Here is a 44,806-nt window from a genome sequence, read left to right as displayed (position 1 = left end):
ATTTCGTCCACCGCTTTCGCTACTTCTTGTTCCACGACCTCCCGCAGCTTGCCCTGCGAGATCGTGCGTTTATTGGGGTGAATACGCTTGTGCATCACGCCCTCCACCGTTGATCCGGCTCACCGCCGGCGCTTGCCCAAATACGACTCCAAATCCATCGGCTCATTCACGCCGCGCTCCTGGCGCTCAAGCCCGAGCGTCCGGCTCAGGCGGTTGAAGGTATTCAGCGCGGGCAGGTAGAAGCCCGATACCTCGCCGTGCTCCAGATACCGCGTCATTTCGTCGTTAATGAGAATCTGCAAGCCGGCCATCTGCTCGGCCATCATCTTCTGCATTTCGCTCAAGTGCCGCTCCCCACCGAGATCGGCCATGATCTGTTCCTTCATCTCCATCACGCGCCGCCCAACCCGCGTCCGCCGATCAAGCGGGCGCACGGCGACATTCGCCGAGACCGCCGAAAGATTGCCCTTCGGGTGCGTAATCTCGACTCTGTTCCGCTCTGTATCTTCCCGGCGTTGCACCATAATTGGCTCGGTAATTCCCGCTCTATTTCCAAGTACGCTTAGTCTGCCACCGCAGCCATTTCGCGCAAGAGCAAGCAATTACTTATGCGTTTGAAGAGAAACCGAAATACGCTCTCTTCGAAGAAGAAGTGAATAGAAATTGAAGAGTGTCAGGTGAAAGGTGGGGGCGCGATTTATTCAAATCGATACATTCTGGTTTGAATAGAATCGGCGTGAATACGTGCGCACGAACATTCACAACAAAACGTTTAGAACGTTTTGAATGTTAAACGCGGTAAGCATGCGAGCATGAAGACATCGGTTTGAATAAAAAGTGGCGAACATTCAAACGGGCAAGCATGCCGCCATGCGTAGCACGGTCACGTCCGGGGCGTAGTCGACAGCCATCGGTTTCTATTCACTACCTATACGCCTGGGTATTGAATGTTCACCTGGTGCATGGTCACGAAGAATATGAACCACCACCACCGCCGAAGGCTCCATTCAAAATGCGCGCGAAGACGCCCCCCTGGTGGGGCAGACCATGCCCGAATACCTGACTAGGGTCCTGACTTGAGATCCGCGACAGACAAGAACCTGGGCTTGATCAGGGGGTTAGTGCTGGGGGTGTACTAATTGCCGATTAGTTGGGCGCGTATTCACAGCGCGGGTTTGAAGAGGTGGTTTCGGTGGGGTTGGTGCCTTCGACCTTCAGTCGGGGCAAGGGGCGTGACGTTCGATGCGTACCCGAGCCACAGAACCACCATCCCGTGCCGTCAACGTGAACGAAGTGCCTCTGACGGCTAGGGTAGTTCAGTCTGTAAAGATCAACTGCCCTGCGTATTCTGGAAACGTCTCTCTGAATGCACGAGCGTATGTGCTTGGCACAAACACCGTCTTCACATCGTCGTGCGTAAACCGCACATGACCGACAACCCGCCATTCTCGTTCGAAATAGTAGTTATCGGGGTCTTCATCAGACTTTTCGTGATCGAAGAACTTCAGGTAGCTGAAGACATGAAACGCAAGAAAATGGTGTAGCTTCCCTATTCTTCTGCTAAGAGGCGAGACGCCGGGTGACGTATCAGTATGATTAATGTACTGCCTCATTTCTTCGAATAAAGCGTGGTATTCCTGCACCATTTCGTCGAAGTACTTCCCTTTATCTATTTCCTCATACATCTTCTTGAGCATTTCGTCCCAGTCGCGCTGCTCTTTCAGATCTTCTTTCTCTTTTTCAGTGTGCTCTTTATATCGCGTCACTTTTGAATGTAAGGGTATGTAGTGCACAGGTGCGCCCCCGGCTCGTGCGATGAAGTCTTTCGAAAACGACAGCCCTACGCAACTGTACTTTCTCATGTGAAGAGAGAGATCGTTCACGGGTATATCCGCGAAACACGTCACCCCCGGGTTGTACATCCTGTTCGCGCTTATCTGTGCGTCTTGGTCAATTATCACATTTCCGCTGATGGCGAGGTTATGCGGCGAATGTGTTATCGCACCTTCGTTGATAATGGTGCAAAGCAACTCGAATTGCCGCTCGACTGAGTTACCGCTACCCACGAAATGTACAAGTTCGTCTGAGATATACCGTTGCGTCGCGCCAGACACACGCACCCCCGAGTGACTGAGTGTGAAGACAGCGGGCACCACCGCGCACAATGGCGACGAGCAGCACTCGCGCGCGTGGGCACGCTGCCGGTTCAACATTAGCAGCCGGTTGGGCGGGTGAATAGTGGCGCAGGGGTGCGAGGGTGCGTGAGCAGGCTTTTGAATACTACCGCCGCCGTGCACCCCAGCAAGATCACCCTTCAGCTACGGCGCGTGCACCCGCATCGAGTACGTTCAGCTTAAGAGTCCAAGCACCTTGGCAGCTAGAGACAGCACCGTCATCAATGACAGCCAGTGTCGCGGTGAATCGTTCTTCTCTTCCCACTGCTCAATCTCTTCTTCAGTTCTCTTCTCGCCGTCTGGCTTCTCCACTGTCTTGATTCTTCTTCTTTGAAATCTCTTGTTTGCCATAAATATCACCTAATTGTTGTTTTTCTGGGGCTATCGGGTGGTTTGAATAATATTCCGATAACCGTTTCCTTAGACCATTTTTGATCTTAAAAGTTCCGTCGTACTAGCTTACCTATTCAAACTCTCTTTACCCTTCACCCCATTACTTCTATTTAGTCTTCGCGCATCTTTGCCTGAACCTTCGCGGCTCAGCGACGGGCGGCGCTCTATTCACTAATTATTCGCGCTTGCAGGTCGGCTCGTCCGTGCCATCTTTAAGGCGCTGGGCTTTGCCCGTGGGGCGACTTGATTTGAAGGTCTGAGGGAGGGTGTGCGTGATGGATAAATTCGACTTCTTTCTGGGCGCTGGCGCGGTAGTCGGGCTGATGGCGGTGTTGCCGTTTGCGTGCGAGCACGACGCGGGGCGCGACTTCGGCGACCCCACGCCGTACAACGTGGTGCAGAACCGCGCCGAGCGCTGCCGCGATGGCGACTTGCAGTGCCTGGCTGAAGCCTATGTAGAGCGGGCTGAAGAAGCTTGTGACGGGCGCATTGCCGGGGCGGCGCAGTACGAGCACAGGTGGTCGGCGGCGCCACTATTCAGACGCTATGTGTGGCGTGATCAAGACGCGGGGGTGATCGCGTACGGGGGTGACGCCATCGAGTTCAAAAACGGCTTCGGCTCCTGGCAGCGCTACCAGTACGTCTGTCTATTCGATACGCGTGCACAGAGCGTCCGCGACGTCTCCGTCGCACCAGCGCAGGGCTGAGCGGGGTTCTATAGGTCTTCGGGCAGACGCCTGGCAAGGTGCGGGTGCACGGCGAATACCTGATCGTAACGGCGGCGCGTAGGTTGGCGCTTTTCGGGCTCGTCGCTGTAGCGCCCGCTGTTGACGAAGTGCGTAAAGTCCTTGCAGGCGAGTTTCTCTTCCGCGCAGCGCTCGCGGTGCGGGCAGCCCTGGCAGGGGTCACGGGTGCGGTGCATGCTCTGCACGAGCTTGTGAAGTCCAGTCAAGCCGCCCGGCGAGGCATCCCCGCTCGCGATCTCTTCCGGCTTCAACGTGCCATCACCAAACATCACCGCCGGCGGTCCGCCTTGCGCGCCTCGCTCTCGTTGGCGTAGGTCCGTCCGTCCTTCGCCAAGCGTACGGCGTCGTAGGGGTGGCGGTTTTGAATATTCCGGCGCTCACATTCACGGCAAGTATTCATAATGCAAACCTTCACGATTTCGGTTTGCCTCGGCATTCTGACACCCTGCCGTATTCGATCAATGAATTCTTGCGTTTAGCGTTTTTGAAAATTGCCGAAAAGGGCAACCGTGCGATAATTGTTGCGTTGTCGAAAATTGAAGGTGAATAGGCATGTCCGCCGTGATCGATTTCTTCACGCGAGAGCGAGTGAATACAAGCCGTGAAGGGTTGAGCAGAGAAGAGCAATTCGCCGCGCAGGGCTGGTACTGGCTCCGTGGCGACGGCATTGTTGACCCGCCCGAGGGCGTCTTCAGGCTAGAGCGCGGGGGCGTGACGCTCGCCGAGGTGTATCCGCGCAGCGATGATCAGTGGGGTGTGCGGTGCTGGTGCCCGCAGCGCTGCGAGTTCCGCGACGTCGACGCCGCCTTCACCCACCCCTACCAAGCCATCGCCGCGCTGCAAGACGCCGAGCGCGACGGGTGGTGGTCGCCCGAGGCGGCGCAGGGTCCCTCACTCGATGACCTGGGCTGGTACGAGAATGCGCGCGGTAATTTCGTCTGGCGCACGGGCAAGATGACCTACACCGTCTACCACGCCGATGGGCTGTGGCGCATCGCCGAGCACCGTATCGGTGGCGGCAAGCCCCACTACCAGCCCACCGCCTACCACGATCCGGTGCGGGCGATGCAAGCCGTGGTGCTCCAGGTCGATGCCGAGCGCGAGGTGGGGTTGAGGTAGCAGCGATTCTGCGGCGCTCGCGCGCCTCCGTACCGGCGTACCGCTACGTCGGTATTGGTCGCGGCGGTTGAAAGGCGCACGCGGCTTCGTAGAACCTCACAGCACGCTGCAAAGCCCCCCGCGACCCGCGCCCCCGTGGGGGCAGCCGGTCCAGGGTGGCGGGTGCGGCGCCCGGTGCGACAAGCGCGGGGCGGTCGCCCACGACCCAAGCGCCGCGCAGGCGGCGACAAGCTACGCGCCCACCCAAGCACGCTGCACGCTGCAAGCAACACGCCCACCGGTGGTCTTGCACCCTCGAATGGAGGCAGGCGGGTGGGAGGTAGCCCGTAGCGGAGCGGAGGGCTACAACCCGCCTGCCTCCATCAGCACCCCGGAGCCGAAGGCGAAGGGGTGCTGTCGGGGGCAGGCGTGCGCACGTGCGCCAGCCGCTTGCTTACTCACATACTGCACCCTACCGGGTGCTGTAGCTGAGCGAGTAATCTATAGCAGGCTTTCAGCCTGCTATACATTTACTCACTCAGCGAATTATGTCTTGTGTAACGTCTTAGAAAGACGACGCCCTTTTTAGCGGTTTTCGCACCGACGACGACGCCCTTTTTCGCGGCTTCAAGACCTATTCAAATCCACCTTCAACGGTAGCTGCCGAGCTGGTAGACCGTGGGCTTGCCACGACCACCACGCCCGTTCGCATCACCTTCAACCACCGTGATGAAGGCGCGCTCGCGCAACGTCCCGAGCGCCCGCTGCACGCCCCGGCGCTGCAAGCCCACGCGCTCCGTCAGCTCACCGACGCCCACAGAGACGGCGCCCGTGGTCGGGTCGGCGGCCTTGTAGAGTTCGTGCAGCACTGATCTCGCGCCGGGGCTGAGGTGCTTGTAGGTGGGGTGGCGGCGCAGCGATTGGTACCGCTGTTTTGCCGAGCCGTGCAGGGCGAGAGAGGCCCCCTGCTTCTCGGCCTTTTCGCGAAGACGCCTCCACTCGCGATGCTCGTTTCTCCATTCAATTGTAGCGTCGTAGGCGTCCAGTTCTTGAAGGGTAAGGCGGGCCCTTTCACGATACGTGAGCTGTGACCACGACTTCCGGGGCGTGATCGCTGTGCGCTTGCCGTTCTCACTGCGATTCGCTATCTTGCTCATGTCGGTTGTACCTGCATTCGTGCTTCCGATTATGTCGGTTGTACCTGCGTTTGTGCTTCCGATACGGTGCCGGCCTCCGGGCTGGTTAAACTCAAGTTGTCTTTTTTACGTAGAAGGTGGTCATAGAAGCTCTTGACTTGTTAGCCTCAATACCTCCTATCGCGCAAAGCGCTTGAGCAACCGTTTGTACACCTTGTCTACTGTGTCCTGAACCCTCATTGCCCGGATCGGCTTTGGGGGTTCATCTTTTTTTATTCTGCGATCTTCGCCCTTCGATGTTAAGCAGATTCTTGCGCGCATTCTGTCTTGCATTCACGGCTTCAATTCGCTTGAATGACAGTGTCATTGTCATGACGAACAACCTGGCTGCGTTATCTACTCTTCTCGTTGAGCCAGGCCCCCGCGCCCCGCTGGATCCTTCGCTGGCGGGGCGTTTTTTATTGGGGGCCGTCGTCCCGCGGGTACCGCCCAAAACGATCAAAACGATTCGGCGCGCCCTGGCCCGATCACGTGCGCGTCCCGTGCCGCCACCCCCGGGGGCCGTGCCGGTATTCGTGGCGGCAGCGCGAACGCACGTAAGTACACCAAACCGCGACAAATCGTTTAGATCGTTTAGATGGTCCACACCGACGGGGCTGGTGCGGACCCCGGCTAGTCTTCGTCGTCGCTGGCGTAGTCATAGGGATTATCGAAGAAGCCCCGGCGCTTGTGCCTGATGCCGAAATACACCAGTTCCCCATACTGGGGCTTCTTGTCGAAGTTGGGGCGGAGCAGATCGCCCAGGCGCCTCCCAAACAGTTGGTCATTGCCCGGGTTGATGCGCTTGCGCGCGCACCACTCCTCCCACGCGTCAATCAGCGATCTGGCCAGGCAGGCGTGGGTATGAATCGAGCCCACCTCGCATTCTTCGTCCACAAAGTCCTTGAGCGGTGAGCTAATCGAACGCACGTCGTCCCGCAAGGCGCGAGCTGACTTGGGCTCGATGAAGTGGCCACGCTGCCGTAGGCGGTGCAGCCCGACAACCGCCCAGTTCAGTATCCCGGGCAGCTCGCCGAGCAGACGGTCGCTGAGTTCCGAGTCCTGCTCATCTCTGAAGCTGCGGTGCAGGTTGAATAGCAGGTACCGGCGCAGCAGCGCGAACGACGAGTCGGGTAGGTGCGGCACGTCGTTGCCGACAATCACGAGCCGAGTCGGCAACTTCCCGTGCCAGACCTTGCTGCTGTGCACGTAGCGCACCGACACCCGGTCCTCGCCCGAGATTTGCAGCAGGCGTTCAGTCGCCTTCTGCGCTCCGTGGCTGACGCGAACATCGGTGATGATGGCGACCTTCTTCGGCCCACCAGCAATCAACGAAAGTAGCCCGTGGGTGCCGCCCAGCTCGCGCAGCGTGGGGTCAGCGGTGTTGTGCTGGCCAACCAGCGCCGTGAGGACCCTGGTGATTGTGCCCTTACCCGAAGCCGGGGGGCCGATCAGCATGGGTATGCGCTGGTACGACGTGTCGTTGGTGAGCAGCAAACCGAAGACCTCCTGCAGGGTGTCTATCGACTGCGGGTCGTTGGGCCACAGCTCATTGAGAAACCGCAACCACTCGTCCGGCCAAGCTTGCGGGTCGTAGCTGTGCGGCAAGGCGTTCGGCGCGAAGAAGTCCGAATCGACGTTGTCGAACTGCCCCGTCTCCAGCTCCAGCGCTCCGTTCGCCAGCGGCAGCAAGCCTTGAGGGTCGGGCGAGCTTCGCCCGTCGAGCCAGCACGGTACGGGCTGCCCCGACGGCAGCCCTACCTCGGTGGGCAGTGCCTTGAGCACGGCATTAATGTGCGAATCCTTTGGATCGAAGTCCTCAAGCTCGGTCTTGCGACCGCGCTTCACCTTGGTCTGAGCCGCATCCAGAAATCTGTTGATCTCTCTATAGAGTTCATCTGCATCCAAAGGGCACCAGCCGGCGCCGTCGTACTCGAACCAGTTTCCGTCCCACTTCCTGAGCCGCCGCCGACGCTGCTTCAAGAACTGCCGAGCGTTCTCGTTCGAGTCGTTGCGCTTGAGCATGAGCGGGTCTTGGGCCTGCGCCTTCTGTTCCCGCTGCTTCTTGATGGCTTCTTTCACTTCGGGGTTGAGTCGATTTCGGCGAACCATGTTCATCACCTCATCTACTTCGAACGAACCACAATGAAGGGCAGCCGGCGGCACGTCCCTGCGCCGCCCGTCGCTGCCCGCTTACGCAGTGCCGCCCGGCATCATCCGGGGGGCATTGCCTCTCTCAGCCGCACGAAACGCGATCAGCGCGACCGCGTACCGCGCGACGACCTCCGCTTCGTCTTGCGGCAGGGCGAAGTGGTGGCGAATCATGTCGGCGAGCGCCGGGCCGTGGCGGTCGTACTCAATGCCCGCGATCTCCACCCCCACCGCGTCCATGCGGGTGATCACCGATTCCGCGATCAGCTCGGTCATCTCCCGCAGATCGGCGTCCAGTTGCTCTTGTTGGCTCATCGCTCCACCTCCCGTGTCTTCTCCAGCAGCGCGGGCCGATCCACCTCCAGGCAGGCCATCGCTTGCGCCTGTAGCTCCTCGGCCTTGCGCTGCACCTTCTCGCTGCCCGAGCAGGCGATCAGCGCCCCGGCGTAGCCTGCGCACTCGGCGGCATGTAGGGCGCGCCGGGCGCCCGGCTTCTGCACGCTCAGCCGCGAGGCCATGCGGCCCAGGGCGGCGAGGTGCTGCACGTAGTTGCTCATCGCTCGTCCCTCCCGCTGAGAAGGCACATGAACCACCGGCCAGTCCTTTTCCGATGAAGCTGGTGCAGGTACAGCACTCCCAATCTCCGTAGCCGGGCGCCGACCGGGCTCGGGCGAGCACCACGGTCGCGGTACCTGAGCACGCTCTCCTCGTAGTAGCGAACGTGCCGCTGCCCGATCCGCGTCCACTTCGGGCCGTCGCCGCGCTTGCGCAGCACGTACAGCCAGTTCGTGGTGACGCCAAGCAGCTCCGCCGCCCGGTTGGCGGTGATGAGGCGGGTGTGTCGCCGTGCCTCAGACATGCCCCACCTCCTTCTCCTTACTCAGCGGCGTCACGTTCTCGGCCTCGGGCTCGGGCACCTGGCACAGCGCCTTCATCCGGTCCGTCACCCGCTGCATGGGCGCGCGCAGCCGCTCCACGTCCATGACCAGGTAGTGCTGGCCGGTCACGTCGGTGAGGGCGTGGTTCATCAGCGCCTTGAGGGCGTAGTGGGGTATGTCGCTCGACTCGGCGACCGTGCAGTACGTCCGGCGCAGGTCGTGGGGGCGTACGTGCTCTGTGATGCCCGCCGCCCTGCAAGCAGCGATCAGGCTATTCCGGGGCTCCTGCAGGTAGCCCTTCTTGCTCGTGGGGCTCGCAAAGCACCAGTCCTCCTCAAGCCCCAGCGCCCGCAGCCGCACGAAGAGATCCACCAGATGATCCGACAGCGGCAGCGTGAGCGCGCGGTGCGCCTTGGTACCGCTCTCGGGCAGGTACAGGCTGTACGCGGGCAAGTGCCCGCGCGGCTTGTTCGTGTAGTTGACCTGCTGCCAGGTCAGCGTCGCCGCCTCGCTGGCGCGCAGGCCGGTGAACAAGACGAGTTCCAGATACGCCGCATGCACCGGGCTGGGCAGATCGCGCACGGCGCGCCAGAAGCCGGGCAGCTCATCCGCCGACAGCACCCGCTGCCGCCGCCGCGCCGGGTACCACGCCTTGGCGTGCAGCTTCGCCGGGTTGGTCTGCAGGTTGCCTAGCTCCTGGCTGAGCGCCCAATTGAATAATGTGCGCAGTACCCGCACGGCGTAGTTCGCCGTGGTGCCGCCCGTGGCCTCACGCGTGCGCGCGCGTGCTTTTATACCTTCCGCAATCTGCGCATGGCGCTTCAACACGTCGTCCCGGCTGATCTCACGCGCGGGCTTGTTGAGCCAGGCGCTGAAGTGCGTCTCCACGAGCCTGCGGTACTCGCCGCGCGTGCGCTGGCCAAGGCGGCGGTTGTGCCGCAGGTAGTGCTCCAGTACCTCGCTCAGCGTGATGTCGGCGGCCTTGCGCAGCCGCTCCTCCTCCACCGGGTCCTCGCCCCGGCGCATCTTGGTAAGCAGCGCCCGGGCCTTCTCGCGCGCTTCATCGACCTCGAACGCGTCGACCGGCCCCAGCGTGATCCGGCGATTGCGGTTCTGCCCGCGTACGTCGCCCTGCACGATGTACGACTTCGCCTTCGTCGCGCCGCTGGCCACGATGCCGAAGCCCTTCACCTTGCTGTCCCACCACCGCGTCTGGCGCCCCGACGGGTCGGGCGCGGGTATGCGGGCCACGCTCTTTTTATGAAACGTTATAATGTTTCGTTTTGTAGACATTTTGCCACCTCGCTGTCGGTCTACCCCCGGGGGGTCATCACGGTGACCTGCAGCTACGGGTGCGGATGTTATACCGTATCAATAGCGGTATACCATACCAAAACGCCGCGCTCAACCCCCGCTTGCCACACACTCAGGCCAGGGACGAAGTCAGGACCCTAATAAGGAGATATGGCATCTAACTGCGTCTCACTGGCTCAGATAATCATATGGCCTGCGTCTAATAGGGTCAAATAACTCAATGACTTGAAACATTCAACGGCGAGAAAGTCATAGGCCGTGTTGCTGACTTGGCACGCCTTTTAATCAGTTGGTCGTAGGTTCGAATCCTACACGGCCCACCAATCAAATCAGGGTCTTTACCGGAATCACCGGTCGCGGAAGCACTGAACCATCCCCGCGCGTTTCCGCGCGCCCTGTTGCGCACGCTCCCGAAGCCGCGCCACCGACCGGGCGCGCGACACGCCCCTGACGCCTTCCCCGACACCGCAGGCACCACCGCATGGACGGAACTTCCGGCCGTCCGGCGGCGTACTTGTGGACAACACGGGCTCACCGGGCCGGCGGGAGGCGCGCCTGCATGTACAACAAAGCCGTACGATTCCTGACGGTCGGGCTTTTCAGCCTCATCGCCGTGTCCCTGTTCCTGCTTTCGTTCGCCCTCATCTCCACCGCCTTGACCGAGGGCGCGCGCGATGTCATGGCCGGGGAAGTCCAGGTGTACGGCCTGCTGAACCACGTCAGCGCGATCGTGATCAGCGCGGCGGTACTGGACCTGGGCAAGTTCATCGTCGAGGAAGAGATCATCCGTGGCCACGATCTGCGCTCGACCAGGGAGGTGCGGGCGTCGTTGACGAAGTTCATGACCATCATCCTGATCGCGATCAGCCTCGAGTCCCTGGTAATGATCTTCAAGGTGGCCACGGGCGATCAGTTCGCCGAAATCCTGTATCCCACGCTGCTGATGGCAACCACCGTATTCGCCCTGGTCGCCATCGGGCTCTTCCAGATGCTCACACGCCGGGCGGAAGAGCCGACCCAGGATGAGAAGCCGGCACCGACGGAGCCGTAGTGCCGCGGGAGCAGATCCCGGCGCCTGGTTCGGCCCGCCGGCCCGGCGCCGCTCGCCATGCCCCTCGCATTGTCAATCCGGTCACCATGCGCTATTTGTTGTATACCGGGCCCGCAAGGGCCTAAGGTGAAATGACCATGGTGAAATAAAAAGGACAAGGACATGCGATATCAGACCGTTACCGGCAGCATTCTTCTCGCGCTCACACTCACCGCCCCGACCATGGCCGGGGCCCAGCAGCAACAGTTCGTGACCATCGGCACCGGCGGCGTCACCGGCGTCTACTACCCGGCGGGCGGCGCCATCTGCCGCCTGGTGAACCAGGACCGCGACGAGCACGGCATCCGCTGCTCTGCGGAGAGTACCGGCGGCTCGGTGTTCAACCTCAACGCCATCCGCCAGGGCGAGCTCGACATGGGCGTGGTGCAGTCCGACTGGCAGTACCACTCCTACCACGGCACCAGCCAGTTCGAGGACCAGGGCGCCCACGAGGAGCTTCGCGCGGTGTTCTCGCTGCATCCGGAACCGCTGACCCTGGTGGTACGGCCGGATTCCGGCATCGAGGGCATCGAGGACCTGCGCGGCAAGCGGGTGAACGTGGGCAATCCCGGCTCGGGCCAGCGGGCCACGGTGGACCTGATGCTGGACGAGCTGGGCTGGAGCCACGACGACTTCGCCCTGGCCTCGGAACTGCCGTCGCGTGAGCAGGCGCAGGCGCTGTGCGACGACCGCATCGACGCCTTCTTCTTCACCGTCGGCCATCCGTCCGGCTCCATCCAGGAGCCCATCGCCACCTGCGATGCCGAGCTCGTCTCCGTCGAGCACGAGGTCATCGACGAGCTGGTCGCGGACACGCCGTACTACTTCCACGCCACCATTCCGGCCGGCATGTATCCGGGGCAGGACGAGGACGTCAATACCTGGGGCGTGGGCGCCACCTTCGTCTCCAGCACCAACACGGAGGCCGACGTGGTCTACGAGGTCGTCAGTGCGGTGTTCGAGAACTTCGAAACCTTCAAGGGCCTGCACCCGGCCTTCGACGCACTGAACAAGGAGCAGATGGTCGAGGACGGCCTGTCCGCGCCTCTCCACGAGGGGGCGAAGCGGTACTACGAAGAGGCGGGCCTGCTCTGAGGGCCGATCGGGTTGCGGCAGCCGGCGGGATCACCGCGCGGCTGCCGTTTGCTCCTGTGGATCCGGCGGACCCGACGGCGCGAGGTCGGGCCCGCCGGGCAACCGCTCACCCTGCAGCCCGCCGCCTCTCCAGCGCGGCTCCCGACGGCCTGCCCTGCGGGCCTGCCGTCGACGGGGGCTGATGCCGGGTGAGCCCACGGCCTCGATGAGAGTTCCCCAGCATGAGCGAGCCCAAGGGAAGCGACGAGCCCACCCGCGACGACCAGGAAGACAACCGCGCCCGGGAGCTGCTCGAACGGGAGACCGGCGGCCGCTACCCGGGTCCCTGGAGCACCCGGCTGCTGTTCTGCGTGGCCCTGGCCTGGTCCCTGTTCCAGCTGTGGATCGCCTCGCCGTATCCGTATGATCTGGGCTTTGCCATCGTCAGCGACACCCAGGCGCGCTCGATCCACCTGGCGTTCGCCATGTTCCTCGCGTTCCTGTCGTTCCCGGGCCTTCTCCACACGGGCCGGGGCTTCCGCATCGCCGGCGGGCTCTACGTGGTCCTCGCGGCCGCCAGTTTCCTCTACGCCCTGGCACTGGCGACGGGAACCGTGGAAGGGCGTCCGGCCGTCATCTTCATCGCCACGGGCATCGCGCTCCTGCTCGCGGCAGGCGCCGCCCTGCTGCCCTCGCCGCGCTTCCGCATCCCGCTCCTGGACTGGGTGCTCGCCATCGCCGCGGCGTTCTCGGCGGCCTATCTGTACATGTTCTTCCGCGAGCTCGCCCAGCGGCCGGGCGCTCCCATCACCGCGGACCTGGTGGTCTCGGGGGTAGGGCTCATCCTGCTGCTGGAAGCGGTGCGGCGGACGCTGGGCCCGGCGCTGGTCACCATCGCGGTGGTGTTCATCGTCTACACCTTCGCCGGGCCGTACATGCCGGACATGATCTCCCACGGGGGCGCGAGCTTCGGCCGCGCCATGTCGCAGTACTGGCTCACGGCCGAGGGCGTGTTCGGCATCGCGCTGGGGGTGTCCACCAGCTTCGTGTTCCTGTTCGTCCTGTTCGGCGCCCTGCTGGACAAGGCCGGCGCCGGCAACTATTTCATCAAGGTCGCCTTCGCGCTGCTGGGCCACCTGCGCGGCGGCCCGGCCAAGGCGGCGGTGGTGGCCTCGGCCATGACCGGGGTGATCTCCGGGTCGTCCATCGCCAACGTGGTCACCACGGGGACGTTCACCGTACCGCTCATGAAGCGGGTGGGCTTCTCCAGCGAGAAGGCCGGCGCAGTGGAAGTGGCGAGCTCCGTGAACGGCCAGATCATGCCGCCGGTCATGGGCGCCGCTGCGTTCCTCATGGTGGAGTACGTGGGCATCCCCTACGTGCAGGTGCTCAAGCACGCGCTCCTGCCGGCGGTGATCTCCTACATCGCCCTGCTCTACATCGTCCACCTGGAGGCGGTGAAGGCGGACATGCGCGGCCTGCCCAAGCCGAATCCGTCGACGGCGCTACAGACGCTGGTCACCACCGGCATCACGCTGTGCTCGGTGGTCATCCTCGCCGGCGCGGTGTACTACGGCATCGGCTGGACACGGGAGGTCTTCGGCCCGGCGGCGACGCCGATTCTCATGGTCGCCCTGGTGGCGATCTACGTCGGGCTGCTGTGGTACGGCTGCCACTACCCCGAGCTGGAGCTGGACGATCCCGACGAGCCGGTTACCGCCCTTCCGGAAGCCGCCCCGACCATCAAGGTCGGGCTCCACTTCCTGCTGCCCATCGTGGTGCTCATCTGGTTCCTCATCGTCGAGCGCTACTCCCCCGGCGCCTCGGCGTTCAACGCCTGCCTGTTCCTGATCTTCATCCTGCTCACGCAGCGCCCCATTACCGCCTTCTTCCGGCGCACCGGGGCCTACTGGCAGGCCGTACTCCAGGGCGGCAGCGACCTCCTGGAGGGGCTGGTCGCCGGCGCGCGCAACATGATCGGCATCGGTATCGCCACGGCCGCAGCCGGCATCGTGGTGGGCACCGTGGCCATGACCGGCATCGGGCTGGTCATGACCGAGGTGGTGGAGACCCTCTCCGGCGGCAACCTGATGCTGATGCTGATCCTCACCGCCGCCATCAGCCTGATCCTCGGCCTGGGGCTGCCCACCACGGCCAACTACATCATCGTCGCCACCCTCATGGCGCCGGTGGTCGTCGAGCTCGGCTCCCAGCACGGCCTGGTGGTACCGCTGATCGCGGTGCACCTGTTCGTGTTCTACTTCGGCATCATGGCGGACGTCACGCCCCCGGTGGGGCTCGCCTCCTTCGCCGCGGCGGCCGTCGCCCGCGGCGACCCCATCCGCACGGGCGTGCAGGCGGCGTTCTACTCCCTGCGCACGGTGGCTCTGCCGTTCCTGTTCATCTTCAATACGCAGCTCCTGCTCATCGGGGTGACCAGCCTCTGGAGCTTCGCCATGGTGTTCGCGATCTCCACCGTGGCCATGCTGGTGTTCGCCGCCGCCACCCAGGGCTGGTTCTTCGCCCGCAACCGCATCCACGAGACGGTGCTGCTGTTGCTGGTGGCCTTCACCCTCTTCCGGCCCGGGTTCTGGATGGACCAGATCTATCCGCCGTACGAAAGGGAACCGGCGACGCGTATCATGGAGATTGCGGAGGCGACACCCCCGGGCGGTCACCTGCGGATCCAGGCCTCGGGCCTGAACATCGACGGCAACGAGGTCTCCAAGGTGGTGATGCTGCCCATGGGCGAGCAGGACGACGGCATGAGCCGCCTCGCGAATGCCGGGCTGTACGTCAACGTGGCCGGTGACACGGTGCGCATCACCAACGCGCAGTACGGATCCCAGGCGGACCGGCTGGGCCTGGAGATCGGCTGGACCATCGACGAGGTACTGGTCCCGGCCGATCGCCCCGCCCGGGAGTGGATGTTCATCCCCGCCCTGGCCCTGCTGGGCGGTATCGTCTTTGTCCAGCGGCGCCGACTGCAGCGAGAGAAGGCATGACCCACGTATTCCATCGCCACACCCGGGCCGGGCTGCCAACGGCGGTTGCCGGGGACGGTGCCTATCTCGTCGATGCCGACGGCAAGCGCTACCTGGACGCATCCGGGGGAGCCGCCGTGTCCTGCCTGGGCCACGGCCACCCGGCGGTGATCGAGGCCATCCGCACCCAGGCCGCGCAGCTCGCCTACGCGCACACGGCGTTCTTCACCAACGAGCCCATGGAAACCCTGGCGACGGAGCTTGCCGGCAACGCACCGGAAGGCATCGAATGGGTGTACTTCGTCAGCGGCGGCTCCGAGGCCACGGAGGCCGCGCTCAAGCTGGCGCGGCAGTATTCCGTGGAGACGGGCCGGCCGGAGCGGCGCCACCTCATTGCGCGGCGCCAGAGCTACCACGGCAACACCCTGGGCGCTCTGGCCACGGGGGGTAACCAGTGGCGGCGCGCGCAGTTCGAGCCACTGCTGGTGCCCACGCACCACATCGACCCGTGCTATGCCTACCGCGAGCAGCGCGACGACGAGACGCTGGAGGAATACGGCCGCCGGGCCGCCGATCAGCTGGACGCGAAGATCCGGGAGCTGGGACCGGAGACGGTGCTCGCCTTCGTCGCCGAGCCGGTGGTGGGCGCAACGGCCGGCGCCGTGCCGCCGGCGCCGGGCTACTTCCGGCGCATCCGCGAGATCTGTGACCACCACGGCGTGCTGCTCGTCCTCGACGAGGTGATGTGCGGCATGGGCCGCACGGGCACCCTGTTCGCCTGCGAGCAGGACGGCGTCGCACCGGACATGATCACCATCGCCAAGGGCCTCGGCGGGGGCTATCAGCCCATCGGCGCAACCCTGGTCTCCGAGCGCATCCACCGGGCCATCCGTGAGGGCTCGGGCTTTTTCCAGCACGGCCATACCTACATGGGTCACCCCGTGGCGTGCGCCGCCGCCCTGGCCGTCCAGCGCGTCATCCGCGAGGACGATCTGCTGCGGCGTGTCCGCACCATGGGCGAGGCGCTGGAGCGGCGTCTCGCGGCGCGTTTCGGCGACCATCCGCATGTCGGCGACATTCGCGGGCGCGGCCTGTTCCGGGGCCTGGAGCTCGTCGCCGAGCGGGAGACCAAGCGGCCGTTCGAGCCGGAGCGGCGCCTGCACGCCGCCGTCAAGCACGAGGCCATGGCGCGGGGGCTGATGTGCTATCCCATGGGCGGCACCATCGACGGCCGCCGCGGCGATCATGTCCTGCTGGCGCCGCCGTTCATCGTCGGCGAACCGGAGCTGGACGCCATTACCGAGCGTCTCGGCGACGCCATCGATGCCGCCGTGGCCGCCACCACGGAGGCGACGTCGTGACCGCGGAGCCGCTGGTCATTACCGTCGCCCCCAACGGCGCCCGCCGGACCCGCGCAGACCATCCGGCCCTGCCGATCACGCCGCAGGAGCTGGCGGCGACGGCCACGGCGTGCCTGGAGGCCGGGGCGGCCATGCTTCACCTCCACGTACGCGACCGGCAGGAGCGGCACACGCTGGACGCGGAGGCCTACCGGACCGCCATCGACGCCGTGCGCGACGCCGTGGGCGACCGCCTGATCATCCAGGTGACCACCGAGGCGGTGGGCCAGTACACCAGCGCCGAGCAGATGGCCCTGGTGCGCGAGCTGCGCCCGGAAGCAGTGTCGCTGGCACTGCGCGAGATCGTCCCCGACCCGTCGGCCGAGGAAGAGGCCGGTGCATTCTTCGCCTGGCTCGCCGGGGAACCGATCCTGCCGCAGCTCATCCTCTATACGCTGGAGGACCTCGAGTGCTACCACGAGCTGCGCGACCGCGGCGTTCTCCCCGAGCGCGGCTACAGCCTGCTGCTGGTGCTGGGCCGGTATGCCACGGAGCAGCAGGCGGCGCCGCAGGACCTGCTGCCGCTGCTCTCCGCCCGGAACGATGACATGCCCTGGGCGGCGTGCGCCTTCGGCCCCCGGGAGCACGCCTGCTGCAGTGCGGCCGCCGCGCTCGGCGGCCATGTGCGGGTGGGTTTCGAGAATAACCTGGCGCTGCGCACCGGCGATACGGCCCCGGACAATGCAGCGCTGGTGCGCCAGATGCGGGAGCTGGCCGACGCGCTGGGGCGGCCCGTGGCGGACGCCGACGCGGCGCGATCGTTGCTGAAGGGCTGATGTCCTGTCCCGGAAGTGCGCATTAGTGGCGACCGCGGCGGGCGTGGGCCCTGATCAGGCACCCGGCTCCGGAATGGCGCAAAGCCGCGGCTCGCCGCCCCACAGGCGCGCGAGCACGGGCCCGCCGACCGCCGCATCGCCGGTGGTCCAGAAGCACTCGCTGCCGGCATGGCCATCGGGGTCGCGGAGCAGGCCGTGCCCGGCCAGCCGGCGTTCCAGCTGGCGTGCGACCGCGGCGCCCGTTTCCACCAGGATGACCTCCGGGCCGAGCATGCTGCGCAGGGCGGGCACGAGGAACGGATAGTGGGTACACCCCAGGATGACGGTATCCGCCCCGGCAGCCTCCAGCGGTTGCAGGTACTCCTCCAGCAGGCCACGGATCCGGGCCCCGTCCGTCTCCCCCGCTTCCACGGCCGCCACCAGGCCCGGGCAGGGCTGCGTCACCACCCGGACGCTGCCCGCGTACTGTTCCAGCAGCGCCGCGAAGCGGGCGCTGCTCAGGGTGCCCTCCGTCGCCAGCACGCCGACCACGCCGGTCCGCGTGCTCGCCACCGCAGGCTTGATGGCCGGCTCCATGGCGACCACGGGGACCGGGAAGCGCTCCCGCAGCGCATCCGCGGCGACCGCCGTGGCGGTGTTGCAGGCAATCACCAGGGCCTTGGCACCCTGGCCGACGAGGAATTCCGCCAGCACCAGGGCCCGTTCGCGGATCTCGCCGGCGCTGCGGCTACCATAGGGGACCCGGGCGGCATCCGCCGCGTAGAGCAGATCCTCGGCCGGAAGCCGGGTCCGGATGGCCCGCAGTACCGACAGGCCCCCGAGCCCGGAGTCGAAGACGCCGATCGGCGCATTCCTTCCGTCGCCGGCTTGCGCACGCGCGTCGGTACGGGCCTCCGCTGAAGGCATCGACGCCACCCCTACACCCCCAGCGCGTCGGCGACGGCGGTCAGGGTATCGCCGCAGGGCGCTTCCAGCTTGACGGTGGCTTCGCGATCCCCGCGGGTACGCCCGAGGTTGAGCACGACCACGGGAATCCCGATACGCGCCGCATGGCGGACGAACCGGTACCCCGACCAGACCATGAGTGACGAGCCCGCGACCAGAAGCAGATCCGCCTCCTCCAGGCGCGTGAAGGCCGTAGCCACCGGCTGCGCCGGCACGCTTTCCCCGAAGAACACCACCTCGGGCTTGAGCATGCCGCCGCAACAGGGGCAGTCAGGGACGTAGAAGGCGTCGAAATCCGCGCTCTCGATATCCACGTCGCCGTCCGGGGCCGCCTCGGGGGTCTTCCGGTCCCAGCCGGGGTTGCGCCGGAGCAGCTCGTCCTGCAGATGCTCGCGCGCCATGCGGTGGCCGCACTCCAGGCAAGCCACCACGTCCAGCCGCCCGTGGAGATCGGTGACCCGCCGGCTGCCGGCGCGCTGGTGCAGGCCGTCGACGTTCTGGGTAACCAGCCAGTGCAGGCGGCCGCCGCGCTCCAGGCGCGCGAACCCGTGGTGGCCGCCGTTGGGATGGGCCGCACGGACGTGCTGCCATCCCACCATGCTGCGCGCCCAGTAGCGGCGGCGGGCGTGGTCATTGTGCAGGAACTCGCGATACTGGATCGGCGGGCGGCGCTTCCAGCCGCCGGCGGCATCCCGATAATCCGGGATGCCCGACTCGGTGCTGAGACCCGCCCCGGTGAGGACGAACGGCCGCTGTCGCTCGCCGAGAAGCGACGCCAGTCGTTCCGATGCCGCAGCGGTGGCGGCGGCACCTTGTTCAGCAGGCAGATTCATCGCTCGACACTGCTTCCGTGTTCCCGGCGGCTCGCCGGCTCCCGTGGTATCCGGCTCAGGTAACGGGCTGGCGAACGCCCTTGACCAGCTCCTGGTCCTCGCGCTCCCAGGGCGGAAGCGGCGTGAACTCGTCCACCAGGAAGTCCACGAACGCGCGCACCTTGCGTGACAGGTGGCGCCCCTGGGGAAAGAGTACGTAGTAGGCGGAACTCTCCTGGGTGTAGCCCGGCAGCAGTTGCACCAGCGAGCCGTCGCGGATCCGCGGGGCGACCAGCCAGGTGGACAGGCGCGCCAGACCGACGCCGGCCAGCGCCGCCTCGTAGAGGGCACTGGCGGTGTTGGCGCGGAAGTTGCCGTTGACGTGGATCACCCGCGGGCTGCCGTCGTCGAACTCGAACTCCCAGTCGTTGAACCGGGAGACGTTGTAGAGCACCAGGCAGTTGTGATCAAGCAGTTCCTCGGGCGTCCTCGGCTCACCGTGGGCGCGCAGGTACTCCGGCGAGGCCACGATGATGCGCCGGTTGACGGCCAGCTTGCGCGCCACCAGGGAAGGGTCGTTGACCTGCTCCTGGAGCATGATGGCCACATCGATGCCCTCGTCCACCAGGTCGACCCGACGGTCCGTGAGCTCGAACTCCATGTTGAGCTCAGGGTGCTGCGAGAGAAAGCGGTTGATGCGCGGAAGCACCTCGCCCCGCGCGAACGCCGCGGTGCCGGTCACCCGCAGCGTGCCCCGCACCTGATCCTGCAGGGAGCTGACGGCCTCCTCCGCCTCCTCGATCTCGTGCATGATCCGTGCGCACCGGTCGTAGAAGTCCCGGCCCGCCTCCGTGAGACTGATGCGCCGGGTGGTCCGGTTGAACAGACGGGCGCCCAGCCGGTCTTCCAGCCTGCGGATCTGCTTGCTGATCGCCGAGGGCGTCATGTCCAGGGCCCGGGCAGCGGCGGAGAAGCTGCCGTCCTCCACGCAGCGCACGAAGATCAGCATTTCCGATGCACGGTCCATGGCCTACACCCTCCTTCCATTATTGCCATCACGGCAAAGATTTTATGATAAAGACAGGTTTGTCTGTATTAATATTCCGCGGTATGCTGCTACGCAACATCAACGGTCCGGCGTTTCTCAAACGGGAGGATCCCATGCGCCACTTCGTCTGGCTACTCCTGCACGGCCCGCGGTCCGCGTATCGGCCACAGGTGGTCACCGCCGATGAGCTGGACGCCGGCACCCGGCTTCGCGACGCCCTGGCCCGCTACGACGACAGACAGGCCCTGCAGCAGGCCGTTCAGCTCTGCGCGGGGCGCGAGCCCGGCGGCGTTGCGTAGCGGAAGCCGTCAACGGTCGCAGCACGGCGCAAGCGGCGGGTCCGCCAGTGAACATGTACTGCTCTCCTCCTCCTTCGTAGCCTTTCTACGAAGCTTCGACGGGCCCTCGGCCCGTCTTTTTTTTGCTTGTCGACCGCAGAAGCCCGCCCGCGCCGGGCAGCGCTCGTAACCTATTCTACGCGGGCACAATCATTGTGCCATGCACACGGATGGTGCAGCGCGCAAATTCGTGGACAATACAATCTCCAGGCGGGTCCGCCCCCTGATCGAGTTCCGCAAGCACCACCGCCGTACAGGGAGGCCGTCATGCAGCAGCACAATCACGATCACCAGAACACCCGTGGCGCCACGCAGCCGCATCTCGCGCAGGTCCGGCTGGAAGCCGACATGCTTCGCGGCGCCGTGCTGGCCTCCGCGCTCCGGGGCCTGCGCCGCGGCATCCGGAGCCTGGCCGGCCGCACCGGCCCGGCGGGCGCCTGAGCGGGTATGCCCGAGGGGAAAGGACCCTTTTCCCCTCGGCAGGATGGCACAGCCGCAGGCACAGCCTAGACTTCACGCACAGTTTCGGAGCACCCGACGAAAGGAGGTGAGCCATGCGCGATCGTACCGAGATGACCACGACGAACCGGGTACAGGCCGTCCAGCGCGACATGGACCGCGTGCGCCGTCAGGCCGAGCGCATGCGCAACCAGGCCATCGGTCGGGCCGTGCGGGACATGGGCACCAGCGCCCGGCAGCTCATGGGCAATCTGCGCCTTCCGCGCAGCACCGCGCGTCGTGTGGCGGGCCAGAGCAAGCACTGAGCGCACAGCCCGGGACGAGCCGAATGCGAGCCGCGGCCGGGATGCCCCGCCGCGGCTTTTTCGTTTCTATTCCTCGGAGACCCGGTCCGGGAACGCCGAGCGGGCGTGCGCCAGCTTGGGCGCGATGATCAACTGGCAGTACGGCTGGGACGCGTTGCGCTGATAGAAGTCCCGGTGCTCGTCTTCCGCCGGCCAGAACGTCGCCCCGGGCTCCACGGCCGTCACCACCGGGGCATTCCACACGCCGCTGGCATCCTGTTCCCGGATCACTTCCCGGGCGATGCGTTCCTGGTTGTCGTCCAGCGGCATGATCGCCGAGCGGTACTGGGGCCCGACGTCGTTGCCCTGGCGATTGAGCTGCGTGGGATCATGAACGCTGAAGAAGATCGCCAGGAGCTCCCGGAAGCCGATGACCTGCGGATCGAAACGCACCCGCACCACCTCCGCATGGCCGGTGCCGCCGGTGCAGACTTCCCGGTAGGTCGGTCGCTCGCGGTGGCCGCCGGCGTAGCCCGGGATCGCGTCGTGGACCCCGCGGACGTTCTGGAACACGGCCTCCAGGCACCAGAAACAGCCGCCGGCCAGGATGGCCGTCTCGGTCGAATCGCTCATGATGACTCCTCCGCTGCGTACCAGGGCCCGTCGTCCTGACCGACTACACGGCCCTCTCCGTGCAGCTTCTCCAGGTGCGCCCGCACGGTCCCGTGGGCTACCCGTTGCAAGGGCGCGGGGACATGGGTATAGATCCGCGCCACGATCTCGCCGATCCACCGGTCGCCGGCGGCGACGGCCGACAGCACCATTGCCTCGCGTTGCTGCCGGTGCGCGATGACCCCGTCGAACAACGCCCGCGGCGGACGCAGCATGCGCCCGTGACCCGGCGCGACAGCATCGACCTCCAGCTCCCGCAGGCGCTCGAGGGAATCCATGTAGGCGGTCATGTCGCCGTCCGGGGGGCTGATTACCACGGTGCTCCCCTCCATGACCATGTCGCCGGCGATGAGCACGCGCCCCGGCTCCAGCAGGAAGCACAGATGCTCGGCCGCATGCCCCGGCGTGTGCAGGCAATGGAGAGTGAAGTCCTCGCCGTCCAGCCGATCGCCGTCATCCAGCGGCTCGTCCACGGCACTGTCGTTGCTCCCGCCGTCACCGCGCAGCCCGGGATGACCCATGACCGCGGCTCCGGTGATCTCGCGCAGGCGATACGCCCCGGGGGCGTGATCCGGATGGCCATGGGTGATCAGAATGGCGCGGATTCGCCCTTCGCCGGCCGCGGCGACCGCCTCCAGATGCTCCATGTCGTCAGGGCCCGGGTCCACGACGACCCGGTCCATCTCGCCGATGATCCAGGTATTGGTGCCCGGGCCGGTCATCATGCCCGGGTTGGGTGCTGTCAGCCGCGCCAGCACCGGGCTGAGCCGGTGCAGGGTGCCCGGCTCGACGGGGCTTTCCGCTTGACTGTTGTCCATGCGTGCAGCATACCGTGAGGTACCGGGTGCAAGCCATCCGCCGCTTCCGGAGGGTGCCCCATGGGAAACGCCGCCGGCGCCGCCACGTTGCCGCGCTACCATGCCGCGCAGCGGTTGATCCACTGGGTCGTCGCCGTCCTGGCGGTGATCACCCTGGCGATGGGTCTCACGCTCGGCTCGCTGGGGGTCGAGGGAGCCCGGGCCCTGTTCGGGGTGACCGCGACCAACCTGCTGTACACCTCCCACAAGACCTGCGGCGTGCTCATGCTGGGGTTGATGGTGCTGCGGGTCGTCTTCCGGGTCACCCTGGGCAAGCCCGGATACGCGCATCCGCTGCCGATGTTCCAGCGCGTGGCCAGCGAGGTGGTGCACGGCGCCCTGTACCTCCTGTTGCTGGCCATGCCGGTGCTCGGATGGCTGGCCACGGCGGCGGGCGACTTCCCGGTGGCCTTCTTCCACTACGAGCTGCCGCGCCTCATCGGTACCAACGAGGCGCTATCGGAGCAGCTCTATGCGTGGCATGGCGCGGTGGGCCTGACCGTGCTGGGCTTGATCGTGCTCCATGTCGCGGCGGCGCTGTATCACTGGCGCATCCGGCGGGACGGGGTCATGCAGCGCATGAGCCTGTTCCGGCCGAAGTGAGCCGGATCGGCGGACGCCGCCGGCCGGCGTGCCCCGGCCGCGCCAGGCCATCCATGCCCGGCGACCGTGGGGGGCGGCTGTGATGACGCGGCGCGGCCTGCTGCATGGGGTGCTCGTGCTGGCGGTGTGCAACGCCTTCTTCCTGGCGCTGGAGATGCCGCGGCATCAGGGCCCCGGGCCTGACTGGCTGGCCTTCGAAGCGCTGGTGCTCGCCGGTGTTTTCCTGCTGGTTCGCTCGCCGCTGCTGCGCCGCCTGCTCGGCGCGGGCGCTGGCTGCCTGCTCGCCTCCCTGGGGGTCCTGGCGGGGCTGGACGCAATCACCCGGCTGAGCCTGGGGCGCCCGCTGAATGTCTACCTGGATTACCCGCTCGCCCTGTCAGTCTACGAGCTCGCGGCCACCACGCTGACCCCGGCGGCCGGAGTGGCCATCGTTGCCGGCCTGCTCGCCGCGCTGCTGGTCATCGGTATCGGCGGCGCCCGCCTGCTCACGGGACTGCGTCCGGCAGGGGGCGGCCGCGGGCGGTGGCCGGGCGCCGCGCTCCTGGTGATCGGGCTGGCGGGCATCGCCAGCGTCCACGCGGGCCCGTGGATTCCCCATACGGCAACACCCGGGGTAACGCTGATGGTCGACCAGGTGGCCTGGGGCCTTCGCACCCACCGGGAAAGCCGCGCCTTCCAGGCGCTGCTGGCCGAGGACGGCGCGGTGCCGGCGACGCGACTGGAGGCGCTGCGCGGGGTCGACGTCATCGTCGGCTTCATCGAGTCGTACGGCACGGCCGCCGTGTTCGACGACCGCTACGGGCCCATCGTCCGCCCGCGCCTGCTGGCCCTGGGGCGGGAGGTGGACGCGGCCGGGCTGCACATGGTCAGCGGCACCCTGCGCTCGCCGGTGGCCGGCGGCCAGTCCTGGCTGGCCCATGCCTCGGCGCTGTCGGGGCTGTGGGTCGACAACCAGCTGCGCTACGAGCTCCTGCTGCGCCGCCGGCGGGATACGCTGGTCCAGGACTTCGCCCGCACCGGACACCGGACGGCAGCCATCAAGCCCGCCATTACCCGGGCCTGGCCGGAGGGGCGCTGGTACGGCTTCGACACCATCCTGGACGCCGAGGGCATGGACTACCGCGGCCCGGCGTTCAACTGGGTCACCATGCCGGACCAGTTCACCTGGTGGCGTTTCCACGAGGGGGTCCGGCAAGCGTCAGACCGGCCGGTATTCGGCGTGCTGTCGCTGATCAGCAGCCACGCGCCCTGGGTGCCGATCCTGCCGGTGCTCGATGACTGGGAGCGCCTGGGCGACGGCGCGGTGTTCGCGCAATGGCAGGGCGCCGGCGAGACCCCGGAGCGCCTGTGGCAGGACCCGGAGCGGGTGCGCACGCATTTCGCCGCCGCCGTGGCCTACGCCCTGGAGGTGGCCGGCGGCTACGCGGCACGCTACGCGGATGCGGACACCCTGCTGATCGTCCTGGGTGATCACCAGCCGGCGCCGCTGATCACCGGGCCGGACGCGGCACGGACGGTTCCGGTGCACGTCATCAGCGGCGACCCGGCGCTGCTGGCGCCGTTCCGGGAGCGGGGATTCATCCCGGGGCCGCTGCCCGCGACCGCCGAGGCACGCGCCGGCCTGGACGCCCTGCGATCGTGGATCCATGACGGCTACGCCGGCGGTCAGTCGCCGCGCGCGGCCTGCGGTGACGCCAGGTGCGGCAGCAAGCCGTCGACCACGTCCTCCAGCCGCCGCAGGTAGGCCGTGCCCGATGAGGGCGGTGTCGGGTCCGAGGTCATGACCACGGTCAGGGCCCGCTCCGGCACCACGTACAGCATCTGCCCGCCGAACCCCCAGCCGTAGTACGCGGCATGGCCGGACAGATCGGTGATGAACCAGCCGTAGCCGTATTGATCGTTGTTGAAGCGTGAGCGCCCGCGGGGCTGCCAGGAAGCCCGGATCCACGCCTCGGAGACGACCCGGGTGCCGCGGTACCGGCCGCCCTGGCGGATCATCTCGCCGAAGCGCGCCAGCGCGCGCGGGCTGAGACGCATGTTGTTGCCGCCGAAGTGGATGCCCTGCGGATCGCGCTGCCAGTCGGGGATCGTGATCTGCAGCGGCTCGCCCAGCCAGTCCCGGGCCAGTGCCAGCGTGCTGCGCCCGGTCTGCTCGACCAGGGCCGCCGACAGGACGTGGGTATTGCCCGTGGAATACCGCATGCGGCCGCCGGGCTCGCCCACCATGGGGCGGCTGAGGGCGTACTCCACCCAGTTGTCGCTGCTTACCCAGGCACCGTACCCCGCCCCCGAGACCCGCTCCAGGCCCGCCTGCATGGACAGCAGGTGGCCCACGGTCACGGCATCCAGCCCCGCCGGGGCGTCCGCCGGAACGCGCGGGCCGAGCAGCTCCGTCACGGGCTGCCCCGCGCCCCGGATGACGCCGCGATCGATGGCGATCCCCACCAGGGTCGCAAGAACCGTCTTGGACAGCGACTTGATGTTCACGGGAGTGTCCAGTCCCGGCCCGCGGACCACGTGCTCGATCACGGGCTCGCCGTGGTGCACGACCAGCAGCGAATGAAAACGCTCCAGCGCCGCGACCCGGTCGCGGACGTCGGCGACCACCCGGCCGGGCAACGCCGCATTCGCGCCGGACACCTGGGTGGCGATCAGCAGGCAGACAGTGAATGCCAGCCACCGAATACCGGGGGCGCGTCGTGCCCGGGCCGAAACGGGAACAACCATGGGCTGCGGGTGCGTGAACAAGGCGGTCACTCCCGGATCGACGATGAACGCCAGTGCCAGGGAACACTGCCACCGGCGCCTGGTGGTGTCCATCACCATGGCAACGAGCAGAAGACCCCGGCGCCGATTGCGAGGGCCGGGACAGATGCTATTCTCATTAATGGCACTGATTCGCATTCGCAAAGGAGGTATCCATGCGACAGATGGCCTTGATCGCCGCCGTATTCGGCCTTGTCAGCCTCGCCGGGACGGTCGCGCACGCCGATGACCGGCCCGAGCATTTCGAGGGCAAGCCCGCCGAGAACCTCGAGCAGGCATTGACCAATCTCGCCGAGGCCAATGCCGAGCTCGAGGAGCGGATGGCCGGCGAGCTCTCGGACGAGGACATGGCCCGCATCCACGAGCTGTCGTACACCATGGAGAACGCCCTGCAGCGCATTCAGCAGGACACGGAATCCCTGGCCGTCACCCTGGAGGAGATCCACCTGGCATCCGAGCGCATGGACCGCTCCACCGTGCAGGACCAGGGGCCCAAGTACCTGGAGAAGGCCCGGCCGCTTGTGCAGTAGCGCAGGCCCCGGAGCCCGGTAAAAAGCCCGAGGCCGACGCCTTGATGTCGCGTCGGCCGTCGGCGAGTCAACACCCTGCTGTCCCGACGGCCGTCCGCAGCCGGCTCAGGCGGCCAGCTTCTCCACCGAGCGCCTCGCCTCCTCCAGCGCCTGCTGACTGGTGTCCTCCCCCATGGCGAGACCTTCCGCATGCACGAAGTGCACGTCCGTGATGCCCAGAAAGCCGAGAAAATGGCGGATGTACGGGGTCTGGAAGTCCATCTCCGAGCCGACGTACTGCCCGCCGCTGGCGATGAACACATAGGCCGTCTTGTCCGCGAGAAGGCCCTCCGGGCCGTCGGCGGTGTACCGGAACGTCCGCCCGGCGCGCGCCACATGGTCGAACCAGGCCTTCAGGGTGGAGGGAACGCCGAAGTTGTAGGTCGGTGATCCGATCACCAGGACATCGGCGTCCTCCAGCTCCTGGATCAGGGTATCGGCGATGGCCGCCTCACGTGCCTGCTCGTCGCTTCGCTCATGGACCGGCGTCAACGCGGCCGTAAAGCGTGCCGCCGTCAGGTGCGGCACCGGAGCCGCAGCCAGATCGCGCCGGATGACCCGGGCCTCGGGGGCGGTCGCCCGGAACCTTGCGATGAATCGGTCGGCAAGCTGCGCGGACTGGCCGTCGTCGCCGAAGATGCTGTTGTTGAGCTGCAGAATCGTGGTCATGGCGAGATCTCCTGTGCTGTTGTGAGACGCCGCCATTAAACAATTGCCTTGTTCGATAAAAAAGCGCAATATTTCGGGATTAATAATCGAATTAAACGATAATATATGGCTCCTCGCATCTCTCTCGAGCAATGGCGGGCACTGGTCGCGGTGGTCGACGCCGGCAGCTACGCTGCGGCCGCAGAAGCGCTGCACAAGACCCAGTCCTCGGTGAGCTACGCCATCGGGCGCGTGGAGGAGCAGCTCGGCGTCGCCGTGTTCCGCATGGAGGGGCGTCGTGCCGTGCTCACATCCACCGGCCGCGTCCTGTATCGCCGCGGCCGCGCCCTGGTCGAGGAAGCCGGGCGCCTGGAAGAAGCGGCGACCCGGCTCGGCGCCGGCGTGGAACCGGAGCTCGGGCTGGGCGTCGAGATCCTGTTCCCGACCTGGCTGCTGCTGCGCTGCCTGGAAACCTTCTCGGCGGACTTTCCCGATACCCGGGTGGAACTCTACGAGACGGTGCTCGGCGGCGGCGAGGAGCTGCTCGCGGAAGGGCACGTGGACCTCGCCGTGTGCTCGCAAGTGCCTGCCGGCTTCCTCGGCGACCCTCTGCTGCCGATCCGGTTCCTGGCGGTGGCGGCACCGGCGCACCCGCTCCACGCGCTGGGCCGGGCGCTGACCTTCGACGACCTCCGCGGCTATCGCCAGCTGTTCATCCGGGACAGCGGGGTGCGCCGCGACCGGGCCGGGGGCTGGGAGATCGGCGGGCAACGCTGGACCGTCAGCCACAAGGCCACCGCAATCCGGGCGCTGTGCATGGGGCTCGGGTTCGCCTGGGTCGCGGAGGATATCATCCGCGACGAGCTGGACAACGGCATCCTCCGGCCTCTGCCGCTGGCCCACGGCGGCGAGCGCTGGACCACGCTCTACCTCGCCTACGGCGACGTGGACGGCGCCGGACCGGGCACGCACCGCCTCGCGGAGGCCTTGCGGGCGGCCGCCGCCGGCCGGCCATGACCACCACGGCATGCGGTGGAGCCGCAACGTCCACAACGAATTGACCCGCGGCCGGCGGAAGAGAACAATCGGGCCATTGACCCGTGCCCCGGCGCACTGTCCCCCGGAGGCCCTCCGCATGCGCGTATTCGCCAACCCCGTCGGTTCCGGTTCGCTCTGGTTCGACAACCTCGCCACCGCGGACGGCACCCCCGTTGCCTACGACCCGCAGGCGCGGGCCTTCCTGCCCGTGCCGCCGTTCTGCGCCAACCGCGAGGTCATCGGCTGCAACTGGATCGCTCCGGAACAGGGCGCGTTCTGCCGGTCGTGCGCCATGACGGCGCTGGCCCCGGACCCGTCCGTACCCGACGCCATCCCGAACTGGGCGACGACCGAGGCCGCCAAGCGCTGGGTTCTCGACAACCTCGGCCGCTGGCACTGGTTCCGGCCGGAGGACCCGGGCACGCGCCCGGTTTTTCACATGCTCGCCGAGGGCCCGACACCCGTTCTCATGGGCCATGCCGAGGGCGTGGTCACCATCAGCGTGGCCGAGGCGGACCCGGTCCTGCGCGCCACCCGGCGCCAGGCGCTGGATGAGCCCTATCGCACGATGATCGGCCACATGCGTCACGAGATCGCGCACATGCTCTGGTGGCGGCTCAGCCTGCGCACCGATTTCCTCGAGGCCTTTCGCGCCATGTTCGGCGACGAGCGGGCGGACTATCCCGCCGCGCTCCAGCGCCACTACGCGGAGGGGCCGCCGCCCGACTGGACGCAGCGCTTCCTGACCACCTACGCCTCCGCCCATCCACACGAGGACTGGGCCGAGACCGCCGCGCACCTGCTGCACCTCACCGACATCGCCGACAGCTTCGTCGCGGCGGGCCTGTCCTCACCCGAGCTGCCGGCCCCGGGCTGGGATCCGTATTCGGAACCGGACGCCGAGCGCCTGATCCACGTCGCGGCCTCCATCGCCGTGGGAGTCAACAACGTCAACCGCTCCATGGGGCTGTCGGACCTCTACCCCTTCGTGCTGTCGGATGCCGCGCGCCGCAAGCTGGCCTTCGTGCACGACTGGCTGCGCCGGGGGGCCCAGGGGCGGTGACGCGGCAAGGACCGGGAGGCCGGGACGCGCATTGCCCTTGCGGACGGCAGCAACCCTCAGCGGGAATGATCAGCCAAGAGAGCGTTGATTGCATCGATCGCTCGGGCATGAGCCAGCACGCCGGCGTGAGTGGCATCGATTCCCACCACGCTCGTTGCATGCCGCTGCGCCTCCGGTTTCAGCATGCTGGCCAGTGTTACGACACCGTCATTGGCCGGCCGGCCATGCCCGCCTTCACCGCGGTAGGTGAACAGCAGATGCAGCTCCGTGGCTCCAGCCACGACGGGATGACCGTCAGCAAAGATGTCGCTGAGAAACGTACTGCCGCGCGCCATATCGCGCCACACAGGGATGACGACGGGCGAATGCTCGACGCCCCGCTGCGCCGCTGCGTGGCCATCCCAGGGTGTCGCGATGGTGATGAATCGCGGGACGGCCGCGTCTGAATGGCGCCGGGTGCGCTGGCGGAGATACGACTGGCCGATCAGCCCGCCCATGCTGTGGGCGACGACGTGAACGGTGTCGACGTCGTGGACGACTTCCAGCTCCCCCATGATCTGCGCCAGATAACCCGCGGAGGCCTGGAGCGAGATCCCGGATGGATAGTAGTAGAACCAGGGCTGAAAGCGCTCGCGGTCGAGCGCTGCGACGATATCGGCGAATACCCGCGGAGAACCGTTGATACCGTGGATGAACAGCACCGGGGTGCGGCCGGGATCATAGGGCTCGAGAAAGTAGACGCCCGCGTGGCCGGCAAGCAGGAAATCCACCGGTCGCCACAGGCTGCCGCGAGCGACATCCGCGGCGAAGCGCGGGTCGTCGAGGCTGACGACGTCGCCGAAGGTCGTAAGCTGCCCGAGGCTCACGGAGGTTGCACCGGACGACTCCCGGTCCAGCACCGGAAGGTCCGGTGTGTTCCATCCGCCGCGCTCGGGCTCGGCACCGACCATCAGGCCAAGCCCCTCCCGGTGCGTGCTTTCCGGGCAGTCGACGGATTCGCGGCCCCCTACATACGTGAAGGCCTCGTGCTCACCCAATCGACGATCGCCGTCCGTGTCCCGGAACGCCAGAAGGCCGTAGGTGCCCGGCTCCAGCGCAAAGAACCACTCACTCCGCCCGGCCGTAATGACGTAGTCAACGGGGATCGGGGCCACGGATCCGGCGGCAGGGTGCTCCAGGAAAACGGAGACGACGTACGGGCCCGGCTGGTTGTCGGCACCGGCCACGGTTCCGCTGATCACGCAGGCGGCGTCCATCTGCGCCAGTTGCTCCCGGGCGTCGAACAGGGCGCACCCGGGCAGAACGACGACGACAAGCAAGACCGCCAGATACCATGGAGTTGTGTTACGGCAACATCGTGTCGACCCTGAACGCATCCCTGGGCTCCGTAACGGCTACGGTCGCATCCTGATCATACCCCGGTTGCCCGCGCCCGTAATCAACCCTGGACGATGAAGAACGAGGAAATAGTGACAGGCCTTGGCGGTTTCGCCATTACCAACCCGTGAACGCGATTGCAGGCTTCAGCGCGGGGCCCCGCCGGATCCCCCGCGGCCGTTACAGCCAGTGATTCCTGCGCGGCTGCCGGGTGCGTTGCTCGTCGATTCTATCGCCACTGCTACACTTCTCTCCTCGCGCCTTGCCACAGCGGCGCAGAAACCACTGAGACCCGACCGGGTTTCCGGAAAGGTTCGTAAACCGAGTAGGATGCTTATGCTTTCTGCCCCTCCAGGAAGCCGCGGCGCAAAACCTTGGCCTCACTGCCGACGAAGCGGCCGCCCCCGGACGCAAAGCGGCCATCCCGCGCGGACGAGTTCGACCCATGATCCCGCTCTGGCTTAAGCTCGCTTACACCGCCGGTGCCGTCGGCATCCTGGTCGTCTACTGGTTCCGCTACGGGCCGGGCAACTACCTGTGGTTCTCCGATATCGCGCTGATCGTCACGATCCCGGCGTTGTGGCTGGAGAGCGCTCTGCTGGCGAGCATGATGGCGGTGAGCGTGCTGCTGCCGGAGGCGTTGTGGAACCTGAGCTTCTTCGGCCGTCTGCTGACCGGACGGCGCATCAGCGGGCTGACCGAGTACATGTTCGAGCCCCAGCGCCCGCGGTACCTGAGGGCGCTGTCCCTGTTCCACGTTCCGCTGCCGATCATCCTCGCCTGGATGATCTCGGTCCTGGGCTACGATCCCCGCGCCCTGGCGCTGATGACGCTGCTCGCGTGGATCGTCCTGCCGGCGACGTATGTCCTCACCCCGCCGTCGCGGAACGTGAACTGGGTGCACGGACCCGGCGGCGAAGGGACACGACAGACACGCCTTCATCCACTGGCGTACCTGGGCGTTCTGATGGTGGCCTTCCCCGTCGTCGTATACCTACCGACGCACCTCCTGCTGCTGGTGCTGTTCGGGTGACACGAGAGCCGAAGACCAGGAGCTGAGCGAAGGCAACCCTGTCGCAACGCTCAAGACCAAGAACCTGGGCCTTTCAGCCGGCTCGAGGAAGCGCGCCCACGTCCTGAGTCCAAATGAGATTCACACGTTCTGGAATACCCTCGAGCAAGGAGGCGCAAGCAGCACACTCTCCAGGAAGGCTCGCTGATGCACGCGCTGCTGGACCGAGGCGGTTTGCTACCGACGGATGTCGGCTTCCAGATCGTCGTTCGCCGCATCCAGCGTGGACTCGAGCGGGTTTCCTGGAGAACTGTTGCCTCGGTGGCCTTGCATGCCCGGCTTTCACAGGGTTTCATCGTTACTAGGAGCAGTGGTAACCCCGGCTTGCCAGCGCCCTCAGCAACGGAGCTTGCCATGTACGCCGTAGTAGATACCGAAACGACTGGGCTCAGCCCAAGTCACGACCGAATCATCGAGCTTGCGGTAATCGGGCTGGATGCCGAAGGGTCCATGGAGTGGGAGTGGTGCTCATTGATCAACCCGGGACACGCGGGTACCGGCCACGGGCTGGCGGTACAGGTTCACCAGATCTACCCCAGGGACGTAGCGGACGCTCCGACATTCGCAGATTTCGCGGGGTACATTTCACGAATGCTGTCCGGGCGGGCGCTCATCGGACACAACGCCCGATTCGACTTGGGGATGCTTGCTGCCGAGTTCCAGCGACTGCACCAGGATTTACCTGAAGTCCCGCAGATCTGCACCTCGAACCTCGCCCGTGATCTCGGGTTTCGCCCCTATGGGCTCAAGGATTGCTGTGACGCCCTGTGCATTGACGTCGACGGAACGCACCACGCCTTGGCTGATGCCCGCGCAACTGCGCATCTCGCCCGAGTGCTGGTGGACTTCTCCAGCGAAACGATGCGAAGCGAAATCGCGACATGCGTGCGCTCACTGCAGCACTGGCCGCAAGTCCCAGTTGTCACCGAGACTCCGAAGACGCGACCGATACCGCCCGTCCGCGGCCGTGCCCTGTCTGCGCCCGGGACCGCAGACAGCAGGCGGAGTGCCGAAAATCCTGCGAAGGGTGAGGACCCACGCTCCGCGATTGATACCTTCTCAATCGCTGCTGACTGTCCCGAATCACGATACCTCTCCGCCGTCGAGTGGGTTCTCGAAGACCGTGAAATCTCGCCCGAGCAGAAGCAGGCGTTATCTGATCTCCGCGCCGAACTCAACCTTAGCGACGAGCAGGTCCACAACGTACACATGGCGTTCATTCGCGGGCTGGCGGGCAGCATGTGGGCCGACGATGTCTTATCAAACCATGAGCAGTTCGATCTCGACATCGTAGGCGGGCTGCTGAACTTGAGCTCGGAAGACGTCGAGTACGCTCGCGACAACCCGATCGAACTCGACTTGATCAACGAGGACTACATCCTGCCACCAGGTGCCAAAGTCGTCTTTACTGGCGAGATGTCCGTGCCAAGGTCAGACTGGACAGCTCGCGCCAAAGCGGCCGGGCTCCACGTCACAGGAACCGTATCAGGAAATACCGACTACCTAGTTGTCCCCTTTGGAGACACCGGATCGAGCAAGTCGCGCAAAGCCCGAGGCCTCGGCGTTCGCGTCGTCAGCGAGCAGCGCTTTCGTCGGATGATCGAACGGGCCGAGCGCGAATCGTCGTCCTGCTGATCGCTGCCGAGCATTACCCCGAAGCTAGCTGGCATCCCCCGGTATTTACCACCGGGCGGTACTCCGCGGTTCCCTTGCCCTCTGTCGACCCTAAGCGGACCTTCTCTTAACATCGGGCATCGTCCGCTTCCCCTTCTTTGGCGACGGTATAAACCATGCTGTCAAGTGCTTCGTTGGCGTCCACTACCCTTGCCGCGCTAATCTCCTGTCAATACGGCAGCAGCAAAAGCCGACCCGTTGAGATTTGGGTGTTATCACGCCGGCAGAGTGATGAATCATCATGAGGGCGATTGGCTCACTATTAGGAATTCTGAATGGAGTAACAAGTTATGCTGGAAACCCTATCCATGGATCAGGCATATTCCCTCTACCAGCAAAGATTAGCGGCTCATTACGAAATTATAAAATACTTTGAAACGAAAAACATTGAGCAATATGTAGACTTGGCTCTAGGTATATCGAGACCGGAGGGTAATTACAGCGCAGCAGAGCATAAGATAGGTCCGCAGGTTCTAACTCATAACCCCAAGGCCTTGGTGTACAATTTGGCTATCCAATTAGGTAACCTTAAGGATTCCTATCACGTTCCTGTTACAATATATCGCGCCAACATACCTTATCTTAGAATAAGTCTGGGTTCCGAAATGGCAATGATGCTGAACCCCGATAAATACTGGGTGGGTAACGTTAGAACGATATATACACATTTAGTGCTCAAACATAACGGGAATCGAAGTATGGCGGATGAAGAACTCCGACTGTACCGAGAACCTGATGGCAGTCGTCCATCACAGATGGAATATCGAATCTGGAGAGATATCTACTTATCGTTAGAAGCCAGTCTGAGAAAGGTTGCTAGACTAGGTAGCGATGAAGCAACCAAGCAGAAGGCGCCAAGTGGTAAGCATGTATTCATGTGGGCTGACGCAATCAGTTCATGCGTATATGACAACAACCAGGCCTGACAATCGTAGCCACGGCCACCATTACCTATGCTCCGTCGTCGCTCCGGCCCGCGCTATTGTCAAGGCCGCGCCGAGCAACGGGGCTGCCCAGCCACAATTGCAGGAGCATCGACTGCAGATAAGCACAGCCAAGGTCCGCCACCTTACTGCAACCCCGTTCTCTTTGAGGGGACGTGCATGCGGCTCCCTTCGTCGGTACCCAAAGGCAATCACTTAACGGCTTCGCAAAACCTTCCGCTTGCTCTAACCTGTAACCAAGCAGGCGATGCAACAGCTAGCGCCTCCTCGAATCAACGGCAACAAGAAGACTATCGTTGTCTGCCACAGCACCTGCGTGAGCGAATATTATGCCACTAATAGATCCTACGCTACTGATCGAGTCTTGCCGGCGACAGCCCCTGGAGATCTTTTGTTGTGGTCCTGGAATACAACATCCACTCTATGACCTTCGTAGTGAACTAAAAAGGCATCTTGAAGAGCAGTATCAGGTCACCGTTGTCTTTGGCGAGGAGCTAGATCGCATCACGACGAAGCCATCTACGCAGGCTGTCGACTTACAGACGCTTGAGGCAAGATATGCTCACTTGGTCGATTTCACTGTCCTAATGTTAGAGTCTCCAGGATCTATCGCCGAACTCGGAACGTTCACCATGACAGACAACATTCGTCCGAGACTTTACACTGCCGTGGATCAGTCTTTCTACGGTGACTCCAGTTACATCGCCCGAGGCCCCCTAAGCATTTTGTCTGCGCACAGTCCGGCAAACGTTATTTATTATTCAAGAAAGTCCAAAACCACACTTCTATCCGGATTGGATTTTCCTGTCTGTCTCCATAAGTACTTGGCACACTCCGTCCCCCGCTACGACTTTGAGGCAAAGTTGAGGTTCCGGGCCAAACGTCCTCCAGAATCCGGGCATTACTCCGCAATTACCAAGAAGCATCGTGACGACTTCATAGCAAAGTGTGTTCTCGTGGCTGTTAACGTGTTACACAACCCTACTTTTGCTGAGTTAGTTAACGAGCTTCGCACTAGTCCGGATGAAGTATCTCATGGGCTGAAGAAGCTGTTCCAAGCGGGCCATATTAAGAAGACCGGCAGCGGAGAGTACGTTGCCACGCCACCCATGGCCAGCGGCGCGCTTGCCCCTTTCAGCACGACGGCAGTGAGTCGCCGCCGCGCCAGAGTTCTCGCGGCTTGACGTCACCGGTTATCACAAGACACAGTGAGGGGGCCCTTAGGGGATCTTTGCAAAGCGCAAGGAACCGCGATGAATCGTCGCGGGTTAGAAAAGAACGCAGAGTGTCTGCTTCGCATGAGGCGCTTGGGCCGCCGGGCCCAACCGCTCATGCGAATCATCCAAGTAAGACGACTAGGTAAGGGCAGGTGTGGACGGGGTGCGACCCAGCAACTTAATGGAACTCTCTATGGAGCTTGGGTTTGCACCCCAGCACCTTTTTAGACTTGCCCACTCGCGTGATTACCTGTATTTGACGGCAGAAATACCTAAAAAGTCCGGAGAAGGAAAAAGACAAATACGCATCCCAACCACAGAGTTAAAAGGGGTGCAGCGGGCAATATACAAAACCTACCTTAAGAGCGTACCACCAAGCGATTATGCTTTCGCATTTAGAGAAGGTTATAGCATCGTCGGTGCAGCCAAAAAAATTGCCGGAAGAAATGGGCTCTTAAAAGTAGATATCCGTGATTTTTTTCCTTCAATTACTGAGCGCCGTGTATTTGGACTTTATGCGTCCTTAGGTTTTAACACTAAGGTGTCGTACATATTAACTAGGCTTTCGACTTTTGAGGGGTGCTTGGTTCAAGGCTCCCCCACCAGCCCTTCCATTAGCAATCTGATCTGCAAGACTCTCGACCGTGATCTTTCCCGTTTTTCCACGCGCTGGGGCCTTAGTTATTTGAGGTATTCAGATGATATGTTTTTCTGGGGTCCAAAACATTTTTCCTACAGGAAGATTCTTCCGTTTGTCGAAAGAATCGTGTCTGATCATGGGTTTTATCTAAACCACGACAAGACACGTTATCACCCCCCAGAACAACCTAGGTACGTGCTAGGGTTGAGCGCTCATAATAAGGATGTCGCTATCCCGCGAGTGGCTCGTAGAAATATGCGAGCTGCTTTCTTTCGTGCTTCAAGAAATCTTAAATGGGCACGGGATAATCTGAACCACCTTTCAGGCCTTGCAGAATGGCATAAATGCGTCTATGGAAAGGATAAAACATACTTTGAATATCAGAGAATAATTCGAAATATCATGGAGATTCAACTTCACGAGCCGTACGAAATCTAGCAAGTTCCGTAAGCTCATGATTATAGAACGACAGTGATGGCCACCCTAGATCGCTATCATGATCTTTCAAGGCGGGTTACGCCTAGCCCTGGAAAATTGACACCGGGGGAGACCTCCTTTATGGCCTGCTCCAGAGCGGACGCTGGTGGATGCCGTGCGGAGGTCAGCAACGGGTCGATCTCAGACCTACTCCCTACCTCTTCGTAGGCTAGTCGAAGAACGAACCTCAACAAGATCAGAAGGTGCTACGACGGTGGCTACTGGTGCGCCTCTCTGGCAGAAGCTGAGCACCGATAGAATCGCATCGTCGACCGCTCCTCGTGCTTGCAGGATTAAGTACAGGCAAAGCCCCAGTCTCGAGAAATGGAAAAGTCCGAAGCCCCGGAACCGACCGTAACCTATCCAACCTGTTAAGAGAACGGTTGACCAACAGCTCCAAACGACACATTCCTCGTCACTCGGGCATTGACACTCGCCTGGGGTATACGCTGGCTACCTATATATTTACAATTTCCGATGGATATGTAGATTTTGTAAACCCGCGAGGTCCACATGATCGGCAACCGCATTCAGCGGGCGCGCAAGGCCGCCGGCATATCGCTACGGGCGCTTGCCGAACAGACCGGGGTCAGCCATACCGCCTTGAACAAGTTCGAGCACGGGACGCTCACTCCCTCGTCCGCTCAGCTCATCAAGATCGGGCGAGTGCTTGGGGTCCGGTCGGAGTATTTCCTTCGTCCTGACCGCGTAGAGGTGGAACTCGAGGAAATCGAGTACCGCAAACACTCCAAGACACCCAAAAAGGTGCTGGATCGCATTACGGCGAACGTTCTGGACCAAGCGGAACGCTGGATTGAGTTGCTTGATCTCTATCCGGTGCCACCCATTCGTACCTTTGCGGTTCCGGACTCCATTCCCGAGGAGATCTCGGATTACGAACAGCTCGAGATCGTCGCGGAGCGTGTCCGCGAAGAGTGGGAACTCGGCGAGAACCCGATCCCGGACCTCATCGACACGCTGGAGAGCCAGGGCCTCCTGGTTATCCTGACCGAGATCCCCCCGGAAGCGCGGTTCGACGGACTGGCCGGGAATGTTGGCGAGCAGCATGTGATCGTTGTCTCCAAGGACATTTCTGGGGATCGGCAGCGCCTCACACTAGCCCATGAGCTGGGGCACCGGCTGCTGGCCGGCCGATTGAAGGATACTGTGGACGAAGAGAAGGCCTGTCAGCGATTCGCGGGAGCGTTTCTCCTTCCAGCCCGTGCCGTCCGCGAACACCTGGGAGATCACCGTCGTGCACTTGAGTGGCGTGAACTCTATCTGCTGAAGCGCGAGTTCGGCATCAGTATGGCGGCGGGTCTGGTCCGAGCCGCTCAGGCGGGAATCATCGGTGAGGATCTCAAGAAGCGAATGTTCGCAGGACTACGCAAGCATGGTTGGCACAAGGGCGAGCCCGGCGAGCCCGTCAAGCAGGAAAGTTCGGTCCTGTTCGAGCAACTCGTCTACCGCGCCCTTGCGGAGGACGTTATTGGCCAGTCGAAGGCCGCCGAGTTGCTGAACCTGTCAGCCAGTCAGTTCCAGAAGAACCGATCACTGACGGAGACCGGAACGGATGCCGCTGCTCATCAGTGACGCCAACGTCCTCATTGATATGGAGGTGGGCGAGCTGCTGGAACTCATGTTCGCCCTGCCCCACGAGTTCGCCACCCCAGACCTTCTGTACACGGACGAACTGGAGGAACATCATCCCGACCTTCCGCGACTCGGGTTACATCTGCGTGAACTCGACGGCGATGGCATTGATGCGGCCACGGCATTCCGGCAACGGTATAGGGGAGTCAGCACGTACGACTGCCTGGCCCTTGCACTTGCAGTGAACATCAACTGCCGTCTGATGACCGGGGATTCGACTCTTCGGCATGCCGCGAGACAGGAAGGAGTGGAAGTGGCGGGGACGCTGTGGCTGATTGAGGAGCTGATCAGGCACGAGTTCATAGACGCAAGACAGGCCAGGAACGCGTTCGACCGCATGCAACAAAACGGGCGTCGACTCCCTTGGCAAGAGGTCGACGCGCTGATTCGGAGGCACCAGTAGGCGAAGCTGGCAGGATTGGCCTTTTGCAATTGCCCGCATGGCGCCAAGAAGCAGCTACTCGGCTGCTAATAGCGGGGATTTGGCTTGTGACTATTTGCGGCCATGCAGTGCATCGGCTAAAGCGAAAACGGCCAGGTTCTTGAAATATTGGAGCTGGCGACAGGAGTCGAACCTGCGACCGGCTGATTACAAATCAGCTGCTCTACCAACTGAGCTACGCCAGCGTCGGAAGGTGCGCCCTGCGTCGGGCGTATCGATATGATCCACCGTAAGCGGAGTCGAGTTCAAGTCTCGGGCGCCCGGCAGTCTTCGGCTTCGCGCCAGTCGCCGTCGGGTAGATCGTCGGCCGAACCGACCCGTGCCAGGACCCGGTAACGCGAGGTGGTCCGGTAGCGCTCGGCGACCTCGGCGGCATAGCCCAGCTCCCGGACGTCCTCCTGGCGGCGCTCCGCCCGTTCCCGCGTGCTGAACACGCCCAGCGAGACCGCGTGCTGCTGCTCGCCTTCGCCGCCGACGTAGCCGTAGTCGCTGACACCCTCTTCGGCGAGGCGATCCATGGTCGCCTGGGCTTCGTCCACGGACTCCGGGTCGGGCAGGTAGACCCAGAAGCCGACCCATTCGCGCCCCGAGACGGTGTTCACCTCGGCTGTCCCGCCGGCGTCGGTTACTGCATCGGCCAGGTTTCCGGCCGCCTCCTCCTGATCCAGGACGGCGACACGGCATTCCCGGGCCGCAGTGCCACCCGGTGAGGGGGACCCGCTGTCATCATCGCTATCGCCGCCGGCCGACTCCGTAGTGGACGCCTCTGCGGTGGTAGCCTCGTCCGTGCCCGTTGAGCCGACGTCGCTGCGCATGGCTTGCTCCTCATCCAGGAGCTGCAGCGAGCCGTCGGCGGGGCGGGGCGGCTGGGCCGGCGGTGGATCGGACGCGGGCAGCGTCCAGACCAGCAGAACGACCACGTTGAGGGCCAGCAGCAGAACGCAGAACGCCCTCATGATCCGCTCTCGATCCCGACCGCCATACCGGTGAAGACAAGATCGGCATCGACCTGCCACCGGCCGCTCAGCGCGGCGGCGACGGTCGGTGCGTCACCACCGGTAATCAGCCCCCGGGTCACGCCGCCGGCCTCGTCACAGCGCATCTTGAAGCTGTCGATGGCGGCGACCAGCCCGTGGAAGGTACCCGCACGGATGGCGGTGGGCGTGTCGGCCGCCAGGGCCGGTAGCGGCCCATCGCCGGGGTCCGCCAGGCGATGGGCGCCCAGGGACAGCGCTCGGCGAGCCAGCGACAGCCCCGGCAGGATGACGCCGCCGGCGTGTCGGCCGTCCGCCTCCAGGACGTCCAGCGTCACGGCGGTGCCGCAATCGGCAATGCACAGGCGCCCTTCGTATCGCGCATGCCCCCCCAGCAGGGCGGCCCAGCGGTCCGCTCCCAGGTTGCCGGGCTCGGCGTAGGCGTTGCGCACGCCCGCACCCTCGGCGGCGGTGCGGAAATGCTCAAGCGTGCATCCATAGCGCACGCGCAGCCGTTCCTCCAGCGGTGCCAGCACTGCCGGCGTGGCCACGCTGCAGGCGACGGCGCGCTCCGGGGCATGCGGCAGATCTGCCACGGCCGCCAGGAGGTGATCGGGCAGCCGGCCTTCGCCGGTGTACGCCGCGCCACCGGCGGCAACAACGGTATCGCCGTCCCGCAGCTGCCATTTGCAGCGGGAGTTGCCGAGATCGAACAGGAGCATCATGACACCGGCCGCACGGAAACTTCCCCGGCGCTCCAGGGCTCGCAGCCCTGGCCCCGATCCAGCAGAAGGCAGCCGGTGGCGTCAACGCCGCAGGCGCTGCCCTGCAGTTGCTGGTTGCCGACGTACAGCGTTACCCGCCGGCCCTGGAGAATGTCGAAGCGTGGCCACTGGTCGGCGAAGGGACCGAAGCCTTCGGCGGCGAAGCGGGTGAGGCAGTCCACCAGGGCGTCCAGCACCGCGGCCGCCAGGCGATTGCGGCCGAGCCAGTCCCCCATGTGAGGTCGCAGGGCCGTCCAAGGCTGGTCGATGTCCGCGGCGTCGTCCATCTCGAGGTTGAGGCCGAGGCCGATGACCACCGTGCACGGGCCGGCGGGCTCGCCCTGGAGCTCGACCAGCACGCCCCCGAGCTTGTCGTCGCCGACCATGAGATCATTGGGCCACTTGAGACCGATGCCTTCGGCTCCTAGGCGCGTCAGTGCCTCTGCCACCGCCATGCCGACGACGAGGCTCAGGCCCGCCATGCCGCCCGGCACGTCTTCAAAGCGCCACGCGAGACTCATGTACAGGTTGCGCCCGAACGGCGAGTGCCAGGGGCGCCCGCGACGGCCGCGCCCGGCCAGCTGCGCCTCGGCAAGCAGGGCGCACGGCGTGCGCAGCTCGTCCAGGCGCGTGAACAGGCGGCGGTTGGTGGAGTCCACGGCGCGCTCGACGCGCACCTCGGCGAGATGGCTGCGCGCGGCCGCCCCCAGCGACGCCTGGATGGCCTCCGGGTCCAGCCGTTCCATGGGAGCAGCCAGGCAGTAGCCCCGTCCGGCGCCGGAGCGCACCGGAGCGCCTTCCTTGCGGAGCTGCCGGATCAGCTTCCACACGGCCGCCCGGGTCACGCCGAGATGCTGACCCAGGGCCTCGCCGGAGTGCTCCCGGCCGTCGGCAAGGCAATCAAGCAGCGCGTCGGCCCGGTCCATGTCAGCGCTCCTCCGGGCAGGGGAGCGACGGGCGGTCGAGGAAGCGGCGCATGACCGCGATCATGCGCGCGTGGTCCAGGGCGCCGGCGCTCTCGCGGATACTGTGCATGGACCACATGGGATTGCCCACATCGACGGTGCGCACCCCGAGGGAAGCGCCGGTAATGGGACCGATCGTGGTGCCGCAGGGAATGTCGTTACGGTGGACGTACTTCTGGCAGGGCACTCCAGCCTCGTCGCAGAGTACCATGAATGCGGCTTCCGCCCCGGCGTCGGTGGAATAGCGCTGCTGGGCGTTGACCTTGATGGTGGGACCGCCGTTGACCATGGCCCGGTTCTCGGCATCGTAGTAGCCGGGAAACCCCGGGTGGTAGGCATGGGCCATGTCGGCGCTGAGCACCATGCTGTTGGCCAGGGCCCGGTGGTAGACCGAACCGGCGTCGTCGCCCCGATCAGCGGCGATCCGCTGGAGCACGTCGACGAGGAATGTCCCCTGGGCCCCCTTGAAGCTGTGGCTCCCCACCTCTTCGTGATCGAAGCATGCCAGCACCGCCACCCCGGAGATATCGCCGGGATCGATGGTCGTGAGCGCGTCCAGGCCGGCGTGGCAGGAAGCGAGATTGTCCAGCTGGGGCGCGGCGATGAACTCGTCGTCCAGACCGAAGAACGAGCCCGCCTGGGTATCGGCGACAGCGAGCTCCCACGCCAGGATGTCGGCGGCCGAAACGGCCAGCGCCGCGGCAATGGTATCGCGCAGGGCGTCGCTGTCCGGGGCCGACTCGTGGAGCGTGCCGAGAATCAGCGCCAGCTCGTCGTGCTGCTGAAAGCGCAGGCCGTCCTGGTTCACCTGGCGGTTCAGATGGATGGCGGCGTTGGGCAGGCGCATCACCGGACCGGCGGACTGATACAGGTAGGGCACCACGGAGCCGGAGTCCGGATCGCGCGCCATGACCCGGCCGGCGACCTTCAGATCCCGGTCGGCGAACGTTGCCACGATCGGCCCGCCGTAGATCTCCACCGCTGCACGCCGGTGATCGCCGCCGGCGGTGCTGCCCGCCGGCTTGATTCGGAAGCCCGGGGAGTCGGTATGCGCACCGATAATGCGATAGCCGTGCGCAGCCAGGTCGCCCTGTCCCACGACAAAGGCCGCCACGGTGGAGTCATCCCGGATGACATAGTACTTGCCGCCTCTGGCGAGCTCCCAGTGCTCACGCTCCTCCAGCCGCTGGAACCCGGCGTTGTCGAGCTGCCTGCACATGGAGGCGACCGCGTGCCAGGGGCTCGGGCTGACGTTGACGAACTCCAGCAGCCTGGCCGCTGCGTCGCGGGGATTGTCGTTATCCATGGATTCGGGCACCCGTACGGTCACGTTCGCTGGTCATCAGGCACAGAATACCAACCAAAAAAAAACCCCGCAGCGCGCACGCTGCGGGGTTTCGATGAGGCGCCTGGCGATGACCTACTTTCGCACGACAGCGTGGCCGCACTATCATCGGCGCTAAGCGGTTTCACTTCCGAGTTCGGAATGGATTCGGGTGGTTCCCGCTTGCTATGGTCGCCAGGCAAACTGGCTCACTGAACGGCGGCACTCGCCGCCGTCCGCGAATTTGGAAAGTTGCTGGATCGCGCATGTCACACGCATGCAGGCCGCACCCGACTTTTTGGGTGTTATATGGCCAAGCCTCACGAGCAATTAGTACCGGTTAGCTTCAGCCATTACTGACCTTCCACACCCGGCCTATCAACGTCGTCGTCTTCGACGGCTCTTCAGGGGTCTCAAGGACCCAGGGAGATCTCATCTTGGGAAGGGCTTCCCGCTTAGATGCTTTCAGCGGTTATCCCGTCCGCACGTAGCTACCCGGCAGTGCCACTGGCGTGACAACCGGAACACCAGAGGTGCGTCCACTCCGGTCCTCTCGTACTAGGAGCAGAGTCCCTCAAATCTCCGACGCCCACGGCAGATAGGGACCGAACTGTCTCACGACGTTCTAAACCCAGCTCGCGTACCACTTTAAATGGCGAACAGCCATACCCTTGGGACCTGCTACAGCCCCAGGATGTGATGAGCCGACATCGAGGTGCCAAACTCCTCCGTCGATGTGGACTCTTGGGAGGAATCAGCCTGTTATCCCCGGAGTACCTTTTATCCGTTGAGCGATGGCCCTTCCATACAGAACCACCGGATCACTAAGGCCTGCTTTCGCACCTGCTCGACTTGTCAGTCTCGCAGTTAAGCACCCTTCTGCCTTTACACGCACTGCACGATTTCCGACCGTGCTGAGGGTACCTTCGCACTCCTCCGTTACTCTTTGGGAGGAGACCGCCCCAGTCAAACTACCCACCACACACTGTCCCTGATCCGGATAACGGATCGAGGTTAGAACCTCGAACATGCCAGGGTGGTATCTCAAGGGTGGCTCCACTGGAACTAGCGTCCCAGCTTCGAAGCCTCCCACCTATCCTGCACAGGCAGGCTCAAAGTTCAGTGTGAAGCTATAGTAAAGGTTCACGGGGTCTTTCCGTCTTGCCGCGGGTACACTGCATCTTCACAGCGATTTCAATTTCACTGAGTCTCGGGTGGAGACAGCGGGGCCATCGTTACGCCATTCGTGCAGGTCGGAACTTACCCGACAAGGAATTTCGCTACCTTAGGACCGTTATAGTTACGGCCGCCGTTTACCGGGGCTTCGATCAAGAGCTTCGCCCGAGGGCTAACCCCATCACTTAACCTTCCGGCACCGGGCAGGCGTCATACCCTATACGTCGTCTTGCGACTTTGCAGAGTACTGTGTTTTTAGTAAACAGTCGCAGCCCCCTGGTCACTGCGGCCTCCCTCGGCTCCGGCCGCAAGGGCCTTCACCTAATAGAGGCGTACCTTCTCCCGAAGTTACGGTACCATTTTGCCTAGTTCCTTCACCCGAGTTCTCTCAAGCGCCTTGGGATTCTCACCCTGCCCACCTGTGTTGGTTATGGGTACGGTCGTCTGTTACCTGTAGCTTAGAGGATTTTCCTGGAAGCATGGCATCGGTCACTTCGCTCCCTTGGGAGCTCGTCATCACACCTCAGGATTGTGCCCCCGGATTTGCCTAAGGGCACTCCCTACATGCTTGAACCGGACACCAACAGCCGGATGACGTAGCCTTCTCCGTCCCCCCATCGCAGTAACAGCCGGTACAGGAATATTAACCTGTTTCCCATCGACTACGGCTTTCGCCCTCGCCTTAGGGGCCGACTAACCCTGCGCCGATTAGCGTTGCGCAGGAAACCTTGGGCTTTCGGCGTGGGGGTTTT

Annotated in this window: 44 protein-coding genes, 1 tRNA gene and 2 rRNA genes (1 of these 47 running past the window's edge); 22 read left to right on the top strand and 25 right to left on the bottom strand. The window is 64.4% G+C overall.

Annotated features, from left to right (window positions below; genetic code table 11):
• Positions 1 to 119: 119 nt before the first annotated feature.
• From QWY84_RS05520 to QWY84_RS05510, 3 genes are all read right to left on the bottom strand, one after another.
• A complete protein-coding gene (locus QWY84_RS05520; protein WP_290201443.1) occupies positions 120 to 524 on the bottom strand; it encodes a hypothetical protein in 405 nt (134 codons plus the stop codon).
• A 792-nt stretch (positions 525 to 1,316) separates the two neighbouring features.
• Positions 1,317 to 1,922 (bottom strand): abortive infection system antitoxin AbiGi family protein, encoded by a 606-nt coding sequence (locus tag QWY84_RS05515; RefSeq protein WP_290202686.1) that lies wholly within the window; start codon positions 1,920 to 1,922, stop codon positions 1,317 to 1,319.
• A gap of 426 nt (positions 1,923 to 2,348) precedes the next feature.
• Complete coding sequence (locus tag QWY84_RS05510; RefSeq protein WP_290201442.1) at positions 2,349 to 2,525, bottom strand: hypothetical protein; 177 nt, start codon at positions 2,523 to 2,525, stop codon at positions 2,349 to 2,351.
• Positions 2,526 to 2,842: 317 nt separating this feature from the next.
• Here QWY84_RS05510 and QWY84_RS05505 point away from each other — a divergent pair, with 317 nt between their 5' ends.
• Complete coding sequence (locus tag QWY84_RS05505; protein WP_290201441.1) at positions 2,843 to 3,274, top strand: hypothetical protein; 432 nt, start codon at positions 2,843 to 2,845, stop codon at positions 3,272 to 3,274.
• A gap of 8 nt (positions 3,275 to 3,282) precedes the next feature.
• Here the strand turns inward: QWY84_RS05505 and QWY84_RS05500 are convergent, their stop codons facing one another.
• Positions 3,283 to 3,582 (bottom strand): hypothetical protein, encoded by a 300-nt coding sequence (locus QWY84_RS05500; RefSeq protein ID WP_290201440.1) that lies wholly within the window; start codon positions 3,580 to 3,582, stop codon positions 3,283 to 3,285.
• Between the two features lie 283 nt (positions 3,583 to 3,865).
• On the opposite strand from QWY84_RS05500, the gene QWY84_RS05495 reads away from it, so the two are divergent.
• Positions 3,866 to 4,432, top strand: a complete 567-nt coding sequence (locus QWY84_RS05495) for a hypothetical protein (RefSeq protein WP_290201439.1) — start codon at positions 3,866 to 3,868, stop codon at positions 4,430 to 4,432.
• A gap of 629 nt (positions 4,433 to 5,061) precedes the next feature.
• Here the strand turns inward: QWY84_RS05495 and QWY84_RS05490 are convergent.
• The 6 genes from QWY84_RS05490 to QWY84_RS05465 all read right to left on the bottom strand — a co-directional run bounded on the left by QWY84_RS05490 (position 5,062) and on the right by QWY84_RS05465 (position 9,866).
• Entirely contained in the window at positions 5,062 to 5,568 is a 507-nt protein-coding gene (locus QWY84_RS05490) for a MarR family transcriptional regulator (RefSeq protein WP_290201438.1), read from the bottom strand.
• 651 nt (positions 5,569 to 6,219) lie between these two features.
• Positions 6,220 to 7,704 (bottom strand): DNA primase family protein, encoded by a 1,485-nt coding sequence (locus QWY84_RS05485; protein ID WP_290201437.1) that lies wholly within the window; start codon positions 7,702 to 7,704, stop codon positions 6,220 to 6,222.
• 75 nt (positions 7,705 to 7,779) lie between these two features.
• Positions 7,780 to 8,052, bottom strand: coding sequence for a hypothetical protein (locus QWY84_RS05480; RefSeq protein ID WP_290201436.1), 273 nt, complete (start codon positions 8,050 to 8,052; stop codon positions 7,780 to 7,782).
• A complete protein-coding gene (locus QWY84_RS05475) occupies positions 8,049 to 8,294 on the bottom strand; it encodes a hypothetical protein (RefSeq protein WP_290201435.1) in 246 nt (81 codons plus the stop codon). Before QWY84_RS05475 ends, QWY84_RS05480 begins: the two co-directional genes overlap by 4 nt.
• Complete coding sequence (locus tag QWY84_RS05470) at positions 8,291 to 8,596, bottom strand: helix-turn-helix transcriptional regulator (RefSeq protein ID WP_290201434.1); 306 nt, start codon at positions 8,594 to 8,596, stop codon at positions 8,291 to 8,293. The genes QWY84_RS05475 and QWY84_RS05470 overlap by 4 nt, the downstream gene beginning before the upstream one ends.
• On the bottom strand, positions 8,589 to 9,866 hold the full coding sequence (locus tag QWY84_RS05465) for a tyrosine-type recombinase/integrase (protein ID WP_290201433.1): 1,278 nt from the start codon (positions 9,864 to 9,866) through the stop codon (positions 8,589 to 8,591). Before QWY84_RS05465 ends, QWY84_RS05470 begins: the two co-directional genes overlap by 8 nt.
• 622 nt (positions 9,867 to 10,488) lie before the next feature.
• Between QWY84_RS05465 and QWY84_RS05460 the strand changes: the two genes are divergently transcribed.
• The 5 genes from QWY84_RS05460 (at position 10,489) to QWY84_RS05440 (ending at position 17,253) form a co-directional block, all read left to right on the top strand.
• The gene (locus QWY84_RS05460) at positions 10,489 to 10,980 is read left to right on the top strand and encodes a hypothetical protein (RefSeq protein ID WP_290201432.1); all 492 of its coding nucleotides are present in this window, start codon (positions 10,489 to 10,491) and stop codon (positions 10,978 to 10,980) included.
• A 162-nt stretch (positions 10,981 to 11,142) separates the two neighbouring features.
• The gene (locus tag QWY84_RS05455) at positions 11,143 to 12,114 is read left to right on the top strand and encodes a TAXI family TRAP transporter solute-binding subunit (RefSeq protein WP_290201431.1); all 972 of its coding nucleotides are present in this window, start codon (positions 11,143 to 11,145) and stop codon (positions 12,112 to 12,114) included.
• Between the two features lie 221 nt (positions 12,115 to 12,335).
• Positions 12,336 to 15,098 carry a TRAP transporter permease gene (locus QWY84_RS05450; RefSeq protein ID WP_290201430.1) on the top strand — a complete coding sequence of 921 codons (2,763 nt, stop codon included), beginning with the start codon at positions 12,336 to 12,338 and terminating at the stop codon, positions 15,096 to 15,098.
• Positions 15,095 to 16,438 carry an aspartate aminotransferase family protein gene (locus tag QWY84_RS05445; protein ID WP_290201429.1) on the top strand — a complete coding sequence of 448 codons (1,344 nt, stop codon included), beginning with the start codon at positions 15,095 to 15,097 and terminating at the stop codon, positions 16,436 to 16,438. The genes QWY84_RS05450 and QWY84_RS05445 overlap by 4 nt, the downstream gene beginning before the upstream one ends.
• Positions 16,435 to 17,253 (top strand): beta-keto acid cleavage family enzyme, encoded by an 819-nt coding sequence (locus tag QWY84_RS05440; RefSeq protein WP_290201428.1) that lies wholly within the window; start codon positions 16,435 to 16,437, stop codon positions 17,251 to 17,253. The genes QWY84_RS05445 and QWY84_RS05440 overlap by 4 nt, the downstream gene beginning before the upstream one ends.
• 54 nt (positions 17,254 to 17,307) lie before the next feature.
• Here QWY84_RS05440 and murI read toward each other — a convergent pair whose 3' ends face one another.
• From murI to QWY84_RS05425, 3 genes are read right to left on the bottom strand one after another with little or no spacing between them, the layout of a single operon-like run.
• A complete protein-coding gene (murI, locus tag QWY84_RS05435; RefSeq protein WP_290201427.1) occupies positions 17,308 to 18,159 on the bottom strand; it encodes a glutamate racemase in 852 nt (283 codons plus the stop codon).
• Positions 18,160 to 18,170: 11 nt separating this feature from the next.
• Positions 18,171 to 19,031: an NAD-dependent protein deacetylase gene (locus QWY84_RS05430; RefSeq protein ID WP_290201426.1), complete on the bottom strand. Its 861-nt coding sequence runs from the start codon at positions 19,029 to 19,031 to the stop codon at positions 18,171 to 18,173.
• 55 nt (positions 19,032 to 19,086) lie between these two features.
• Complete coding sequence (locus QWY84_RS05425) at positions 19,087 to 20,037, bottom strand: LysR family transcriptional regulator (RefSeq protein ID WP_290201425.1); 951 nt, start codon at positions 20,035 to 20,037, stop codon at positions 19,087 to 19,089.
• 134 nt (positions 20,038 to 20,171) lie between these two features.
• On the opposite strand from QWY84_RS05425, the gene QWY84_RS05420 reads away from it, so the two are divergent.
• The 3 genes from QWY84_RS05420 (at position 20,172) to QWY84_RS05410 (ending at position 21,160) form a co-directional block, all read left to right on the top strand.
• A complete protein-coding gene (locus tag QWY84_RS05420; RefSeq protein ID WP_290201424.1) occupies positions 20,172 to 20,357 on the top strand; it encodes a hypothetical protein in 186 nt (61 codons plus the stop codon).
• Between the two features lie 306 nt (positions 20,358 to 20,663).
• Positions 20,664 to 20,837 carry a hypothetical protein gene (locus QWY84_RS05415; protein ID WP_290201423.1) on the top strand — a complete coding sequence of 58 codons (174 nt, stop codon included), beginning with the start codon at positions 20,664 to 20,666 and terminating at the stop codon, positions 20,835 to 20,837.
• 113 nt (positions 20,838 to 20,950) lie between these two features.
• A complete protein-coding gene (locus tag QWY84_RS05410) occupies positions 20,951 to 21,160 on the top strand; it encodes a hypothetical protein (protein ID WP_290201422.1) in 210 nt (69 codons plus the stop codon).
• 66 nt (positions 21,161 to 21,226) lie between these two features.
• Here the strand turns inward: QWY84_RS05410 and msrA are convergent, their stop codons facing one another.
• Positions 21,227 to 21,772 carry a peptide-methionine (S)-S-oxide reductase MsrA gene (gene msrA / locus QWY84_RS05405; RefSeq protein ID WP_290201421.1) on the bottom strand — a complete coding sequence of 182 codons (546 nt, stop codon included), beginning with the start codon at positions 21,770 to 21,772 and terminating at the stop codon, positions 21,227 to 21,229.
• Positions 21,769 to 22,629 carry an MBL fold metallo-hydrolase gene (locus tag QWY84_RS05400; protein ID WP_290201420.1) on the bottom strand — a complete coding sequence of 287 codons (861 nt, stop codon included), beginning with the start codon at positions 22,627 to 22,629 and terminating at the stop codon, positions 21,769 to 21,771. Before QWY84_RS05400 ends, msrA begins: the two co-directional genes overlap by 4 nt.
• A 60-nt stretch (positions 22,630 to 22,689) precedes the next feature.
• On the opposite strand from QWY84_RS05400, the gene QWY84_RS05395 reads away from it, so the two are divergent.
• Both QWY84_RS05395 and QWY84_RS05390 read left to right on the top strand, forming a co-directional pair.
• Complete coding sequence (locus QWY84_RS05395) at positions 22,690 to 23,271, top strand: cytochrome b (RefSeq protein ID WP_290201419.1); 582 nt, start codon at positions 22,690 to 22,692, stop codon at positions 23,269 to 23,271.
• An 82-nt stretch (positions 23,272 to 23,353) separates the two neighbouring features.
• Positions 23,354 to 25,015 (top strand): alkaline phosphatase family protein, encoded by a 1,662-nt coding sequence (locus QWY84_RS05390; RefSeq protein ID WP_290201418.1) that lies wholly within the window; start codon positions 23,354 to 23,356, stop codon positions 25,013 to 25,015.
• Here QWY84_RS05390 and QWY84_RS05385 read toward each other — a convergent pair.
• A complete protein-coding gene (locus QWY84_RS05385; protein WP_290201417.1) occupies positions 24,937 to 26,091 on the bottom strand; it encodes a serine hydrolase domain-containing protein in 1,155 nt (384 codons plus the stop codon). The genes QWY84_RS05390 and QWY84_RS05385 overlap by 79 nt on opposite strands.
• Before the next feature lie 101 nt (positions 26,092 to 26,192).
• Between QWY84_RS05385 and QWY84_RS05380 the strand changes: the two genes are divergently transcribed.
• Entirely contained in the window at positions 26,193 to 26,567 is a 375-nt protein-coding gene (locus QWY84_RS05380; RefSeq protein ID WP_290201416.1) for a DUF6746 family protein, read from the top strand.
• Positions 26,568 to 26,672: 105 nt separating this feature from the next.
• Here QWY84_RS05380 and QWY84_RS05375 read toward each other — a convergent pair whose 3' ends face one another.
• The gene (locus QWY84_RS05375; protein ID WP_290201415.1) at positions 26,673 to 27,275 is read right to left on the bottom strand and encodes an FMN-dependent NADH-azoreductase; all 603 of its coding nucleotides are present in this window, start codon (positions 27,273 to 27,275) and stop codon (positions 26,673 to 26,675) included.
• Between the two features lie 105 nt (positions 27,276 to 27,380).
• Between QWY84_RS05375 and QWY84_RS05370 the strand changes: the two genes are divergently transcribed.
• Both QWY84_RS05370 and QWY84_RS05365 read left to right on the top strand, forming a co-directional pair.
• The gene (locus tag QWY84_RS05370; protein ID WP_290201414.1) at positions 27,381 to 28,271 is read left to right on the top strand and encodes a LysR family transcriptional regulator; all 891 of its coding nucleotides are present in this window, start codon (positions 27,381 to 27,383) and stop codon (positions 28,269 to 28,271) included.
• Between the two features lie 118 nt (positions 28,272 to 28,389).
• Complete coding sequence (locus tag QWY84_RS05365) at positions 28,390 to 29,355, top strand: zinc-binding metallopeptidase family protein (RefSeq protein ID WP_290201413.1); 966 nt, start codon at positions 28,390 to 28,392, stop codon at positions 29,353 to 29,355.
• Positions 29,356 to 29,411: 56 nt separating this feature from the next.
• Here the strand turns inward: QWY84_RS05365 and QWY84_RS05360 are convergent, their stop codons facing one another.
• Positions 29,412 to 30,731: an alpha/beta hydrolase gene (locus QWY84_RS05360; RefSeq protein WP_290201412.1), complete on the bottom strand. Its 1,320-nt coding sequence runs from the start codon at positions 30,729 to 30,731 to the stop codon at positions 29,412 to 29,414.
• Positions 30,732 to 31,177: 446 nt separating this feature from the next.
• Here QWY84_RS05360 and QWY84_RS05355 point away from each other — a divergent pair, with 446 nt between their 5' ends.
• From QWY84_RS05355 to QWY84_RS05330, 7 genes are all read left to right on the top strand, one after another.
• On the top strand, positions 31,178 to 31,765 hold the full coding sequence (locus tag QWY84_RS05355) for a hypothetical protein (protein ID WP_290201411.1): 588 nt from the start codon (positions 31,178 to 31,180) through the stop codon (positions 31,763 to 31,765).
• A 186-nt stretch (positions 31,766 to 31,951) separates the two neighbouring features.
• On the top strand, positions 31,952 to 33,439 hold the full coding sequence (locus tag QWY84_RS05350; protein WP_290201410.1) for an exonuclease domain-containing protein: 1,488 nt from the start codon (positions 31,952 to 31,954) through the stop codon (positions 33,437 to 33,439).
• Between the two features lie 347 nt (positions 33,440 to 33,786).
• The gene (locus QWY84_RS05345) at positions 33,787 to 34,404 is read left to right on the top strand and encodes a hypothetical protein (protein WP_290201409.1); all 618 of its coding nucleotides are present in this window, start codon (positions 33,787 to 33,789) and stop codon (positions 34,402 to 34,404) included.
• 347 nt (positions 34,405 to 34,751) lie between these two features.
• Positions 34,752 to 35,606, top strand: coding sequence for a retron St85 family effector protein (locus tag QWY84_RS20045; RefSeq protein WP_353959870.1), 855 nt, complete (start codon positions 34,752 to 34,754; stop codon positions 35,604 to 35,606).
• A gap of 226 nt (positions 35,607 to 35,832) precedes the next feature.
• Positions 35,833 to 36,717 carry a reverse transcriptase domain-containing protein gene (locus tag QWY84_RS05340; protein WP_290201408.1) on the top strand — a complete coding sequence of 295 codons (885 nt, stop codon included), beginning with the start codon at positions 35,833 to 35,835 and terminating at the stop codon, positions 36,715 to 36,717.
• 552 nt (positions 36,718 to 37,269) lie between these two features.
• Positions 37,270 to 38,349, top strand: coding sequence for a helix-turn-helix domain-containing protein (locus QWY84_RS05335; RefSeq protein WP_290201407.1), 1,080 nt, complete (start codon positions 37,270 to 37,272; stop codon positions 38,347 to 38,349).
• On the top strand, positions 38,330 to 38,812 hold the full coding sequence (locus tag QWY84_RS05330; protein ID WP_290201406.1) for a PIN domain-containing protein: 483 nt from the start codon (positions 38,330 to 38,332) through the stop codon (positions 38,810 to 38,812). The genes QWY84_RS05335 and QWY84_RS05330 overlap by 20 nt, the downstream gene beginning before the upstream one ends.
• Positions 38,813 to 38,960: 148 nt before the next feature.
• Here the strand turns inward: QWY84_RS05330 and QWY84_RS05325 are convergent.
• The 7 genes from QWY84_RS05325 to QWY84_RS05295 all read right to left on the bottom strand — a co-directional run.
• A tRNA-Thr gene (locus tag QWY84_RS05325) sits at positions 38,961 to 39,036 on the bottom strand.
• Between the two features lie 60 nt (positions 39,037 to 39,096).
• Complete coding sequence (locus tag QWY84_RS05320) at positions 39,097 to 39,807, bottom strand: SPOR domain-containing protein (protein WP_290201405.1); 711 nt, start codon at positions 39,805 to 39,807, stop codon at positions 39,097 to 39,099.
• A complete protein-coding gene (locus QWY84_RS05315; RefSeq protein WP_290201404.1) occupies positions 39,804 to 40,550 on the bottom strand; it encodes a type III pantothenate kinase in 747 nt (248 codons plus the stop codon). The genes QWY84_RS05320 and QWY84_RS05315 overlap by 4 nt, the downstream gene beginning before the upstream one ends.
• The gene (gene birA, locus QWY84_RS05310) at positions 40,547 to 41,515 is read right to left on the bottom strand and encodes a bifunctional biotin--[acetyl-CoA-carboxylase] ligase/biotin operon repressor BirA (protein ID WP_290201403.1); all 969 of its coding nucleotides are present in this window, start codon (positions 41,513 to 41,515) and stop codon (positions 40,547 to 40,549) included. Before birA ends, QWY84_RS05315 begins: the two co-directional genes overlap by 4 nt.
• A 1-nt stretch (position 41,516) precedes the next feature.
• Positions 41,517 to 42,860 (bottom strand): M18 family aminopeptidase, encoded by a 1,344-nt coding sequence (locus QWY84_RS05305; protein WP_290201402.1) that lies wholly within the window; start codon positions 42,858 to 42,860, stop codon positions 41,517 to 41,519.
• A 101-nt stretch (positions 42,861 to 42,961) separates the two neighbouring features.
• Positions 42,962 to 43,078, bottom strand: a 5S ribosomal RNA gene (gene rrf / locus QWY84_RS05300).
• 109 nt (positions 43,079 to 43,187) lie between these two features.
• A 23S ribosomal RNA gene (locus QWY84_RS05295) occupies positions 43,188 to 44,806 on the bottom strand; it runs 1,266 nt beyond the window's last position.

This window comes from Aquisalimonas lutea, from assembly GCF_030409225.1.
Taxonomy (GTDB): domain Bacteria; phylum Pseudomonadota; class Gammaproteobacteria; order Nitrococcales; family Aquisalimonadaceae; genus Aquisalimonas; species Aquisalimonas lutea.
Note: the sequence above shows the minus strand (reverse complement) of the source record. Positions and strands in the feature narration are given on the sequence as shown.

Excerpts from the sequence above, each read along its gene's own strand:
- QWY84_RS05390 (WP_290201418.1), top strand. The coding sequence starts at position 23,354 with ATGACGCGGCGCGGCCTGCTGCATGGGGTGCTCGTGCTGGCGGTGTGC.
- QWY84_RS05485 (WP_290201437.1), bottom strand. The coding sequence starts at position 7,704 with ATGAACATGGTTCGCCGAAATCGACTCAACCCCGAAGTGAAAGAAGCC.
- QWY84_RS05470 (WP_290201434.1), bottom strand. The coding sequence starts at position 8,596 with ATGTCTGAGGCACGGCGACACACCCGCCTCATCACCGCCAACCGGGCG.
- QWY84_RS05500 (WP_290201440.1), bottom strand. The coding sequence starts at position 3,582 with ATGTTTGGTGATGGCACGTTGAAGCCGGAAGAGATCGCGAGCGGGGAT.
- birA (WP_290201403.1), bottom strand. The coding sequence starts at position 41,515 with ATGGACCGGGCCGACGCGCTGCTTGATTGCCTTGCCGACGGCCGGGAG.
- QWY84_RS05340 (WP_290201408.1), top strand. The coding sequence starts at position 35,833 with ATGGAGCTTGGGTTTGCACCCCAGCACCTTTTTAGACTTGCCCACTCG.
- QWY84_RS05495 (WP_290201439.1), top strand. The coding sequence starts at position 3,866 with ATGTCCGCCGTGATCGATTTCTTCACGCGAGAGCGAGTGAATACAAGC.
- QWY84_RS05515 (WP_290202686.1), bottom strand. The coding sequence starts at position 1,922 with ATGTACAACCCGGGGGTGACGTGTTTCGCGGATATACCCGTGAACGAT.
- QWY84_RS05315 (WP_290201404.1), bottom strand. The coding sequence starts at position 40,550 with ATGATGCTCCTGTTCGATCTCGGCAACTCCCGCTGCAAATGGCAGCTG.
- QWY84_RS05455 (WP_290201431.1), top strand. The coding sequence starts at position 11,143 with ATGCGATATCAGACCGTTACCGGCAGCATTCTTCTCGCGCTCACACTC.
- QWY84_RS05375 (WP_290201415.1), bottom strand. The coding sequence starts at position 27,275 with ATGACCACGATTCTGCAGCTCAACAACAGCATCTTCGGCGACGACGGC.
- QWY84_RS05415 (WP_290201423.1), top strand. The coding sequence starts at position 20,664 with ATGCAGCAGCACAATCACGATCACCAGAACACCCGTGGCGCCACGCAG.
- QWY84_RS05475 (WP_290201435.1), bottom strand. The coding sequence starts at position 8,294 with ATGAGCAACTACGTGCAGCACCTCGCCGCCCTGGGCCGCATGGCCTCG.
- QWY84_RS05490 (WP_290201438.1), bottom strand. The coding sequence starts at position 5,568 with ATGAGCAAGATAGCGAATCGCAGTGAGAACGGCAAGCGCACAGCGATC.
- msrA (WP_290201421.1), bottom strand. The coding sequence starts at position 21,772 with ATGAGCGATTCGACCGAGACGGCCATCCTGGCCGGCGGCTGTTTCTGG.
- QWY84_RS05420 (WP_290201424.1), top strand. The coding sequence starts at position 20,172 with ATGCGCCACTTCGTCTGGCTACTCCTGCACGGCCCGCGGTCCGCGTAT.
- QWY84_RS05480 (WP_290201436.1), bottom strand. The coding sequence starts at position 8,052 with ATGAGCCAACAAGAGCAACTGGACGCCGATCTGCGGGAGATGACCGAG.
- QWY84_RS05425 (WP_290201425.1), bottom strand. The coding sequence starts at position 20,037 with ATGGACCGTGCATCGGAAATGCTGATCTTCGTGCGCTGCGTGGAGGAC.
- QWY84_RS05510 (WP_290201442.1), bottom strand. The coding sequence starts at position 2,525 with ATGGCAAACAAGAGATTTCAAAGAAGAAGAATCAAGACAGTGGAGAAG.
- QWY84_RS05360 (WP_290201412.1), bottom strand. The coding sequence starts at position 30,731 with ATGCGTTCAGGGTCGACACGATGTTGCCGTAACACAACTCCATGGTAT.
- QWY84_RS05335 (WP_290201407.1), top strand. The coding sequence starts at position 37,270 with ATGATCGGCAACCGCATTCAGCGGGCGCGCAAGGCCGCCGGCATATCG.
- QWY84_RS05355 (WP_290201411.1), top strand. The coding sequence starts at position 31,178 with ATGATCCCGCTCTGGCTTAAGCTCGCTTACACCGCCGGTGCCGTCGGC.
- QWY84_RS05370 (WP_290201414.1), top strand. The coding sequence starts at position 27,381 with ATGGCTCCTCGCATCTCTCTCGAGCAATGGCGGGCACTGGTCGCGGTG.
- QWY84_RS05380 (WP_290201416.1), top strand. The coding sequence starts at position 26,193 with ATGCGACAGATGGCCTTGATCGCCGCCGTATTCGGCCTTGTCAGCCTC.
- QWY84_RS05385 (WP_290201417.1), bottom strand. The coding sequence starts at position 26,091 with ATGGACACCACCAGGCGCCGGTGGCAGTGTTCCCTGGCACTGGCGTTC.
- QWY84_RS05450 (WP_290201430.1), top strand. The coding sequence starts at position 12,336 with ATGAGCGAGCCCAAGGGAAGCGACGAGCCCACCCGCGACGACCAGGAA.
- QWY84_RS05445 (WP_290201429.1), top strand. The coding sequence starts at position 15,095 with ATGACCCACGTATTCCATCGCCACACCCGGGCCGGGCTGCCAACGGCG.
- QWY84_RS05345 (WP_290201409.1), top strand. The coding sequence starts at position 33,787 with ATGGATCAGGCATATTCCCTCTACCAGCAAAGATTAGCGGCTCATTAC.
- QWY84_RS05520 (WP_290201443.1), bottom strand. The coding sequence starts at position 524 with ATGGTGCAACGCCGGGAAGATACAGAGCGGAACAGAGTCGAGATTACG.
- QWY84_RS05395 (WP_290201419.1), top strand. The coding sequence starts at position 22,690 with ATGGGAAACGCCGCCGGCGCCGCCACGTTGCCGCGCTACCATGCCGCG.
- murI (WP_290201427.1), bottom strand. The coding sequence starts at position 18,159 with ATGCCTTCAGCGGAGGCCCGTACCGACGCGCGTGCGCAAGCCGGCGAC.
- QWY84_RS05365 (WP_290201413.1), top strand. The coding sequence starts at position 28,390 with ATGCGCGTATTCGCCAACCCCGTCGGTTCCGGTTCGCTCTGGTTCGAC.
- QWY84_RS05410 (WP_290201422.1), top strand. The coding sequence starts at position 20,951 with ATGCGCGATCGTACCGAGATGACCACGACGAACCGGGTACAGGCCGTC.
- QWY84_RS05460 (WP_290201432.1), top strand. The coding sequence starts at position 10,489 with ATGTACAACAAAGCCGTACGATTCCTGACGGTCGGGCTTTTCAGCCTC.
- QWY84_RS05330 (WP_290201406.1), top strand. The coding sequence starts at position 38,330 with ATGCCGCTGCTCATCAGTGACGCCAACGTCCTCATTGATATGGAGGTG.
- QWY84_RS05350 (WP_290201410.1), top strand. The coding sequence starts at position 31,952 with ATGCACGCGCTGCTGGACCGAGGCGGTTTGCTACCGACGGATGTCGGC.
- QWY84_RS05305 (WP_290201402.1), bottom strand. The coding sequence starts at position 42,860 with ATGGATAACGACAATCCCCGCGACGCAGCGGCCAGGCTGCTGGAGTTC.
- QWY84_RS05430 (WP_290201426.1), bottom strand. The coding sequence starts at position 19,031 with ATGAATCTGCCTGCTGAACAAGGTGCCGCCGCCACCGCTGCGGCATCG.
- QWY84_RS05505 (WP_290201441.1), top strand. The coding sequence starts at position 2,843 with ATGGATAAATTCGACTTCTTTCTGGGCGCTGGCGCGGTAGTCGGGCTG.
- QWY84_RS05320 (WP_290201405.1), bottom strand. The coding sequence starts at position 39,807 with ATGAGGGCGTTCTGCGTTCTGCTGCTGGCCCTCAACGTGGTCGTTCTG.
- QWY84_RS05400 (WP_290201420.1), bottom strand. The coding sequence starts at position 22,629 with ATGGACAACAGTCAAGCGGAAAGCCCCGTCGAGCCGGGCACCCTGCAC.
- QWY84_RS20045 (WP_353959870.1), top strand. The coding sequence starts at position 34,752 with ATGCCACTAATAGATCCTACGCTACTGATCGAGTCTTGCCGGCGACAG.